The 56,699-nt window shown below is 60.5% G+C and carries 53 protein-coding genes, 1 tRNA gene and 1 pseudogene (1 of these 55 running past the window's edge); 22 read left to right on the forward strand and 33 right to left on the reverse strand.

The window, feature by feature from the left end; genetic code table 11:
- Positions 1 to 212: 212 nt before the first annotated feature.
- The 3 genes from GGR30_RS20350 to GGR30_RS20360 all read right to left on the reverse strand — a co-directional run bounded on the left by GGR30_RS20350 (position 213) and on the right by GGR30_RS20360 (position 3,314).
- Positions 213 to 1,514, reverse strand: a complete 1,302-nt coding sequence (locus GGR30_RS20350; RefSeq protein ID WP_183490571.1) for a TRAP transporter large permease — start codon at positions 1,512 to 1,514, stop codon at positions 213 to 215.
- Entirely contained in the window at positions 1,511 to 2,113 is a 603-nt protein-coding gene (locus GGR30_RS20355) for a TRAP transporter small permease subunit (RefSeq protein ID WP_210288124.1), read from the reverse strand. The genes GGR30_RS20350 and GGR30_RS20355 overlap by 4 nt, the downstream gene beginning before the upstream one ends.
- Before the next feature lie 157 nt (positions 2,114 to 2,270).
- On the reverse strand, positions 2,271 to 3,314 hold the full coding sequence (locus tag GGR30_RS20360) for a TRAP transporter substrate-binding protein (protein ID WP_183490574.1): 1,044 nt from the start codon (positions 3,312 to 3,314) through the stop codon (positions 2,271 to 2,273).
- A gap of 293 nt (positions 3,315 to 3,607) precedes the next feature.
- On the opposite strand from GGR30_RS20360, the gene GGR30_RS20365 reads away from it, so the two are divergent.
- Entirely contained in the window at positions 3,608 to 4,348 is a 741-nt protein-coding gene (locus GGR30_RS20365; protein ID WP_183490578.1) for a maleate cis-trans isomerase family protein, read from the forward strand.
- 42 nt (positions 4,349 to 4,390) lie between these two features.
- Positions 4,391 to 5,080, forward strand: a complete 690-nt coding sequence (locus tag GGR30_RS20370) for a GntR family transcriptional regulator (protein ID WP_183490581.1) — start codon at positions 4,391 to 4,393, stop codon at positions 5,078 to 5,080.
- A 450-nt stretch (positions 5,081 to 5,530) separates the two neighbouring features.
- Here the strand turns inward: GGR30_RS20370 and GGR30_RS20375 are convergent, their stop codons facing one another.
- The 7 genes from GGR30_RS20375 to GGR30_RS20405 form a co-directional block, all read right to left on the reverse strand.
- Positions 5,531 to 6,316 (reverse strand): gluconate 5-dehydrogenase, encoded by a 786-nt coding sequence (locus tag GGR30_RS20375; RefSeq protein ID WP_183490584.1) that lies wholly within the window; start codon positions 6,314 to 6,316, stop codon positions 5,531 to 5,533.
- A 55-nt stretch (positions 6,317 to 6,371) separates the two neighbouring features.
- Complete coding sequence (kduI, locus tag GGR30_RS20380) at positions 6,372 to 7,214, reverse strand: 5-dehydro-4-deoxy-D-glucuronate isomerase (protein ID WP_183490588.1); 843 nt, start codon at positions 7,212 to 7,214, stop codon at positions 6,372 to 6,374.
- An 87-nt stretch (positions 7,215 to 7,301) separates the two neighbouring features.
- Complete coding sequence (locus GGR30_RS20385; RefSeq protein WP_210288125.1) at positions 7,302 to 7,766, reverse strand: YhcH/YjgK/YiaL family protein; 465 nt, start codon at positions 7,764 to 7,766, stop codon at positions 7,302 to 7,304.
- A gap of 181 nt (positions 7,767 to 7,947) precedes the next feature.
- Entirely contained in the window at positions 7,948 to 9,255 is a 1,308-nt protein-coding gene (locus GGR30_RS20390; RefSeq protein ID WP_183490594.1) for a TRAP transporter large permease, read from the reverse strand.
- Positions 9,256 to 9,762 carry a TRAP transporter small permease gene (locus GGR30_RS20395; RefSeq protein WP_183490597.1) on the reverse strand — a complete coding sequence of 169 codons (507 nt, stop codon included), beginning with the start codon at positions 9,760 to 9,762 and terminating at the stop codon, positions 9,256 to 9,258.
- A gap of 70 nt (positions 9,763 to 9,832) precedes the next feature.
- Positions 9,833 to 10,831, reverse strand: a complete 999-nt coding sequence (locus GGR30_RS20400) for a TRAP transporter substrate-binding protein (protein WP_183490599.1) — start codon at positions 10,829 to 10,831, stop codon at positions 9,833 to 9,835.
- A gap of 44 nt (positions 10,832 to 10,875) precedes the next feature.
- The gene (locus GGR30_RS20405) at positions 10,876 to 11,661 is read right to left on the reverse strand and encodes a GntR family transcriptional regulator (protein WP_183490601.1); all 786 of its coding nucleotides are present in this window, start codon (positions 11,659 to 11,661) and stop codon (positions 10,876 to 10,878) included.
- 487 nt (positions 11,662 to 12,148) lie between these two features.
- Between GGR30_RS20405 and GGR30_RS20410 the strand changes: the two are divergent.
- From GGR30_RS20410 to GGR30_RS20445, 8 genes and pseudogenes are all read left to right on the forward strand, one after another.
- Positions 12,149 to 12,481: pseudogene (locus tag GGR30_RS20410) on the forward strand (hypothetical protein); the annotation flags it as partial.
- 783 nt (positions 12,482 to 13,264) lie between these two features.
- The gene (locus GGR30_RS20415) at positions 13,265 to 13,438 is read left to right on the forward strand and encodes a hypothetical protein (RefSeq protein WP_183490605.1); all 174 of its coding nucleotides are present in this window, start codon (positions 13,265 to 13,267) and stop codon (positions 13,436 to 13,438) included.
- 600 nt (positions 13,439 to 14,038) lie between these two features.
- Entirely contained in the window at positions 14,039 to 15,073 is a 1,035-nt protein-coding gene (locus tag GGR30_RS20420; protein ID WP_183490607.1) for a LacI family DNA-binding transcriptional regulator, read from the forward strand.
- 20 nt (positions 15,074 to 15,093) lie between these two features.
- On the forward strand, positions 15,094 to 16,047 hold the full coding sequence (locus GGR30_RS20425) for an ABC transporter substrate-binding protein (RefSeq protein WP_183490609.1): 954 nt from the start codon (positions 15,094 to 15,096) through the stop codon (positions 16,045 to 16,047).
- Entirely contained in the window at positions 16,044 to 16,853 is an 810-nt protein-coding gene (locus GGR30_RS20430; RefSeq protein ID WP_183490611.1) for an ATP-binding cassette domain-containing protein, read from the forward strand. The genes GGR30_RS20425 and GGR30_RS20430 overlap by 4 nt, the downstream gene beginning before the upstream one ends.
- A complete protein-coding gene (locus GGR30_RS20435) occupies positions 16,850 to 17,857 on the forward strand; it encodes an ABC transporter permease (RefSeq protein WP_183490613.1) in 1,008 nt (335 codons plus the stop codon). Before GGR30_RS20430 ends, GGR30_RS20435 begins: the two co-directional genes overlap by 4 nt.
- The gene (locus GGR30_RS20440; RefSeq protein WP_183490616.1) at positions 17,857 to 18,936 is read left to right on the forward strand and encodes a phosphotriesterase family protein; all 1,080 of its coding nucleotides are present in this window, start codon (positions 17,857 to 17,859) and stop codon (positions 18,934 to 18,936) included. Before GGR30_RS20435 ends, GGR30_RS20440 begins: the two co-directional genes overlap by 1 nt.
- An 18-nt stretch (positions 18,937 to 18,954) precedes the next feature.
- Positions 18,955 to 19,725 (forward strand): glutamine amidotransferase, encoded by a 771-nt coding sequence (locus GGR30_RS20445; RefSeq protein WP_183490618.1) that lies wholly within the window; start codon positions 18,955 to 18,957, stop codon positions 19,723 to 19,725.
- A 44-nt stretch (positions 19,726 to 19,769) separates the two neighbouring features.
- Here GGR30_RS20445 and GGR30_RS20450 read toward each other — a convergent pair whose 3' ends face one another.
- Complete coding sequence (locus GGR30_RS20450; RefSeq protein WP_183490620.1) at positions 19,770 to 20,669, reverse strand: PfkB family carbohydrate kinase; 900 nt, start codon at positions 20,667 to 20,669, stop codon at positions 19,770 to 19,772.
- Positions 20,670 to 20,692: 23 nt separating this feature from the next.
- Here GGR30_RS20450 and GGR30_RS20455 point away from each other — a divergent pair, with 23 nt between their 5' ends.
- The 3 genes from GGR30_RS20455 to GGR30_RS20465 are packed head-to-tail and all read left to right on the forward strand — an operon-like array spanning position 20,693 to position 23,459.
- Positions 20,693 to 21,538, forward strand: coding sequence for a BtpA/SgcQ family protein (locus GGR30_RS20455; RefSeq protein WP_183490622.1), 846 nt, complete (start codon positions 20,693 to 20,695; stop codon positions 21,536 to 21,538).
- A 14-nt stretch (positions 21,539 to 21,552) separates the two neighbouring features.
- Positions 21,553 to 22,209 carry a TenA family protein gene (locus GGR30_RS20460; protein ID WP_183490624.1) on the forward strand — a complete coding sequence of 219 codons (657 nt, stop codon included), beginning with the start codon at positions 21,553 to 21,555 and terminating at the stop codon, positions 22,207 to 22,209.
- The gene (locus GGR30_RS20465; protein ID WP_183490626.1) at positions 22,206 to 23,459 is read left to right on the forward strand and encodes a Zn-dependent hydrolase; all 1,254 of its coding nucleotides are present in this window, start codon (positions 22,206 to 22,208) and stop codon (positions 23,457 to 23,459) included. Before GGR30_RS20460 ends, GGR30_RS20465 begins: the two co-directional genes overlap by 4 nt.
- Positions 23,460 to 23,630: 171 nt before the next feature.
- Here GGR30_RS20465 and GGR30_RS20470 read toward each other — a convergent pair whose 3' ends face one another.
- The 10 genes from GGR30_RS20470 to GGR30_RS20515 all read right to left on the reverse strand — a co-directional run bounded on the left by GGR30_RS20470 (position 23,631) and on the right by GGR30_RS20515 (position 34,272).
- Entirely contained in the window at positions 23,631 to 24,857 is a 1,227-nt protein-coding gene (locus GGR30_RS20470; RefSeq protein WP_183490628.1) for a glycoside hydrolase family protein, read from the reverse strand.
- A 317-nt stretch (positions 24,858 to 25,174) separates the two neighbouring features.
- Positions 25,175 to 26,008 carry an aldo/keto reductase gene (locus GGR30_RS20475; RefSeq protein ID WP_183490630.1) on the reverse strand — a complete coding sequence of 278 codons (834 nt, stop codon included), beginning with the start codon at positions 26,006 to 26,008 and terminating at the stop codon, positions 25,175 to 25,177.
- Positions 26,009 to 26,336: 328 nt separating this feature from the next.
- A complete protein-coding gene (gene glxR, locus GGR30_RS20480; protein WP_183490632.1) occupies positions 26,337 to 27,233 on the reverse strand; it encodes a 2-hydroxy-3-oxopropionate reductase in 897 nt (298 codons plus the stop codon).
- Positions 27,234 to 27,293: 60 nt separating this feature from the next.
- Positions 27,294 to 28,058 (reverse strand): hydroxypyruvate isomerase, encoded by a 765-nt coding sequence (hyi, locus tag GGR30_RS20485; RefSeq protein WP_183490634.1) that lies wholly within the window; start codon positions 28,056 to 28,058, stop codon positions 27,294 to 27,296.
- A gap of 16 nt (positions 28,059 to 28,074) precedes the next feature.
- Entirely contained in the window at positions 28,075 to 28,872 is a 798-nt protein-coding gene (locus GGR30_RS20490; RefSeq protein ID WP_183490636.1) for an HpcH/HpaI aldolase family protein, read from the reverse strand.
- Between the two features lie 212 nt (positions 28,873 to 29,084).
- The gene (locus GGR30_RS20495) at positions 29,085 to 29,831 is read right to left on the reverse strand and encodes an ABC transporter ATP-binding protein (RefSeq protein WP_183490638.1); all 747 of its coding nucleotides are present in this window, start codon (positions 29,829 to 29,831) and stop codon (positions 29,085 to 29,087) included.
- Positions 29,824 to 30,702, reverse strand: a complete 879-nt coding sequence (locus GGR30_RS20500) for an ABC transporter ATP-binding protein (RefSeq protein WP_183490640.1) — start codon at positions 30,700 to 30,702, stop codon at positions 29,824 to 29,826. The genes GGR30_RS20495 and GGR30_RS20500 overlap by 8 nt, the downstream gene beginning before the upstream one ends.
- Positions 30,695 to 31,618: a nickel transporter permease gene (gene nikC, locus GGR30_RS20505; protein WP_183490642.1), complete on the reverse strand. Its 924-nt coding sequence runs from the start codon at positions 31,616 to 31,618 to the stop codon at positions 30,695 to 30,697. The genes GGR30_RS20500 and nikC overlap by 8 nt, the downstream gene beginning before the upstream one ends.
- The gene (locus tag GGR30_RS20510) at positions 31,615 to 32,670 is read right to left on the reverse strand and encodes an ABC transporter permease (protein ID WP_183490644.1); all 1,056 of its coding nucleotides are present in this window, start codon (positions 32,668 to 32,670) and stop codon (positions 31,615 to 31,617) included. The genes nikC and GGR30_RS20510 overlap by 4 nt, the downstream gene beginning before the upstream one ends.
- Positions 32,671 to 32,676: 6 nt before the next feature.
- The gene (locus GGR30_RS20515) at positions 32,677 to 34,272 is read right to left on the reverse strand and encodes an ABC transporter substrate-binding protein (protein WP_183490646.1); all 1,596 of its coding nucleotides are present in this window, start codon (positions 34,270 to 34,272) and stop codon (positions 32,677 to 32,679) included.
- 109 nt (positions 34,273 to 34,381) lie between these two features.
- On the opposite strand from GGR30_RS20515, the gene GGR30_RS20520 reads away from it, so the two are divergent.
- Positions 34,382 to 35,086 (forward strand): GntR family transcriptional regulator, encoded by a 705-nt coding sequence (locus GGR30_RS20520; RefSeq protein WP_343066527.1) that lies wholly within the window; start codon positions 34,382 to 34,384, stop codon positions 35,084 to 35,086.
- A 76-nt stretch (positions 35,087 to 35,162) separates the two neighbouring features.
- Entirely contained in the window at positions 35,163 to 36,305 is a 1,143-nt protein-coding gene (locus tag GGR30_RS20525) for a mandelate racemase/muconate lactonizing enzyme family protein (RefSeq protein ID WP_183490648.1), read from the forward strand.
- A gap of 252 nt (positions 36,306 to 36,557) precedes the next feature.
- Here the strand turns inward: GGR30_RS20525 and GGR30_RS20530 are convergent, their stop codons facing one another.
- The 4 genes from GGR30_RS20530 to GGR30_RS20545 form a co-directional block, all read right to left on the reverse strand.
- Positions 36,558 to 37,637, reverse strand: coding sequence for an ABC transporter ATP-binding protein (locus GGR30_RS20530; RefSeq protein ID WP_183490650.1), 1,080 nt, complete (start codon positions 37,635 to 37,637; stop codon positions 36,558 to 36,560).
- A gap of 4 nt (positions 37,638 to 37,641) precedes the next feature.
- Positions 37,642 to 38,529, reverse strand: coding sequence for a carbohydrate ABC transporter permease (locus tag GGR30_RS20535; RefSeq protein ID WP_210288126.1), 888 nt, complete (start codon positions 38,527 to 38,529; stop codon positions 37,642 to 37,644).
- On the reverse strand, positions 38,526 to 39,359 hold the full coding sequence (locus GGR30_RS20540; protein ID WP_183490706.1) for a carbohydrate ABC transporter permease: 834 nt from the start codon (positions 39,357 to 39,359) through the stop codon (positions 38,526 to 38,528). The genes GGR30_RS20535 and GGR30_RS20540 overlap by 4 nt, the downstream gene beginning before the upstream one ends.
- A gap of 135 nt (positions 39,360 to 39,494) precedes the next feature.
- A complete protein-coding gene (locus tag GGR30_RS20545; RefSeq protein ID WP_183490652.1) occupies positions 39,495 to 40,733 on the reverse strand; it encodes an ABC transporter substrate-binding protein in 1,239 nt (412 codons plus the stop codon).
- Positions 40,734 to 40,966: 233 nt separating this feature from the next.
- On the opposite strand from GGR30_RS20545, the gene GGR30_RS20550 reads away from it, so the two are divergent.
- Positions 40,967 to 41,971: a LacI family DNA-binding transcriptional regulator gene (locus GGR30_RS20550; RefSeq protein ID WP_183490654.1), complete on the forward strand. Its 1,005-nt coding sequence runs from the start codon at positions 40,967 to 40,969 to the stop codon at positions 41,969 to 41,971.
- Positions 41,972 to 42,007: 36 nt separating this feature from the next.
- On the forward strand, positions 42,008 to 44,368 hold the full coding sequence (locus GGR30_RS20555; protein WP_183490656.1) for a GH36-type glycosyl hydrolase domain-containing protein: 2,361 nt from the start codon (positions 42,008 to 42,010) through the stop codon (positions 44,366 to 44,368).
- Positions 44,369 to 44,391: 23 nt separating this feature from the next.
- Here GGR30_RS20555 and GGR30_RS20560 read toward each other — a convergent pair whose 3' ends face one another.
- Positions 44,392 to 45,210, reverse strand: coding sequence for an ABC transporter substrate-binding protein (locus tag GGR30_RS20560; RefSeq protein ID WP_246414064.1), 819 nt, complete (start codon positions 45,208 to 45,210; stop codon positions 44,392 to 44,394).
- 186 nt (positions 45,211 to 45,396) lie between these two features.
- Here GGR30_RS20560 and GGR30_RS20565 point away from each other — a divergent pair, with 186 nt between their 5' ends.
- Genes GGR30_RS20565 through GGR30_RS20575 form a run of 3 tightly spaced genes read left to right on the forward strand, consistent with a single transcriptional unit; the run spans position 45,397 to position 48,195 of the window.
- On the forward strand, positions 45,397 to 46,392 hold the full coding sequence (locus tag GGR30_RS20565) for an iron chelate uptake ABC transporter family permease subunit (RefSeq protein WP_183490660.1): 996 nt from the start codon (positions 45,397 to 45,399) through the stop codon (positions 46,390 to 46,392).
- Positions 46,389 to 47,402 carry an iron chelate uptake ABC transporter family permease subunit gene (locus GGR30_RS20570; protein WP_183490662.1) on the forward strand — a complete coding sequence of 338 codons (1,014 nt, stop codon included), beginning with the start codon at positions 46,389 to 46,391 and terminating at the stop codon, positions 47,400 to 47,402. The genes GGR30_RS20565 and GGR30_RS20570 overlap by 4 nt, the downstream gene beginning before the upstream one ends.
- Positions 47,395 to 48,195, forward strand: a complete 801-nt coding sequence (locus GGR30_RS20575; protein ID WP_183490664.1) for an ABC transporter ATP-binding protein — start codon at positions 47,395 to 47,397, stop codon at positions 48,193 to 48,195. The genes GGR30_RS20570 and GGR30_RS20575 overlap by 8 nt, the downstream gene beginning before the upstream one ends.
- A gap of 27 nt (positions 48,196 to 48,222) precedes the next feature.
- On the opposite strand, the gene GGR30_RS20580 is transcribed toward GGR30_RS20575, so the two are convergent.
- The 3 genes from GGR30_RS20580 to GGR30_RS20590 form a co-directional block, all read right to left on the reverse strand.
- On the reverse strand, positions 48,223 to 49,035 hold the full coding sequence (locus GGR30_RS20580; protein WP_343066529.1) for an iron-siderophore ABC transporter substrate-binding protein: 813 nt from the start codon (positions 49,033 to 49,035) through the stop codon (positions 48,223 to 48,225).
- A 580-nt stretch (positions 49,036 to 49,615) separates the two neighbouring features.
- Positions 49,616 to 49,692, reverse strand: a tRNA-Arg gene (locus tag GGR30_RS20585).
- Between the two features lie 69 nt (positions 49,693 to 49,761).
- Positions 49,762 to 50,925, reverse strand: a complete 1,164-nt coding sequence (locus tag GGR30_RS20590; RefSeq protein ID WP_183490668.1) for a M20 aminoacylase family protein — start codon at positions 50,923 to 50,925, stop codon at positions 49,762 to 49,764.
- 137 nt (positions 50,926 to 51,062) lie between these two features.
- Between GGR30_RS20590 and GGR30_RS20595 the strand changes: the two genes are divergently transcribed.
- Together GGR30_RS20595 and GGR30_RS20600 are read left to right on the forward strand one after the other, a co-directional pair.
- Positions 51,063 to 52,187, forward strand: a complete 1,125-nt coding sequence (locus tag GGR30_RS20595) for a serine hydrolase (protein ID WP_183490670.1) — start codon at positions 51,063 to 51,065, stop codon at positions 52,185 to 52,187.
- Positions 52,188 to 52,195: 8 nt separating this feature from the next.
- Positions 52,196 to 53,284 (forward strand): CobW family GTP-binding protein, encoded by a 1,089-nt coding sequence (locus GGR30_RS20600; RefSeq protein WP_183490672.1) that lies wholly within the window; start codon positions 52,196 to 52,198, stop codon positions 53,282 to 53,284.
- Here the strand turns inward: GGR30_RS20600 and GGR30_RS20605 are convergent.
- From GGR30_RS20605 to xerD, 4 genes are all read right to left on the reverse strand, one after another.
- Positions 53,274 to 53,528, reverse strand: coding sequence for a sulfurtransferase TusA family protein (locus GGR30_RS20605; protein ID WP_183490674.1), 255 nt, complete (start codon positions 53,526 to 53,528; stop codon positions 53,274 to 53,276). The genes GGR30_RS20600 and GGR30_RS20605 overlap by 11 nt on opposite strands.
- Positions 53,525 to 54,712, reverse strand: a complete 1,188-nt coding sequence (locus GGR30_RS20610) for a L,D-transpeptidase family protein (protein ID WP_183490676.1) — start codon at positions 54,710 to 54,712, stop codon at positions 53,525 to 53,527. The genes GGR30_RS20605 and GGR30_RS20610 overlap by 4 nt, the downstream gene beginning before the upstream one ends.
- A 154-nt stretch (positions 54,713 to 54,866) precedes the next feature.
- The gene (locus GGR30_RS20615) at positions 54,867 to 55,823 is read right to left on the reverse strand and encodes an acetyl-CoA carboxylase carboxyltransferase subunit alpha (RefSeq protein ID WP_183490678.1); all 957 of its coding nucleotides are present in this window, start codon (positions 55,821 to 55,823) and stop codon (positions 54,867 to 54,869) included.
- A gap of 75 nt (positions 55,824 to 55,898) precedes the next feature.
- Positions 55,899 to 56,699 carry the 3' portion of a site-specific tyrosine recombinase XerD gene (xerD, locus tag GGR30_RS20620; protein WP_183490680.1) on the reverse strand. 144 nt of this gene lie beyond the right edge of the window, so 801 of the gene's 945 nt are visible here — the last part of the coding sequence; the start codon falls outside the window, past its right edge — the gene reads right to left on this strand; its stop codon occupies positions 55,899 to 55,901.

Below are 56,699 nucleotides of genomic sequence, written 5' to 3' on the forward strand. Positions count from 1 at the left end.
CCCGCTCAAAACATGCGAGGGAAGGTTGGAACATGGGTCAATTCTCAATGGAAATATCAGGCCACACCGGGTCAGTTCTCAGTGGCAATCAACACTTTGATATTGCTGACAGATTAGTTTTGCTTGCGGGGGCAGGATTTGGACACAGTCCTGTCGCCCGAAGCCCACACACCGCGCTTGTGGGCTGACCCGGCTGTCCGGTCCAATGACATCTAGAAGAGAAGGCCGGGCAGCCAGAGCACCATCTGGGGCCATGCGATCAACAGGCCGACAAAGAAGAGCATCAACACGACAAAGGGGAGCGCGCCCCGGATGACGTCGACGATCGAGCCGCTTTCGCGCACGCCCTGGACGATATAGAGGTTCATGCCGATTGGCGGTGTTATCAGCCCGATCTCCATCATCAGCACCAGAAAGACGCCGAACCAGACCGGATCGATGCCCATATGCACGATCAACGGAAAGACGACCGGCAATGTGGCAATCATCATCGACAGCGTCTCCATGAAGCAGCCGAGGACGAGATAGAACACCACCAGAAGCAGGATGATTTCGAGCGGCGTCGCCCCGAACTGCGACACAAAGGCCGTCAGCGCCTGCGGAATGCCCAGCATGCCGACCACGAAGTTCAGGAACAGCGCGCCCACCATGATCAGCAGGATCATGGCCGATGTGCGCACGGTCGAGATCATCGCCTGGTGCAAGAGCGCGAAGCTCAGACGCCGCTTCATGATGGCGATGGCAAGCGAGCAGACGACGCCGATTGCAGCGGATTCCGTGGGCGTGGCCCAGCCAAGATAGATACTGCCCATCACCACGATGAAGATGACCAGCGGCGGCAGGATATCCAGAAGATTGGCCAGCTTCTCGCGCAAGGGACGCGGCTCAAGCGCCGGTCCCGCGAGCCGTGGGTTCAGCACGCAAAGGACGATGATCAGCGTCATGAAACAGGCTGTGAGCAGAATGCCGGGTACGAGACCCGCTGCAAACAGCTGACCGATGGACGTGTTGGTCATCGATCCGTAGATGATCATGTTGATCGATGGCGGGATCAGAATGCCAAGCGTGGCGCCGGCGGCGATCGTGCCCGTCGTCAGGCGCTCATCATACTGGCGCTCTTTGAGGATCGGCAGCGCAACGGTGCCAATCGTTGCAGCCGTCGCCACGGACGATCCCGACACGGCAGAAAAGATGGCGCTGACGCCGATATTGGAGTGCAACAGCCCGCCCGGCAGTTTTCGCATCCAGTCGGAAAGGCTGCGATAGAGCGCATCCGCAACGCCGGAGCGCACCAGGGTTTCACCGAGAAAGACGAACAGCGGAATGGCGGTCAGAAGAAAATCGTTTTGGCCGCTCCACATCTGATTGCCGAAGCCCATCAGCGTCGGCCAGCCGAGGAAAACCAGAGCGCCCAGAAAGGCTGTCGCAAAGAGCGCAACAGCCACCGGCAAGCCGGCCAGCATCAGGCCCAGCATGATCACAAAGCCGATCGCCGCTTCACCAACCCCGATCATGATTTTGCCCCCTCCTGATCGCGGTCGCCGGACATGGTCTCTTCCTCAATGATGTCATCAAGGCTCTTGCAGCCATAAAAGGCGTTCAAACGCGCGCGATCACGCAGCATCAGCCAGCTTGCGTGAAGCGCTACGCATGTCGAGCAAAACGCGAAGAAGGCAAGCCCACAGACCCACACCAGTTGCGGCCGCCACAAGGGTGTCATCAGCGGCGTTCCGGAAAGCGATTTGTACTCAATGCTTTCCATCATCGCGCCAAATCCCCGCCAGACGAAGAAGATCGCCATCAGGGCCACACACCAGCATGCGAAGAGGTTCAGCATCGCCTGGCTATTCGTTCCCACGCGCTCCAGCAGGATCTCGACCCGCGTATGGGCTCGCTCCAGAAGAGCGAATGAAAACCCGAAAGCCGCCACGACCGCCAGCGTGTAGCCGCCATATTCATCAGCGCCTTGCAGAGAAACATTGAAGAGGTTGCGCAGCAGGACCTCCAGCGTGATCATCAGCGATATGCCGAGCACCGCATAACCGGCGATGAGGGCCGCAAGGCGAGCAAAAGGCAAAAGCCGCCGGGCCAGAGGGTTTTCATTGACGCTCACGTGAAGGCTCCGAGAAAGAGCGTTTCCAGGAAAAGCCGATACCGGTTTTCCGTCCGGAAACGCGCAAGAAATAAAATGGAGCAATTTCGCATTTCGGAGAAAAGCGGAAACGCTCCGGAGGGCTGCAACCCGCGTTGCAGCCCTCCGTGTTTGGCATTTATTCGATCGTGATGCCGGCGGCCTTGCCGGCAGTCGCGTTCCAGGTGTCCGAGCAGCTCGGATCAACGGCGTTGCAGGTTTCCTTCCAGATCGGAAGCACGACCTCGGTCGCCACATCCTTGATGCGCTGCTGGTCCTCGGCGCTGATCTCAACCAGTTCCATATCGAACTTCTTGTAGGTTTCGCAGCCATCCTGTCCCGTATTGCAGGCGATCGCCTCGCCGTTTGCCGTCTTGGCCAGGTCCCACATATGATCTTCCAGCGTCTTGAACTGGGCCATCAAGGCATCCTGTTCATCCGGCGACAGGCTCTTCCAGGTATCGAGATTCATGAAATGGCCCTGCACGGAGCCGGAAACGGAAAGCGGCAGAAGGTAAGAGGTCACTTCGGGCCAGTTGCCGCTATTGGCGGAAATCGGCGAGGTGACGCCGCATGAGGCCACGCCGCGCTGAAGCGCCGGATAGACTTCCGAGAACTGCAGGGTCACCGGCGTCGCGCCGAAGCTTTCGAGCATCGCCGACATCGACGGGGTGAAGGAGCGAACCTTGAGGCCCTGAAGGTCATCCAGGCCTTCGATCTTCTCATTGCAGAAGAAAACCTGCGGACCGAACGGCCAGAGGGTCAGCACCTTGGCGTTGAACTTCTCCTGGAGCCGCTCATCGAACGGACCACGATAGGCGTCGACCACCTCGTGCAGGGCGTCCATGTCCGTGGCAACGCCCATCAAGTCGACGCCTTCGAAGAAGGGATCGTCACGCGAGGCCATGCCGATCTGGACGGACATGATGTCGAAGGTTCCGCCGCGCAGCAGCCGCAGGGCATCGGGGGCTTTGACGCCAACGACATCCATCGGGTTGTAGTTGATGCCGAGATCCACGCCGGACGCCTCGGGCAAGGCTTCAAAGAAGGATCGTTCGATCTCGACCTGATTGTTGTTCTGAGAAAAATTCCCGGCAATGCGGAGCGGTGTTTCCGCCATTGCCGAGCCGGAAAGCGCAATAGCGCCAGCGGCCAGGATGGCACGCGAAAGCATAGAGTGCATATTCAGTCCCCTTTTTTTGCATTCATTTTCACGACTGTGACAAAATCTTTCCGGAATGCCAAGGCCGAATCCACTATCTGGAGCGAAAAAATTACTCAACGGGAACGCCTGCCCATTATATAGGCTCAATGAGCAAAAACCGCGCAATATAGGGCGCGAAGAAGGTCATGTATTTGTATATACCGAATTTTGATATTGATTTTCGACGCAATCTGCGGATCATGAAGCGCATAAATCAGAAAATGTCGTCCGCAAAAATGAATGCAAAATATCCGCAGAAGAGAATTTTTTGAATGCACACAGACACAGCAATCGCACGGCCAGCCATCATTGGCATGCTGACCCCGTCTTCGAACACGGTTGTCGAGCCCTATACAAGCGCACTTTCCTGGCCGCTTTTTCCCGCTGTCAGCATCCATTTCGGCCGTCTCCGCGTGCGCCGGATCGCGCTTGACGGAGACTCCGACCAGCAATTCGGCCTGGAGCCCTTTCTTCAGGCGGCCGACCTCTTGATGGATGCAAAGCCCGACATCGTGGCGTGGAACGGTACATCGGCAAGCTGGCTGGGCTTCGATAACGACGAACGACTGTGCGACGCCCTGAAGGAGACGTTCGGCGTGCGTTCGACAAGCGCAGTGCTGAGCCTCAACCGTCTTCTGGACAGGTTCAATGTCCGCCGGCTTGGCCTTGTTTCGCCCTATACCGCAGATGTTCAGGACAAGATCATCGAGAACTACCGCAATATCGGCATCGAGACCGTTGCCGAAGCCCATAGCGACCGGAGCGACAATTTCTCCTTTGCCGAGCTTGACGAGGAAACCATTGCGCGGATGTGTCGCGACGTCGCCAAGGCAAAGCCGGACGCGATCATTATCCTGTGCACGAACATGCGCGGCCCGATGATCGCCGCAGCGTTGGAGAGCGAACTGGGGATCCCCGTCATGGATTCCGTTGCCTTCACGCTCTGGGGCTGCCTGGACACGATGGGCATTCCAATGCGACCTCTTGAAAAATTCGGACGAATTTTCGCATGATGGTCAAACCCCATGGTTTGGCGGCAGTTTGAGGGAGTGAGAATGGCAGATACCGGCCTATCCGAGGACCAACAGGCGCATCTGCAGCTTTCAGATGGCAGTGCCAGCCTGCACGGCAATCTGGTGGCCCAGATCAGGGCGATCCTGGTGGACGGCGAACTCGCTGACGGCACGCGCATCCCGGAAGGCGAGCTCTGCCAGCGCTTCAACGTGTCACGAACACCGCTGCGCGAGGCGCTGAAGGTTCTCGCCGCCGAAGGCTTTGTCGTGCTGCGCCCCAATCGCGGCGCCATCGTTGCGCCGCTTGATCCGGCCGAGATACCGCCGCTTTTCGAGTTCAAGGGCGCCCTCGAGCGGCTTATCGGTCTGACCGCCGCCGAGCGGGCGAGCGATACGGAAATCGCCGAACTGGAACAGATACATCTCGCGCTTGACGCCGCCGCCGTTAAGGGTGACTACAAGCTCTACACGCGGCTGAACTACATGTTCCATCGCAACCTCGCCGCAGCGAGCAAGAACGCCATCCTCACGCAAAACTATGATGTTATCCAGCAGCGCATATGGCGGTACCGCTTCATCGTGAACGAATACGAAAAGCGCTGCCGGGAGTCCTTTGCCGAGCATGAGCGGATCATCATCGCGCTGAGGGCACGAACGCCGCTGGACCTTGCCGAACGCCTGGAATTCCACAACCGGCGAACGGCTGAAGCCATGTCAGCCGCTCTGTGCTGAAAGTGCAAGCTCGCAGAAAGACCATCGTTCCGGGGCCTGCGTCTTCAGGAAAAGGACGGTCGCGAAGGCCTTGGCCGGCGGTTTCCGGGATACCGGGCTTCCGCGATCCCAACCGCCTCTTGTGGAAACATGCCGGCCATGGAACGGCATGGACTGACGCCCCCTCGGGAAAAGGGGCAGAATGCAAACGGCCCGCCTGATGGCGGGCCGCAGACTGCCGACAAAGCCTGTTGCAGAAGCAATGAGCCTGCTCCCGTTCTCCGTCACCCCGGCCTTGAGCCGGGGTCCAGGGCCACAAAAACACATTTTGCAACAGTGCCTTAGTTGCGAAGTTTTCGCTATTCGGCCCTGGTTGCCGGCTCAAGGCCGGCATGACGGACGAGGGTAACGCGACCTCTGTCAACACACTGCGGCCCGTCTGATGGCGGGCCGGTATTCGCTTGGTCTTCGTTACGGCTGCTTGCCGATATAGGCGAGGATGCCGCCGTCGACGTAAAGCACGTGACCGTTGACAAAGTCCGAGGCCGCCGAGGCGAGGAAGACGGCCGGGCCCTTCAGGTCCTGCGTCGTGCCCCAGCGGTTTGCCGGCGTCTTGGCCAGGATGAAGGAATTGAAGGGGTGGCCGGGCTCGCGCAGCGGCGCGGTCTGCGGCGTTTCGATGTAGCCCGGGCCGATGCCGTTGCACTGGATGTTGTAGGAACCGTATTCCGAGGCGATGTTGCGCGTCAGCATCTTCAGACCGCCCTTGGCGGCGGCATAGGCCGAAACCGTCTCGCGGCCAAGCTCGCTCATCATCGAGCAGATGTTGATGATCTTGCCGGAGCGGCGTTCCATCATCGACGGCAGGACGGCCTTGGCCATGATGAAGGGCGCCGTCAGGTCGATATCGATGACCTTGCGGAAATCCTTGGCTTCCATCTCGTGCATCGGCGTGCGGGCGATGATGCCGGCATTGTTGACGAGAATGTCGACCGGGCCGACGTCCTCGGTAATCTGCGCCACCATCTTCTGAACCGAAGGTTCGTCGGTCACATCGCAGATATAGCCCTTGGCATCGATGCCGGCTTGCCTGTAGGCGGCGACGCCCTTCGTCAGAAAATCTTCATTGATATCGTTGAAGACGATCGTCGCACCGGCTTCGGCGAGCGCCGAGGCGATGGAGAAGCCGATGCCGTAGGATGCGCCGGTGACCAGCGCGACCTTGCCTTCAAGCGAGAAATTGTCTGCATAACTCATGGGTCAAATCTTTCTGTTTTTGAGAGACTGTCGGTTTGAGCGGAAATGGCCCTGATCAGCGCAGTTCGTTGATCGGAATGACGTCCATGTCGTTGAAGGTCTGGTTTTCGCCGCCCATGGCCCAGATGAATGTGTAGTTGGTCGTGCCGCAGCCGGCATGGATGCTCCAGGACGGGCTGATGACGGCCTGTTCGTTCTGCACCAGGATGTGGCGGGTCTGCTTGCCTTCACCCATCATGTGGAAGACGGACTGGTCTTCCGGCAGATTGAAATAGGTGTAGATTTCCATCCGGCGCTCATGGGTATGGGCCGGCATGGTGTTCCACACATTGCCGGGCTCGAGCTGTGTCAGGCCCATGGAGAGCTGGCAGGTTTCCAGGACGTCCGGATGGATGAACTGGTTGATGACGCGCTTGTTCGATGTCGCGGTATCGCCGAGCGGCACCTTCTTGGCATCGGCCATCTTCAGGAAGGTGGTCTTGCAGGATTTGTGGGCCGGCGCCGAGACCATGTAGAACTTGGCGGGTTTGGACGCGTCGTTGCTCTTGAAGGTGACCGTCTTGGTGCCGCGGGTGATATAGAGGCAATCCTGAAAATCGAGATTGAAGACCTCGCCGTCAGCTTCGATCGAGCCGGCGCCGCCAATGTTGAAGATACCGATCTCGCGGCGCTCAAGCACATAATTCGTGCCGAACGTGCCCATGCAATCGATCCCCTTGTCCAGCGACACGGCTTCGGAAACCGGCATGCAGCCAAACGTCACCATCCGGTCGATATGCGAGTAGACCGCGACAACCGTATCAGCGACGTAGAGGTTTTCGATCAGGAATTCATCGCGCACTTCCTCGGTGTTGTAGCGCTGAAAATCCCTCTGGTTTACGGAATAGCGAATATCCATGGTTCTTTCTCCTTGTTCTTGCCGAAGCGGGCGGATGCAGCACGCTGCAGCCCTTGCTTCCTGAAATCGGTTTGTAAATCTGCGAGCCTAGAGGCGGATCTTGACGACGACCTTGCGCACCTTTTCGCCCGGGTTTGAGACGGCGCAGCCGGGCCGGTGAACGTCCCAGGGGTAGAAGACGGCGTAGCTGCCCTCCGAAAGCACCAGCGGCATTTCGTCATTCATGACGTCGTAGAACAGAAGGTCGCTCGTTTCGGCGAGATCTTCGGTTACCGGGCCGGCCTTTGCCAGCGGGGCGAAACCGATGGTTTCGGCACCGGAGACAACATACTGAATGTCGAGATAGCGGCGGTGGGATTCCGGCCGGTTCTCGTCTTTTGCGCGGGTCAGCCCGTCCTGCACATTGGCGAAAATCCGGTCGCCATCGATATCGAAACGGCCTGCAGGCACACTTGCAAGATCGGTCTCACTCAGGAAACGAAGTCCTTCCAGAACAGCTTCCGGCAGGCTCGCCCGCTCAAGATCGAAATTGTCCAATCGTCCGAAAATCACAGTCTTTACTCCTTGGTGGCCGAACTCTCGGTCCGGCCGGGGCGCATCAGCCAAGCATTGTAGCGCTTGCCGATCCGCGCATTTCATATGCTTCGCCAGGTTTTGCGGGATGCCAAACCTCCCTGCCCGGCGGGTTGCGGCTGCCCCAGCCAGGGGCAGCCGCGTCTTGGTTATCTTGAGATCACTGCACCAGACCGGCAGCGCGCGGCAGGGCCAGCGAAAGTTCCGGTATGAAGGTCACCGCCATCAGCAGCGCCACGAGAATGGCGAAGAAGGGCAGCAACGGCTTGACCACATCCTCGATCTTCAGTTCGGCAATCCGGCATCCGACGAACATGATCGGACCAACCGGCGGCGTGATCGTGCCGATGCAAAGGTTGAAGACCATCAGAACACCGAAGTGGATCGGGTCGATGCCCAGCGATGTTGCAATCGGCAGGAAGATCGGAGCGAAGATAAGGATTGCCGGCGTCGGGTCCATGACGAAACCCAAGAGCAGGATCACGATGTTCATGATGACCATGATCAGGATCGGGTTGTCGGTGATCGACAGCAGCGACGAGGCGATGATGTTCGGGATCTGCGCATAGGCCATGATCCAGCCCATGATGGAGGAAACGCCGATCATGAAGATGATCATCGCCGTCGTCTTGACGGTTGCCAGCAACAGAGCCGGGATCATCTGGACCGAAAGCGTTCTGTAGGCGAAGGACAGGATCGTGACGTAGACCACCGCGATCGCGCTGGCTTCGGTCGGCGTGAAGATGCCCGAGATGATGCCGCCGACAACGATCACGATCATGAGCAGCGCCGGAATGGCTTCGACCGTGGTCTTGAAGTTGGTCCTGAAGTTTGCAAGCCGTTCAGCCTTGTAACCGGCCTTGCGGGCAAAGAAGACCACCGGGATCATGCAGGCGATGCCCCAGAGAATGCCTGGAACGTAGCCGGCCATGAACAGGGCGGCAACCGACGAACCACCGCTTGCCAGCGAGTAGATGATGAAGGTGTTGCTCGGCGGGATAAGCATGCCTGCCGGCGCCGATGCGATATTCGCTGCGGCGGCGACCTTGGGATCATAGCCGTCCGCCTTCTGCTGCGGGCCCATGGCCCCGCCGATGGCGGCGGCGGCGGCGACGCCTGAGCCGCTGATGGCGCCGAACAGCATGTTGGCAACGATGTTGGTCTGCATCAGCGAGCCGGGAATGAAGCAGATCAATGCCTTGGCGAAGTTGATCAGCCTTCGCGCTATCCCTCCCGACGTCATGATGTTGCCGGCAAGGATGAAGAAGGGGATCGCCAGAAGCGAGAAGGAGTTGATGCCCGCAAAGATGCGCTGGGCGGAGGTGATCGCCATGCGATCGAAGGTGAAGATGGTGGCCATTGCCAGCACCGAGCCAATGCCCATGCTGACGCTGATCGGAACGCCGATCATCAAGAGGATCGGGATCGAGATCAGCAGGATCAGGCCGATATCGGCTGCGTTTGCCATTTACTTGGCCTCCCCTTCCGAGCTGACCGGGCGGAGCAGCTGCAGGATGTCATTCCAGATGTTGTACAGGCAGTAATAGGCCGAGAAGGCGCCGCAGATCGGCAAGGCCATGTAGATCTGGCCGGTCCTCAGGAACGGGATTGCCGCATTCGTCTGACGCATCGTGCGGTCAACGGCATCCAGCCCGCCAATCAGCAGAATGGCGACGACGAACAGAAGGATCAGGACATCCGCCGAAAGCTGGAACATGCCCTTCAGGCGCTTGGAGGAAAAAGCGTCCACGAAGATCCCGATGTTCATATGGCCTTTTTCGCCAAACAGCAGGGCGGCGCCCAAAAGAACCAGCCAGACAAACATGATCTTGGCCAGCTCTTCCGTCAGAGCGCCGGCGCCGTTGAACACATAACGGTTCACCACCTGCCAGGTGACGACAACCGTCAGGAGGCCACACAATGTAATGCAGATCGTTGCCAGAAACCGATCGACCCAAAGCTTGATCGTATGCATAGCAGTTTCTTTCTCATCCAAGCTGGCCCCGGCTTAGCCGGGACCAGACCAGGTCATTTGGTGTTGGGGATCATTCGCCCTGAGCGTGCATCTGATCGTAGATCTTCTTGGTCACGTCGCTGGTGAGCTTCTGCTCGGTCAGCGGGCGAACGGCATCACGGAAGGGCTGCAGCTCAACGTCATTGAACTGGGCGCCGGCTTCTTCGGCCAGGGCACGGGACTTGGCTGCATCTTCGGCGAAGATTTCGAACTCATAGTCGGCAGCCTTCTGAAGCTCTTCGATGAAGATCTGCTTCACATCGTCCGGCATGTCTTCGAAATAGTCGACATTCATTACGAGATAATCAGGGATCATCAGGTGCTGCGTGTAGGAGAAGTACGGTGCGACTTCCAGATGCTTGAGCGACCAGTAGGTGACCTCGTTGTTTTCGCCACCGTCAAGAACGCCGGTCTGGATGGCGGTGTAAACTTCACCCTGCCCCATCGCGATGCCGTTGCCGCCCATCATGTTCATCATGTCGATATTGGTCTGCGACTGCATCACGCGGATCTTCTGACCGGCCAGATCTTCCGGCGTATGAACCGGGTGGTCCTTCAGGTAGACATTGCGCGAACCAGCCGTGAAGGCTGCAACAACGACGATGCCCTGGTCGGCAACGGAGTTGTAGAGATCGCCGACGATTTCAGGATTGTTGACCACCGCCTTCTGGTGCTCGATGCTGTCGAAGACGTAAGGCAGGTTGAAGACGACGAAGTCCGGGTTCCAGCTTTCCAGAAGGCTGGCCGATGCGAGCGACATGGCGATCGTGCCGGTCTGCGCCATTTCGACGGTTTCCTTCTGGGCCCCGAGCAGCTCGTTCGGGAAAATCTGGACGGTGTATTCGCCATTGGTCCGTTCGGCCAGCGCTTCACCGAAGCGTTCCATGGCCTTGTACTGGGGATGCGTTTCCGGCTGGTTGAACGCGATCTCGAAAACGGTCGCGGCGAAGGCGGAGGAGGGGCCGAAGGCGGTTCCCAGCGCGATGATGCTGACGCCTGCCAGACCAAGAGTGTTTTTGAAGTTTTTCATGATTGCCTCCCGTAGGGGTATTGGATTTGAGGGTACCGGTCCGCCTAGATGGCGCCTGGCCGGTCTTCAGTTTGAGAAGCGATGTCGCCATCGCCCCACTTCTCGTAGACATCCTTGATGTCGCCGATGAAATAATCGGGATTGAGATCGCGGATCGGACGCAGGTCCTCCGCGCTCAGCCCTTCCAGATGGTGGGTCATGGCCTCGACCGCGCGCTCCGCATCATGTGCGGCCAGCGCGTCGACGATTTCGCCATGCTCCACGAGCACGCGCTCCATGCGGTTGATCTGCGGCAGCGTCAGCCGCCGGTAACGGTCAACCTGCAATTTGACCTGCTCGATGATTTTCCAGATGCCGGGATAACCGCCCGCCACCGCAATCGCGCGATGAAGCGCCTCGTCGGCGGCATGGAACTGGTCGCTGTCGCCGGCATCCGTGCGCTCGCGCTGAAACATCAAAAGGGCGCGCATGTTGGCAATTTCGCTGCCCTGGACGCGTGCGGCGGCGGCACGGACATTCACCTGCTCAAGCGCCGTTCTTGCAACCTGGGCTTCCAGCAATGAGGCCACCGGAATTCTGGAGACCCTCGTCCCTGATTTGGGAACGATATCGACAAGCTGCTCTTCGGCCAGCCGCAAGAGCGCTTCGCGAATGGGCGTACGGCTCGTTCCGCATTCGGCGGCGATTTCCTTTTCGCTGATCGTCTCGCCGGGCAGACGCTTGAGGGAGACGATCTCGGCGCGCAGACGGCGGTGAACGATCTGCGTGGCCGTGCCATTGCGGCTATCGCTTCCCGGGATCTCAATCATGCCATCAGATGCGTAAGCCATCCGTGCCTCCATCAGTGTTGTATATCTTGTATATCAGTTATATTAGATATACAACGACGCACGCCTGCGACAAATTGACAGCCCCACCAAAAGAGATTATATGTTTTATTTCATGGACTTAATAAATGTAGGCGCCGACCGGATGCGCAGACGCAATGAATGACCTCAGCCGTTCGGACGTGACGCTTTCTTCCGGCAATATTGGGGCTTCTGTCATTTAGCGTCAGCTGATGCCGACGTTCCAGACTTGCATCATGTCGAAGCCTCCCGGCAGTTCGACGAAACAACAGCACGCCTGCTTTCTTGCTCTATCGCCGGGAAGAGCGTCGTTCAGAAGTCGTAGGAGCGGCGCGGCATTCCCGCGTTCGGCGACGTGTTTTCGGAGAAAGCGCTGCCATATTCGGCGCGCCAAGTCGTCCCCCTGGCGGGATGGGTGAGTTCGGGGCCAAGGCTTCACCCGGCCAGAGACGATGGCCGGGGAAACGAGCGCTTCGGCTATCGCGGAATCCATATCATGCCGGATCGGCAGGGGATCGTCATGAACTTGAAGAAGCACCGTCAGCTTTCCCGGGAAGAGAAGCTGACTTTGCGCAAGCGCGGCGGTCGCAAGAGGGCTTTGGGAACAAATCCGCCATTGGCCTTGCCCTCACGCCACAACGAGCGTTGGAGCCTGGGCTTCATCGGTGAAGCCTTCACGGATGGCCGTCGCTTCCGGGTGCTTTCTGTCGTGGTCGACTTCGCCCGCGAATGCCTTTGCCTCGTCGCGGACACATCACTGTCTGGCGTTCATCTTGCCCGGGAGTTGGACATACTCATCGCCTGTTCCGTCTCAACACTTTTGAGACGGAACAGAATGCCGCGGCGAAAATCGGCGTGAAATCGACATAGGTGATTTTGCCGAGGCTTATGCTGTTCGAATGGACTGCGATGACGAAATGAGTCCTTTCTGAACGGAAAACTGGGGCGTCATCGATACCAATCCGGCATTGCAACGGTATGAAGTCGATCACTTGAGGAAGCGACGGCGGTCGAAAAACATAGATGCCCCAAAATTGGGTGGAACCGCGTTTCCATGTCGTACGTCATTGTTGATGCCGCCGATAGCGGAACCGCCATCTCGACCGACCGCCGGCTTGGCATATTCCAGTATCTCAGGAACCAAACACAAAACGCAGCCATGCGGCGCGCAGGTAACAACTGTGTGGCGCGCTTCATCTTGCTCTTTTGATATGCGTCAACTTGTAGCGGGGCGTCGGGTTGATTGCACCAGACCGAAAGCATAGTTGGAAAGCAACGAATGCATCCAATTGCATCTCCACGATTACCACCTCTCGCGGATCACCTGAAGGTTGAGATGCGAAGCGTCCGGGGGAACGCCACGGTGCCTAAAGAAGACGTTGCCGCCAGTCAAAATGGCGAAGACGGCGTCAGATCGCCTTTTCAGGGGATGAAGTGCCGATATCGAGGACAAGCATGCGATACAAACGCGCGTCACGTTTCTTCAAGGTAGCGCCAGGACGAACAATCCATCCTTGGCGACGCATCTGAGGCAGTATTTTTCTCGATAGCCTTCCGGATAACATAGCAAGCAAAGAGTGAAACGATGATTTGGGTTCCTATAGTCCTCGGGCTGTTCAAGATTGGCGTGCTGGGCGCGGCCATGTTCTTCGCGATCAAGTCGCACTACGATGGAGAAAAGCAGCAAGAGCGAGAGCGTGAAGCCGGCGGACAAATTGCAGGAGCCGAGAACGTCGCCGTTACCTCAAAGCTCGACTAGAAAAAAGCCGGAAGCCATCGAAGGCCTGTGACCCAGCCACGTCTGCAGGGAAGCTGACGCACCAGTATTCCTCTCGCGTCTTGCTGCGGACGCTCGCCTTCCGCCGCCTCTGTCGCCCTGCCGCGCCAGACGATCTGGCTGCGTCAGGCTCCCGCCAAACCCGCCCCCCTTGCCCACTGGCCAGTCATCGCATTGAGAACAGCGGACTAAGCCCCGCAGGTCATTTCGTGCGGGCAATCGAACTATTGAGGCCGGTCAGCGATGGCGGATCGATCCTCGACAGCCGTCCCAGACGCGGGAACACGCCGCCATGCCGGCGCAAGCCTCGACCGCATCGCCGCCATCATTCGCATTGCTCTTGTACCGGCGCCTCTTCTGCCCCTTCAGCCTGTTCTGTTCAAACCGGAGCCACGTCTTGACGCGGGCCGCATGGCCAGAGGTGTGGCTTGGATGGCTTGTGTGGTTTCGACACATTCTCCTGCCTTTCCAAAATAACCGATTGACAAAAGCAGGCGTTTGGAATTTTCTTGTAAAGCGGTTTAGTAAATCGCTTTACCGAAGAATTACGATGGTCGAAAAGACCTCCCGAGGGCATACGAAATGGCGAAGGCACCAGGCCTCAAAGATGTGGCGAAGGCCGCGGGGGTTTCCGTGGCAACGATCTCGCGCCTGCTGAACGGCTCTCTGGTTCTGCCGGATGAGACCCGCAAGCGCATCGAGACCGCCATCCGCGATCTCGGCTATGTGCCAAACCCGCATGCAAGGCGCTTAAGCCGCGGCCGATCCGACATGATCGGCCTGGTGATCCCGGACATCGCCAACCCCTTCTTTGCCATGCTCGTGGCAGCGATCGAGGAAGAGGCCGACAAGCTGGGCCTTGCCGTTTCCCTCAACGCGACGCTCAACCGGCCGGGCCGCGAGATGAAATATCTCGGGCTGATCGAACATCATCATGTCGACGGGCTGATCTTCGTGACCAACCACCCGGATGACGGTGAGCTTGCAGGTCTGATCAACCGCACCGGCAAGGTCGTCATCGTCGACGAGGATGTGCCGGGCGCCATGGTGCCCAAGCTTTTCTGCGACAATCACCAGGGCGGCTACCTTGCCGGCAAACATCTTGCCGAGTTCGGCCACAAGAAGGTCGTCTTCGTCGGCGGGCCGGACGAAATGATTTCCACCACGCGCCGCCACGCAGGGCTTGAGCAGGGACTTCGCGAACGTTTTGGCGAAGAGGCCGAGATCAAGCGGTATCGCGGCGAATATACCGTTACCGCCGGTCGCCACGCCGCGCGGCGGTTTCTCGACGAGAAGCTGCCGGCCACCGCTATTTTCGCAAGCTCGGATGAAATCGCTATCGGCCTGATCGAGGTGCTCTATTCAGAAGGCGTGAGCATTCCGGATCGCGTCTCTGTCGTGGGCTTCGATGATGTCGGCCCGCTTCACCTGTTCACGCCGCCCTTGACCGCCGTCCGCCAGCCGGTGCGTGCCATCGGGGCGCGTTCTCTTTCTCTTCTTCTTCAAACAGATTGGCAGCAGCCCGAAACCCTCGAGAGGGAAGAGCTGCTGCCCGTAGAAATCGTCGTGCGGAGTTCCGTCGCGCCGCCGGCGATCGAAAAAAAGCGACGTTCGTAACCAAGCCAGAGGATGAACTCATGTTACCCAGATTTTCCCGCAGGACGCTTCTTTCGACAGCTCTCGCCGCCGGCGTAATGGCAGGCGTCGTTTCGACCGGCGCCGAAGCTGCCGACAAGACCTTCGCGCTCGTCCAGATCAACCAGCAGGCCCTGTTCTTCAACGACATCAACCGTGGCGCCGAAGAAAAGGCGGCTGAACTCGGCGTCGCGCTGCAGATCTACAACGCCAACAATGACCCGGCGATGCAGAACAACGCGGTCGAAACCTACATCCAGGAAGGCGTTGACGGCCTTGCCGTCGTTGCCATCGACGTGAATGGCATCATGCCCGCCGTCGAACAGGCAGACGAAGCCGGCATTCCGGTTGTCGCTATCGACGCGATCCTGCCTGAAGGCCCGCAGAAGGCCCAGATCGGCGTCGACAATGCCAAGGCCGGCGGCGATATCGGCGCCTACTTCCTCGACTACGTCAACGCCAATATGGATGGAGAAGCCAAGGTCGGTATCGTCGGCGCGCTCAACTCCTACATCCAGAACGTTCGTCAGCAGGGCTTTGAAGACGCCATTGACGGCATCGACGGCATCGAGGTCGCCGGCGTCGTCGACGGCCGCAATATTCAGGACAACGCCCTGACGGCCGCCGAAAACCTGATCACGGCCAATCCGGACCTGACCGCCATCTACGCCACTGGCGAGCCGGCCCTGATGGGCGCTATCGCCGCTGTCGAAAGCCAGGGCAAGCAGGACGACATCAAGATTTTCGGCTGGGACCTGACCGCGCAGGCGATCAACGCCATCGATGACGGCTTCCTCATCGCAGTCATCCAGCAGGATCCGTCCCTGATGGGTGCTGCTGCCGTGGAAGCGCTCAACGACATCTCCAATGGCGACAGTGTCGAGGCTTCGATCTCGGTGCCCGTCACCATCGTCGATGAAACCAATGTCGAACCTTACCGTGCTATCTTTAAATGATGTCTGATCTCCAGCAAACTGGTGCTGCAGGCAGCGGAGGGGACACTCCCCTCCGCTCGCCGGACAAGCCCTCAAAAGAACCCGCCATTTCCCTTCGCGGCATAACAAAAACCTTCGGCTCGCATCAGGCGCTGCGCGGGGTTGATCTCGACCTTTATCCCGGCGAATGCCTCGGCCTGGTCGGCGACAACGCCGCAGGGAAATCCACCCTCACCAAGATCATCTCGGGCACCTATATTCCCGACGGCGGCACCATCAAGATCGCCGGTGAAACCGTCGAGCTGACAGGTCCTGCCGATGCCCGCAACCGCAATATCGAGATGGTGTTCCAGGACTTGAGCCTGTGCGACCATATCGATGTCGTCGGCAACCTGTTTCTCGGACGCGAAATCTCCAACGGCCTGTTCCTTGACCGCAAGAAGATGACGGCCGAGGCCGAGCGCATGCTCGAAGCGCTCGAAATCCGCATTCCCCGGCTTTCCGCCAAGGTGGAAAAGCTCTCCGGCGGTCAGCGACAGGCAATCGCGATCGCACGCGCTGCCTCGTTCCAACCCAAAGTCCTGATCATGGACGAGCCGACTTCGGCGCTTGCCGTGGCGGAAGTGGAAGCCGTGCTGCACCTGATCAACCGGGTCAAGGCCAAAGGCGTATCCGTCGTTCTCATCACCCACCGTCTGCAGGATCTGTTCCGCGTCTGCGACCGCATCGCCGTCATGTATGAGGGCACCAAGGTTGCCGAACGCATGATCGGCGACACCAGTCTTGAAGACCTCGTCCAACTCATCGTCGGGGGAGAAAAACATTGAGCGCCTATACCGAACGCGCCAAGGGCTCGCCGATCATCGATTTTCTCGGTGAAAATGCCCAGGTGCTCTCCATCGCCTTCTTCTTTGTCGTCTGCTTCATATTCTTCTCCGTGAGCACCGACACATTCCTGACGCCGGGCAACCTGCTCAATGTAATCCGCCAAGCGGCCCCCATCCTCATCGTTGCCATCGCCATGACCTTCGTGATCATCACCGGCGGCATCGACCTGTCGGTCGGCTCGATCATTGCCGTCATCAATGCCGTGGTCGCGATGATCATTGCCGCAGGCATGCCCTGGCCGCTCGCCATCGTCGCCATGCTGGCGCTTGGCGCGTTCATCGGCCTGTTCCAAGGCTGGTTCGTCTCCTATCAGGGTATTCCCGCCTTCATCGTCACGCTTGCCGGTCTTTCGATCTTCCGCGGCATCGCGCTTTATTTAACCAAGGGCTATTCGATCCCGATCCGCGGTGTGGATGGATTTCTGTTCCTCGGCCGTGGCGAACTCTTCGGCGTGCCGTTTCCGGCGATCATCGCCATCGTCGTCGCCATTATTGGCTATATCGTCATCTCCAAGACGCGCTATGGCCGTCAGGTCGTCGCCATCGGTTCCAATCTGGAGGCCGCCCGTCGCGTCGGCATGCCTGCAAAATTCGTTCTGATGTCGGTCTATGTGCTTTCCGGCCTTGCCTGTGGCCTTGCCGGCCTCCTGATGGCGGCCCGCCTCGGCTCCGGTTCGTCCAATGCCGCCGTCGGCTTTGAGCTTCAGGCAATCGCCGCCGTTGTTCTCGGCGGCACGTCGCTGATGGGCGGTCGCGGAACCATTCTGGGCACTGTGCTCGGCACCATGACGATTGCCGTCATTGGCAACGGCCTGATCCTGATGCACATCTCGCCCTTCTTCACGCAGATCGTCACCGGCGCGATCATCCTGCTCGCCATCTGGCTCAACACCCGGATATTCGGCGCGAATTTCAGTTTCGGCCGGCTTAAGGGAGGCAAGTAATGTCCGCAATCGAGCTTTCCGAAGCCCATACGGGCTCCGGCAAGGTCATGACCGTCAACGGACCGGTCAGTGCCGCCGATATCGGCGTCACGCTGATGCACGAACATGTGCTCAATGACTGTACATGCTGGTGGAACCCTCCGAAGACCGAGGACCGCCAGTATCTCGCCGACAGTCTCATCTGCATGGAGATATTGAGCGAGCTACATCAGGACCCCTTCGTCAACAAGCCCAACATCACGCTTGATGACGAGAACCTGGCGATCAAGGAACTGTCTGCCCTGGTGAAAGCCGGCGGCAAGACGCTGGTTGAGCCGACCTGTCAGGGTATCGGTCGAAATCCGCTTGCCATGCAACGGATCTCGAAGGCAGCGGGCCTGAACATCGTGATCGGTGCCGGCTACTACCTTGAAAGCTCGCATCCCGAAAAGCTTGCCGCCATGTCGGAAGACGACATTGCCGACGAGATCGTCAGCGAAGCCGTCAGCGGCGTCGATGGCACGGATGTCAAGATCGGCCTGATCGGCGAAATCGGCGTTTCTTCGGACTTTACCGAAGCGGAGCGCAAATCGTTGCGTGGGGCGGCAAGGGCGCAGGCCCGTACCGGCCTGCCCTTGATGGTGCATCTGCCCGGCTGGTTCCGTCTTGGCCACGACGTGCTCGACATCGCCGAAGCGGAAGGTGCCGATCTTCGGCACACCGTGCTCTGCCACATGAACCCGTCGCATGACGATTTCACCTATCAGAGCGAACTCGCCGCTCGCGGCGCCTTCATCGAATACGACATGATCGGTTCGGACTTCTTCTATGCCGACCAGCAGGTCCAGTGCCCGAGCGATGAAGAATGCGCCCGCGCCATCGTCAAGCTGGTCGAGGCCGGTTATGAGAGCCGTATACTGCTCTCACACGATGTGTTCCTGAAGATGATGCTGACCCATTATGGGGGGCATGGCTATGACTTCATCCTCAAACACTTCCTGCCGCGTCTCTCCCGTCACGGGCTTGATGAAGCGGTACTGGGCCGTCTGATGAACAACAATCCGCGCGCCGTCTTTGACAGCGGCTTTGGTGCGCAGTGAACAGAAAACGGAATTGAAATGACAACAAAAGTACTTCTGGTCGGCGAAAGCTGGGTCACCTCCGAAACGCATTACAAGGGCTTTGACCAGTTCGGCAGCGTTCACTTTCATCTGGGCGCTACGCCACTGGTCAACGCGCTGAAGGGCAGCGAATTCGAGTTGACCTACATGACCGCGCACGAAGCCGCAGACGGCTTCCCGTTCGAGATGGAAGGGCTTGATGAATATGACGTCATCATCCTGTCCGACATCGGCGCCAACACGCTTCTGCTGCCGCCGGCCGTCTGGCTGCAGTCGAAGACCGTTCCCAACCGCCTGAAGCTGATCAAGGCCTGGGTGGAGAAGGGCGGCGGTCTTCTTATGTGCGGCGGCTATTTCTCCTTCCAGGGCATTGACGGAAAGGCCCGCTGGCGCCGCACGGCCGTTGAGGACGTGCTGCCGGTCACCTGCCTGCCATGGGACGACCGCGTTGAAATTCCCGAAGGCACGACCCCGGATATCCTGATGACCGATCACCCGACGATTTCCGGCATTTCCGGCGAATGGCCGGTCATGCTCGGCGTCAATGAAGTCGAGCTTCGCGACCGTGAGGACATTGAAGTTGTTGCCCGCCTGCCGGAAGACCAGGGTGGTCATCCGCTGCTGGTCACCGGAAAGGCCGGCAAGGGCAGAAGCGCCGTCTGGACGTCCGATATCGGCCCGCACTGGCTGTCGCCGGCTTTCTGCGAGTGGGAAGGCTACGGCATGTTGTGGAAGAACATTCTCGGCTGGCTTGCCGCCAAGGACTGACGGAACAGGGACGGACTTGCCTTCCCACCCCGCCGGCTTCCCCCTTAACCGGCGAAAATAGCGGCAAGTTCGTCCCGGCTGGGAAAGGCGCGGCGCGTTCCGCGCCTTGCAACGGTCAGCGCCGAAGCGGCACTTGCATGGGAAATGGCGCGCTGGTCGAGCATGCCGCCCCTGAGTGCTGCGGAAGCCAGCGCCGCGCCCATGAAGGTGTCGCCTGCGCCGGTGGTATCGATGGCTTTCGCCTTGACGGCGGGGACATGGATGAAGTCGCCGCCCTTCGTGCTCAGCATGGCGCCGTCGGTGCCGGCTGTCAGCACGACCTGGCGAACGCCCTTGGCGTGGAGCGCTTCGGCGGCCTTTCCGCCAGTGCTCCCGGCAAGGCTCAGGCTTTCACTCTCGTTGAGGAAGGCAATGTCGATGAAGGGCCAGAGGCGCTCGAAATAGGGCCTGAGCGGCGACGGGTTGAAGGCCGTCACCATGCCGCGCGCGCGCCCGGCTTTCAGCAGCGTCTCGGTGGTCTCGCCGCCGAGATTGCCCTGCATGACGAGGAAGTCGCCGGATGAAGCTTCGCTAAGTGCTGCAAGGGCAGCTTCAAGCGGCAGCGCCTCGGCGGCCTCGGTGGTTGTGACGATGGAATTTTCGCCATCCGGCGTGGTCAGCACCATCGAGAAATCGGTGGAGATGCCGGCAAGACGGGAAATCCGCAGGTCTAGCGGTTCCTCGGCAAGCTGCTCGCGGATCGTGGCGGAGCGGAAGTCGTCGCCGGTGGCTGAAACGAGTATGGTTTCAAGCCCGCCGCGCGCCATCACAACGGCCTGGTTGGTGCCCTTGCCGCCGAGATCGCGGCTGGCGATCCGGCCCAAAATCGAGACGCCGGGCTCGGGAAGCCCGTCGACTGAAATTGTTTCGTCAATGGCTGCATTGCCAATCACAAACGCACGCATTTTTATGCTTCCTGGAGAACTTTATGCAGAAAATATCAAGTGGAACTTCAAGCGCCATACGGGAAATATTCCAGGCTGACAAGGCTTTGCTCGGAATGATCCATTGCCCGGCCTTTCCGGGGTCGCCGCGCTACAAGGACCAGTCTCTCGACAGTATCTACGACGCCTGCATGCGCGATGCCGATGCGCTGATCGGCGGCGGACTGGACGGTCTGGTGATCGAAAACCATGGCGATATCCCGTTCTCCAAGCCCGAGGATATCGGCCACGAAACGGCAGCTTTCATGTCGGTCGTCACCGACCGGATCAAGACGGCGACCGGTGTTCCGATCGGCATCAACGTGCTGGCCAACGCCCCGATCCCCGCTCTTGCCATCGCGCTTGCCGGCGGCGCCAGCTTCATCCGCGTCAACCAGTGGGCCAATGCCTATGTCGCCAATGAGGGTTTCATGGAAGGCCGCGCCGGCGAGGCGCTGCGCTACCGCTCGCTGCTGCGCGCCGAGCACATCAAGGTTTTTGCCGACAGCCACGTCAAGCACGGTGCCCATGCCATTACCGCCGACCGCACCATTCCCGAACAGACGCGCGACCTCGCTTTCTTCGATGCCGATGTGGTGATCGCCACCGGCCAACGCACCGGCAATGCGGCAACGATCGAGGAAATCGATGAGGTCCGTTCCGCAACCGATCTGCCGCTGATGGTCGGCTCCGGTGTCACCAAGGACAATATCGGCGAAATCCTCGCCCGCACCAATGGCGTCATCGTCGCCTCCTCGCTGAAGGAAGGTGGCGTGTGGTGGAATCCGGTCGATCCCGAGCGGGTCAGGGCCTTCATGGATGCCGCGCGCCCTGCGCTTGGTCGCGACTGAGGAAAACGCAGACGATGGAAAAGCTTTCCGATTTTATCCTGCGGGAAAACAGGACGGTTTTCGATGAAATGGTCGGGCACCGTTTCGTCGAGGACATCAAGGCTGATACATTGCCGACAAGCGCATTCGAACGCTATCTGGTCTTCGAGGGTGCCTTTGTCGAAACGGCGATCTCGATCTTTGCCTATGCGACGGCCAAGGCCGAGACCATGACCGATCGCCGCTGGCTGATCGGCGTGCTCGATGCGCTGGCCAACAGCCAGATTGCCTATTTCGAGAAGACCTTTGCGGCGCGCGGGATCGATGTGGCCGACTTTGACGTCGATATGCCGGCTGTAGCCCGTTTCCGCGACGGCATGCTGGCCATTGCCCGAGACGGCGGTTTCATCGACACGGTCGCCGCCATGTTCGCCGCCGAATGGATGTACTGGACCTGGTCGAAACAGGCCGAACAGAACCCGATCTCCGATCCGCTTCTTGCCGAATGGATCGGACTGCATACCGATGAGACCTTTGCTGCACAGGCGACATGGCTGAAGGACCGGCTCGATGCAGCCGGCGAGACGCTGGGCGACGCCGAAAGGGCACATCTCAGTGCCGTCTTCGGCAAGGCGATGCGGCTAGAGATCGACTTTCATTCTGCCGCATACGAAGAGGAAACGGCGGTATGAACTCCCATCCTGAAATTAACGGGGAACGCCTTCTGGCGCGTCTCGATATGTTCGCCAAGATCGGCGCCACGCCTGGCGGCGGGGTCAATCGCCAAGCGCTGACGCCCGGTGATCGCGAAGCCCGGGCGCTGCTGACGCGGCTTGCCAAGGCCCGCAGCTTCTCCGTCTTTCAGGACGATGCAGCAAATCTCTTCATTCGCATGGAAGGCAGGGACGGCAGTCAGCCTCCCCTCCTCATCGGCTCCCATCTCGACAGCCAGCCCTCCGGTGGCCGTTTCGATGGCGCGCTCGGCACATTGACCGCTTTTGAAGTGCTGGAAAGCCTCGCCGACGCCGGCGTCGAGCCGGAACGGCCGGTCGAGGTCGTCGCCTGGACCAATGAGGAGGGGTGTCGTTTCGCACCCGGTTGCATGGGGTCTCGCGCCTTTGTTGAAGGAAAAATCCCTGCCGAATGGGCCGATTTGCGCGCAAGCGATGATGGCGCGCGCTTCGAGGACGAGCGGCTCTCCACCATTGATGCGCTGGCGGCGGATAGCAGTCACCGCCGTCTCGGCTTTCCGGTTGCCGCCTATCTCGAACTGCATATCGAGCAAGGGCCGTCGCTCGAAAGCGAGGAAATCCCGATCGGCATCGTCACGGGCGTTCAGGGAACACGTTGGCTGGAAGTCGCATTTGAAGGGCAGACGGCGCATGCTGGAACCACGGCGCTGCAGTATCGTCGCGACCCGCTAAAGGCTCTGACGATGGGCCTTTCGGCGCTTTATGCAGGAGTGATGCCGGAAAATGCCGATGCCCGCTTCACCGTAGGGCGGATTGCGGTGGCGCCCGGAAGCGTCAACGCCATTCCGGCAACGGCGTCCTGCACGATCGACCTTCGCCACCCCGAAACCGCTGTCCTCGATCGGCTTGAAGATGATATCAGGTCAGGACTGACCGAGGCGGCCGCCAGGGAGAATGTCTCCGTTGCCATTCGCAAAACCGTGGATATGGAGCCCGTGACATTCTCCTCCGATATGGTCGCCGCATTGCAGGCGGCCGCGCAAAAGGCAGGCCTTCCGACAAAGACCATGATTTCGGGGGCCTTTCATGACGCGCTGTTTGTTGCAGGTTGCGCGCCCTCGGCCATGATCTTCGTGCCATGCCGCGATGGTCTGAGCCACAACGAGGCTGAATACGTGAAGCCGGAAGACAGCGTGACCGGCGCGCGCATGTTCCTGGCGTCAGTGCTTGAACTGCTCCCCCGGGCATAGGATCTGCGGTCGAAAATCGAGAGAGTGTCTCTCCGTCGCAAAGTGTGCGCTTTCGCCGTTGCTGCGGATGAAATCCTGCCGGGCAAGCTGCGCTGCCCGCGCCAGCCGGAGCGCTGCTCCGCGCCTGCACTTCTACACGCGCAAACCCGCAGACAGCGCTTCTCTGCAAGCCTATTCCCGGATCGCGAAACGCGAACGGCCAACCATGGCGTAAAGGCAGGCCCGACCCTGCTTGATGCCTGTTCCCATGCGGGCGTCATCACCGCGCGCGATGCACGGATGGTCGGCGACCTCGCCAAAGGCCGTGTAGAAAATGTCGACATATCCGTCTGCGAATACCGCGCTTGGCGCCATGACGCCCCATTGCGAAAAGGTCCGGTCGCGAGTGATCAGGGTCTTCTCGTCCTCCCAAGTCAGGCCGTCCTCAGAATAGGCATAGCGAATGTCCTGATTCTGGTGGAAATCGTCGTCGCCCAGAGACGTGTAGAACGCATGATACCCGCCATTCCTGTAGTAGATTTCCTGAATGTTGAGCGGCAACCTGGTGGCCGACATGTCCAGCGACCACGGCAGGTCGGAAAGGTCGAGCGCGTTGCTCATTTCGATTTGCGGATCGGCCAGGCTCTCATCGGCAAACGTCGCGCGCATGAGAGCTATCCCGTCCAGCCCGTCGCCAATGTCGCGGGGGTTGGTCAACCGCAATGCCGTGAAGAACAACTCGATCCCGCCGTCCTCCCTCAAGACCACGCTCGGCTCCTGCACGTTGTTTCCATAGGCTCTTTGGTCGGTGATGAAATCCAGGACAGGCGCGTCGCCGAGCTTTTCGAATACCTCGCGGTCACGCAAAAGCGCCTGCCCGATCGTTCTGCCGGCAAGATCGAGCCTTGCCCCGCCGATCGCGTATCGGGCCGGCACGAACCCGATATCCGCGTTCTGCCCGGTCGCGCTGTAGAACAAATAAAGCGCGTCGCCGATCACGATCGGGAATGCCGTTTCGGTCTTGTCGCTGTCGTAAGCGCCTGGCTCGGGTGCGAGAACCGGCTCCGGCCGTATCGCCCATGTTCTGCCGCCATCTCCGCTATTCGCGTAAAGGATCGCCGCGCCGTGATTGTGCCGCGGTCCGTCGGGATCAAGACAGGCTGCAAACATCCCTTCTGCGTCGAACTGGTAGTCGTTATCGTTGAAGACGCCGTCGCCCGCGCGGTCGCAGAAGTGATTGGTGACGAACAGATGATAGCCGCTCTCGTCGGCAAATACGCCCGGATCGGCCAGGAATGTGGGCTGTCCCGGCCTCCCGGCATCGATGACCTTGGCCGTCTCGACCAGTTCGAACGAAAGTGGTCCGGCGGCAACGGGTGAAACGCCCAACAAGGCGATCATCAACGCCGGTATCAGCATGTACGCTCTCAATAGTCCGCTCCCTGAACCTGCCCGTCATCGAATGATTTTTGACAATGTGTTCCGGATTTCAGGAGGTCAAAACTCTTCTGATACGAGGATTTAAGCGAGGTTTGCGTGCTGTTGCAAGCAGCCGGGGAAATGCTGAGAGGGAGCCGATCCCAGACATCGCAAGCGGGGTATTCCTCATGACCCCTCCGATGACAAGGAAAGTCTGGCCAGGATGAAGCAATCGGCGGCGCGGCCCACTCGGCGCAGCGCGTATTCGGCCGTTTTTTTTTCCGGCGGGCGGATACTGTGGCCAAGCGTGCGCCGCTTCACAGAATTTCGAGCGGTGTGGACCTGCTGGGCGGCGCGAACATCCGATCCAGGGTGCGAAGGGTCTCGTCATCGAGCGTCAGGTCGGCGGCGGCGGCATTGTCGTTGACGTGCGCGAACGAGGCAGCCTTCGGGATCGCCATCACATTGCGGCGGCGAAGCACCCAGGCAAGCGCAAGCTGCGCCGGCGCAAGGCCAAGCCTGACCGCCAGCTCCCTCAGGCCGGGGTGCCGGAGCAATCTTGCCTGCTCCACCGGCGAATAGGCCATGACCGGGATGTTTCGATCCGCGCACCAATCGAGCAGATCCCACTCGATACCGCGACGGCTCAGGTTATAGAGCACCTGATTGACGGCCACTTTTTCGCCGCCGGGAACGGACAGCAATTCCTCCATGTCCTGCACGTCGAAGTTGGAGACTCCCCAATTGCGGATCTTTCCCGCCCTCAACAGTGTTTCGAAGGCCGAGATCGTTTCGTGAAGCGGCACGCCGCCACGCCAGTGCAAAAGATAAAGGTCGATCCGGTCGGTTCCAAGCCGATCCAGAGATGCTTCGCAGGCAGCGATCGTACCCTTGCGCGACGCGTTGCCGGGCAGCACCTTGGAAACCAGGAACACCTCGTCCCGCCGCCCGGCAATGGCCTCCCCGACCCGGCTTTCCGAACGGCCGTTGCCATACATCTCGGCGGTGTCGATCACGTTCATACCGAGATCAATCCCGCGATTGAGCGCTTCGATTTCATCTGCTCGCCGCGCCGGATCATCGCCGACATACCAGGTCCCCTGCCCCAGCGCCGCAACCGTTTCGCCGCCCGGAAGCGTGATTGTTTTCATCCCTTGCCTTTCCTTCCCGCCTCGTCAGCGCTGCGCGGCAGAACCTGCCTTTCCCTTTCGATCCGGCTGCCCCGCTACGGGTCTCACCCGCCGGGCCCCGCGCGCATCATTCCAGGTGCCAGTCTAACACCGCTCGCTTTGGAAAACATGCACGGTCTCGCGACCACGGCTGTCTCGGTCAACCGTCTGCGGGACCGGAGCAGACGGCCGGCCCTTCAAGCCGGTTGAAATCGAGGCCGGGACCAATGCCCATGATCAATCCGGCATATGTGTGTCTCGCCCCCCGCTGCTGCGTTTCGGCAACGGGCGGCGACGAGGCTTTCGCCTTTCAGGCGTCTTCGGCCTCGCCGATTTCATATCCCGCCAGCAGTTCCAGCGCTTTCACCATACCGGAATGATCCCAGCCGCTGCCGTCATGCGCCGCGCAGGCGTTGAACAATTCCTGGCAGGTGGCGGTGTTGGGCAGCGACAGACCCATCTGCCGGCCGGCGGAAAGCGCAAGATTGAGGTCCTTCTGGTGGAGCGCGATCCTGAAACCGGGATCGAAGGTGCGCTTGACCATCCGCTCGCCATGCAGTTCGAGAATGCGCGAGGATGCGAAACCGCCCATCAGCGCCTCGCGCACGCGCGCCGGATCGGCGCCTGCACGTGAGGCAAACAGAAGCGCCTCGCCGACGGCCTCGATGTTCATCGCCACGATCATCTGGTTGGCAACCTTGGCCGTCTGGCCGGCGCCGATACCGCCCACCAGAGTGATGTTCTTGCCCATGACGTCGAAATAGGGTTTTACCCGCTGGAAGACTTCGTCCTTCGCGCCGACCATGATCGACAACGAGCCCTGTTTGGCGCCGACTTCGCCGCCGGAAACGGGCGCGTCGACATAGTCGCATTCAAGCGCCTCGATGCGCGCGGCATAGTCCTTTGTCTCGACCGGCGAGATCGAGCTCATGTCGACCACCGTCTTGCCGGCCGAAAGGCCTTCCGCGACGCCGCCTTCGGAAAACAGGACGGCAGCGACATCCGGCGTGTCGGGTACGATGACAAAGATGATGTCGGCCTCCTCGGCCACTTCGCGACCGGTTTCGCAGACGGTCGCGCCCGCTCTCACGATCTCTTCGGGAATACCGCCCTTCGTGTTGACGACGAGGCTGTGTCCGGCGGCCATCAGCCGTCCGGCCATCGGCGTGCCCATGATGCCCAGTCCGATAAATCCGAGCTTGCTCATTGTTCAGTTCCTCCGTATTGCGGTCTTCCCGACGAGGAGACCGCCTCTTGGGTCAGGGTGTCAGGAAAAGCGCTTCAGCCAGTCGAAGCCCCGGTCGGGCACATATTCGCAGCCGATCCAGCCGTCATAGCCAAGCGTGTCGATATAGGGCAGCAGGAAGTCGTAATTGATCTCGCCCGTTCCCGGCTCGTGGCGGCCGGGATTGTCGGCGAGCTGAATGTGGCCGATCCGCAAAAGATGCTTCTTCATGGTATTGGCGAGTTCGCCTTCCATGCGCTGCATGTGGTAGATGTCATACTGGTAGAAGAGATTGTCCGATCCGACCCTGTCGAGAACCGAAAGCGTCTGATCTGTCCCCGACAGGAAGAAGCCGGGAATGTCATAGGTATTGATGGCCTCGGCGACCAGCATGATGCCGGCGCTCTTCATCTCAGCGGCGGCAAAGCGCAGGTTTTCGACGAGAATGTCCTCGGCCTTTTCCGGGTCGGCGCCCTCGGGAAGCTTGCCTGCAAGGCAGTTCACCTTCGGGCAGCCAAGCGCCGTGGCATAGGCGATGGCCTTTTCGACGCCGTCCTGAAACTCGCCGGTCCGACCTTCAAGGCAGGCTATGCCGCGCTCGCCTGCGCCCCAGTCGCCGGAGGGCAGATTATGAAGCGCGACCGAGAGCCCGTTCCGGTCGAGACGATCGCGCAGGCTCCCGGCGTCGAAATCATAGGGAAACAGAAACTCAACGCCCTTGAAGCCCGCTTTCGCCGCCGCGTCGAAACGGTCGGGAAACGGCATTTCGGTAAAGAGCATCGAGAGATTTGCTGCAAGTTTCGGCATTTAAGCCTCCTCATTTTCATGCTGTCTTCTGCGCATTGGCCTGTTTCAGGTCGTCGAATGCTGCAAGCGCGCGCTTCGCGCCGTTGATCAGAAGCCCGATATCGGAACCGATCGCGGTGAAGACACAGCCTTCCTCGGTGAAATGGCGGGCAAGCGCTTCATTGCCGATCAGGATTCCGGCAGGCTTTCCGGTGGCCCTCACGCGGGCAATGGCCGCATCGACCTTGGCAACGACATCGGGGTGACCGGGCTCGCCCGGGTGTTTCATGTCGGCGGAAAGATCTCCGGGACCGATGAAGATGCCGTCCACGCCCTCGACGGCGGCGATCTCCTCGATATTTTCCAGCGCCGCGAGGCTTTCGACCTGCACAAGCACGCAGATTTCCTCATGCGCATGCTGGAAATAGCCTTCCATGCGGCCATAGGCGGATGCGCGCGATTGCGAGGCAAACCCGCGAAGGCCATCTGCCGAAGGATAGCGGGTCGAGGCGACCGCGCGCTTTGCCTCTTCGGCATTCTGCACCATCGGGATCAGGAGTGTCTGGGCGCCCGCATCGAGAAACCGCTTGATCAGAACAGTGTCGTTCCAGGCGGGGCGCACCACCATGCTGGCGGTTCCGGTTTCGGCTGCCTGCAACTGCCGCACCACATTGGGAATTTCGTTCGGCGCATGTTCGGTATCGATTAGCAGCCAGTCGAAACCGCTCGCTGCCAGAATTTCGACCGAGATAGTGTCCGAAAGGCTGCTCCAAAGCCCGATCTGCAGCCTGCCCGCCGAAATTGCCTGTTTGAACTTGTTTTTCTTCATCTGCATCGTATCTGCTTTCTTTCGCTCCTGTGCGGCTGCGCCGGACAGGCATGCGCAAGGCACGCGTATCCGTTGCGGCCGCGCAGGGCGGTCGCTGCTCAAGTCGCTGTCATTGCCGTTTGCGGTGAAGACCGAATTCATTTCGGAAAGGCACCGAACGGCGGATTTCGTTCTGCCGGGCTCGAGCGTCCGGCGCTTTCATTCGCTCGGCAGGGGCGTCAGGCCGCGTAGCCGAGGCTGCCCTGGCGAAGATGCCGGGTGTAGTCGTGACTGACATCGCCGGTGATCAGTTGCTCCCGGTTCACTTCCTCGACGATGACGCCGTCCTTCATCACCGCCACCCGGTCACACATATGGGTGACCACGCCCATGTCGTGGGTGACCATCAGATAGGTGAGGTTCTTCTCCCTGCGCAGATCCTTCAGCAGGTTGAGGATTTCCGCCTGAACCGAGACGTCGAGCGCCGAGGTCGGCTCATCGAGAAGCAGGATCGGGGAATCGAGAGCCAAAGCCCGGGCAATGGAAACGCGCTGGCGCTGTCCGCCGGAAAGCTGATGCGGATAACGGTAGCGGAATTTTCGCGGCAGGCTGACAAGCTCCAGCAGTTCATCGACACGCTTGTCGCGATTGGCGATCCGGTGGATTTCCAGGGGTTCGGCCAGCGTGCTGCCTATCGTGTGCTTGGGATGGATCGAGCCGTAAGGATCCTGAAACACGATCTGCAACGCCCGCAACTGGGCCCGCGTGCGCTTGGCCAGAACGGTCTCTCCGTTGAGGCCGATCCTGCCGGTCCAGTCCTTGTGGCGGCCGGCTATGGCGTTGAGCACGGTCGATTTGCCCGACCCGCTTTCGCCGACAAGCCCGTAGACCTCGCCCCTGCCGACGCGGAAGGTGACGTTTCCCACCGCCATGAACCGCTTGTGGCGCTCTCCGTAGAAGATGGAAAGATCATCGACGTCAATCATTGGGAACTCCCACTGTATCTTCCAGCCAGGCCGGATCGCGCTGGAGCACGGCGAGGCGTTCACGCGGATGGTCAAGCTGCGGCAGCGCCTTCAGAAGACCCTGCGTATAGGGGTGCCGTGCCTCGTCGAGTTTCGATGCCTCGATGGTTTCGACGATGTGTCCCGCATACATGATCATCACCCGGTCGCAGAAACTGCGAACCAGATTGAGGTCATGCGAGATGAACAGGAGCCCGATATCGCGTTCGGCCAGGATCTCGTCGAGAATATGCAGCACCTGCTGACGGACGCTGACGTCGAGGGCCGATGTCGGCTCGTCCGCGATGATCAGCGAGGGCTGCGCGATGATCATCATCGAGATCATGATACGCTGTCCCATACCGCCGGACACTTCATGCGGATAGAGCGGATAGACCCGTTCAGGATCGCGGATATGCACCCGTTCCAGAAGCTCCAGCGTACGCCGGCGCGCGGCCTTCTTGTTCATTTTCAGATGGATCCGGCAGGTCTCGGAGATCTGATCGCCTACCGTCATGACCGGATTGAGCGAGAATTTCGGATCCTGAAGGATCATCGCAATCCGCCGACCGCGCATCATGCGCATCTGTTCCTCGGGCATGGACAAAAGGTCCTCGCCCTCGAATTTCAGCCGATCCGCCGTTACCCGGGCCGCTTTCGGCAGCAGCCGCATCAGCGACCGGCCGGTCATGGATTTGCCCGATCCGGATTCGCCGATAAGTCCGACCTTTTCGCGTCTGATATCAAAGGAGACGCCGCGCACGGCCTTGTTCAGTCCCATGAGCGTCGGGAATGCGACCTCGAGATTGCGGACAGACAGGATCGGGGTTGTTGCAGTCTTGAAATCAGCCATTTCGGGGATCCAATGCATCACGAAGGCCGTCGCCCAGAAGGTTGAAGGCAAGGCTGACCATGAGAATGGCGATGCCGGGGAATGTGGTCATCCACCAGGCGTCCAGCAGATATTGGCGACCGGCTGCAGCCATCGAACCCCATTCGGCGATCGGCGGCTGGGCGCCAAGCCCGAGAAAGCCGAGGCCGGCAGCGGTCAGAATGACGCTCGACATGTTGAGGGTCAGCCGGACGATGATCGAGGGAAGGCAGACGGGTACCAGATGACGCCACAGGATGCGGGGCAGTCTCGCGCCCTGCAGTTCGGCAGCGGCGACATAGTCGGCATTGCGAACCGTGAGCGTTTCGGCCCGCGCCAGACGGGCGATCGGCGGCCAGACGGTAAGCGCGATGGCAAAGACCGCATTTTCAAGACCCGGGCCGAGCGAGGCCGAGAAGGCCAGAGCCAGAACGAGAGGCGGAAAAGCAAGGAAAATGTCGGTGAGCCGCATGAGCACCACATCGAGCACGCCGCCGACATAACCGGAAATCGCACCGATCAGAAAGCCGACCGGTGCCACGATCACGGTCACGAGGACGGTGATGTAAAGCGTTGTCCGCGCGCCGTAGATGAGCCGCGAAAACACGTCTCGACCCAGTTCGTCGGTCCCAAGCCAGTATTCCGAGGACGGCGGCAGAAGCGTCGTCGACAGGTCCTGAAGATAGGGGTTGTGGGTCGCAAGCAGCGGCGCGAAGGCCGCGATCAGCAGGAGGGCGATCACGATCACGAGGCCGATGGCCGCGACCGGATTTTCCAGAAGAACCAGCAGGCCGACATACCAGCGGTGCAGGATCGCCTGCTTCTTCGACTTGAAGTCGTCGTCCAGAAGCCACTGATGCAGGCTCTGCTTTTGCGGAGAAGCGGTTTCGAGTGTCATTTCGTCCTCGGATCAAGAAGGCGATAGGCGACATCGCACAGGAGATTGACGCTGACCGAGATGAAGCCGATGAGCAGAACGGCGCCCAGGACCGCGTTCATGTCGGCAAAGAAGAGCGCTGTCGTCAGGTACTGTCCGAGTCCCGGCCAGCCGAAGACCGTCTCGATGAGAACCGTGCCATCGAGCAGACCGCAATAGGCAAGCGCGATGATCGTCAGAAGCTGTACGCGCATGTTCATGAAGGCATGGCGCCAGATGACCGCGTTGCTGGCGAGCCCCTTGGCCTGGGCCGTCAGGATATATTCCTGATTGAGCTGCTCCAGCATGAAGGACCGGCTCATGCGGCTGATATAAGCCATGTTGGCATAGCCCAGCACCAGCGCCGGCGTGATCAGGTGATGGAACGCGTTGAAGAACAGTTCCCACTCGCCGGCAAGGGCGGCATCGAGCATCTGGAAGCCCGTCGGCCCTTCCACAAGCCCCTCGTAAAAGATCCCGACCCGGCCACCCGGCGGAATGACGCCGAGATAGGCATAGAAGACCAGGATGATCATCATGCCGAGCCAGAAGATCGGCATCGAATAGCCGACAAGGCCGACAACGCGGGCGATATGATCGAACCACGAGCCGCGCCTGACCGCCGCCATGACGCCGAGCGGCACGCCAAGCGTCGTACCGATGATCAGCGCCAGCGTCGCCAGTTCGATTGTCGCGGGAAAGACCCGCGCGAGGTCGGCGGCAACGGAATTTTTCGTAAGATGGGACTGGCCGAAATCGAAATGGGCAACCTGATAGACATAATTCAGGAATTGCCGCCAGAGCGGCTGGTCAAGCCCCATCAGATGATAGACGCGGTCATAGGCTGCCTGGTCCGCCTGATCGCCGATGACGGAGATCACGGGGTCGGCCGGGACGAGCCGGCCGACGACGAAAGTGATAACAAGCAGTCCGAACAACGTCGTCAGGATCACACCCAGCGATGTCAGCACCTTGCGCAGGACCTGAAACCAGTCGCTGTCCATCAGCCTGTGTTCACGTGCAACGGTGTTCATGGTTTTCTACTCGGTCTTTGTGACGGTGTCCCAGCGAGTGACCCAGGTCATCTGCCCGACATAGCCCTGGACCTCGTTGCGCACCGCGCGCGCGTCCATGCGCTGGAACGAAGTGACCAGCGGCGGCGAGGATTCCAGGTATTTCTGGTTGATCTCCCGGTAGAGCGCCTCGCGGCGGGCAGGGTCGACCTCGTGCGCCACGTCCCTGACAAGCTGCTGGATATCGGCGGGCACGTCCCAGCCGGCGCGCCATGCCATATAGCCGGTCAGATTGGCTTCCTGGCTGTTGTCGGGATTGAGCGCATAGGAGCGCAGAATGGCATAGGGGTCGGGCATGCGCTCGCCGGTGCGGGCGGAGAAGACCTCGTAGTCACGCTTGCGGAAGTCCCCGATATGGTCGCCCGACTGCAGGTCAAGATCAATGCCGGCCAGCGCCGCATTGGCCTGGATTGACTGGGCAACCTCGTATTCGGGGGTCACCGGCGTGGCGTAGTAGACCTTGGAAAAGCCATCCGGATAGCCGGCTTCCGCCAGCAATTCCTTGGCCTTTTCGATGTCGAGCGAATAGGGATTGTCATCGATCGCGCCGGTCATACCCTGGGGAATGACCGTCTGCTGCATGCGCCCGTAGTACTTCATCACGGTGTTGGCGAGGCCTTCATAGTCGATCAGATAGCGGAAGGCTTCGCGAACCTTGGGGTTCGACAGGATTTCATCCCCCTGGTTGAGCGCCAGGTAATAGAAGCCGACGCCTGGCGTCGTTTCGATGTGAACATCGCCTTCCTGCGCGAGCGCGTTGAGGTCCGATGACGACAGGCGCGTGGCGACATCGACGTCATCGGACTGAAGCTGCAGGCGCTGCGAGGAGGATTCAGGGATATTGCGCAGGATGACGCGCCGCATCGCCGGCTTTCCGCCCCAATAGTCCTCGAAGGCTTCGGCGATCAGCGTATCGTTGGCTCGCCAGGTGCGCAGGGAATAGGGGCCCGATCCGGCATCATGCGTCTGCAGGAAACTGCGGCCATAGTCGTCGTCCTGGATATTCTCCTCAACGAGGGCGCTGTCGACCACCGATGTCGAGAACGAAGCCAGGGAATAGAGAACCAGATTGGGGCTCCAGATTTCAGGCGTCTCAATGACAAGCGTATGGTCGTCCGTCGCGCGGATCAGATCTTCGACATTGTCCTCGGTGAACCCCCACTGCTTCAGGTCGCGCGACGGCGCGAGCCCCATCTTGACGAGGCGGTGCAGGCTCCACTCCACATCGCGCGCCGTCAGGGCGTTGCCGCTGTGAAAGGCGATGCCGTCGCGAATGTGGAAGGTGTAGGTGCTGCCGTCTTCCGACACGTCCCAGCTTTCGGCGATCGCAGGCTCCAGAACGGTCTGGTCCTCGGCATTGGGCATCAGCAACCGGTCATAAAGATTGGCGACAACCTCGGCCGCCTCGAACTGATTGAGCTCCTGGGGATCCAGCCCGCGCATGGAGGTCATGGTCATCGCGATCACGAACTGATCCCTGGGCGCCTTGGCCTCGGCGGGCATGCTCGCCACGAGCACGACACCGGCAAATACCGAGCAGAGCAATATCTTGTGCAAGTTCATATTATCCTCCCGTTTGATATAGACATTCGCATCTGATGTCTGATATATCATATCTCATACACCAGATATCGACGTCAACCGCCAAAACGCGATCAAGGGGACAAAGACAGTGACGGACGAAAAATCTGCAGGCACTCCGCTGGCGCCGCTCCATGTGGACGCGCACATGAATTTGCGCGACCACGTGCATCAGTCGCTGCGCATGGCAATCATTTCAGGGCGTTTCGAGAAGGGCGTCAGGCTGAACGAGCGTCGCCTGGCCGAGGATCTCGGCGTCAGCACCACCCCGGTCAAGGAGGCCTTGCGACAGCTTGCCGCAGAAGGACTGATCGAGGTCAGGCCCCGCCGTGGTCTGATCGTCTGCTTTGATCGGGCTTTCGCCGAGGAGATGATCCTGGCGCGCGCCGCGCTCGAAAGCACGATAGCGGCTCTGGCGGCAGCCCGCATCACAGAAGCCCAGAAAGAAGATTTGCGGGCGATCATCGCGGATATGGAAAAGGCGACGAAAGGCGCCGACGCCGACTTCCTGGTGGAGCTCAACACCGTCTTTCACAATGCCATCCACGATGCGTCCCGCTCGGTGCACATGACCCATCTCGTTGACCTGCAGATGTTCTACGACAAGAGCGCCCGCCGGGTCATTCACGACGATGAAACGGAGCGGGGCCGCGCACTCAAGGAACACAGGCAGATTGCCGCCGCCATCATCGACGGCGACCCCGAACGCGCCGAACAGGCCATGCGGGAACACGTCCGGCGTTCGGGCGAACACTACATGAAAGCGGTCTTTCCGCAAAACAAGCAAAAGGAATAGCAGCCGTCCGCCTGCCGGGCGCAAGGCTGCAGAAGCATCTGCCCTGGCAACCGCCGGGGCATATGGGAGCGAGACAATGAGAACAACAAAACTTGAGACCTTCATGCAGCGGGTCGACGACCGCCCGCGCCTGCTCGTCAGGATCGAGACCGATGAAGGCATCGTCGGCTGGGGCGAGGCCTATAATCATGGCCCGGACAAGGCGCTCGCGCCAGTCATCGAATATCTTTTCGAGCAGTTCAAGAACGACGACCCCCGCCGCGTGACCTTCATCAACCAGAAGCTCATCCAGCAATCGCGCTTTCCGCCCGGCGCGCTCGGACTGGCCGCGATCGCCGCCATAGACCACGCGCTCTGGGATATTGCCGCCAAGGCGGCGGGCGTTCCCGTCTACATGCTGCTGGGCGGCCATGTGCGTGACCGCGTCCGCGTCTATTGCGGCGTCTACAGCGCTCCCGATCCGGAAGAAGCCGTTCCGGCGATCCTGAAGCTCAACGCCGACTACGGCTTTACCGCCTTCAAGCTCAGCCCCTACCGGCGCAACCTCTATAACGGACGTTGGGGAGCACTCTGCGAGGAAGCGGGCAATTATCTCGGCGAATTGCGGCGGCGACTGCCGACCGATTTTGAATTCTGCTTCGACGCCCATGCCAAGATCTATGAGCCGAACCAGGCCCTGCAGCTTGCGAAGGCTCTGGAACCGCACGACCCGCTGTTTCTTGAGGAGCCGATCCGGCCCGAACATATTCCGGCCTGGGGGGCGCTGCGCCAGCAGATGGGCACCGTACCGCTTGCCACGGGCGAATCGCTTTACAGCCGCTACGAGTTTCTGGCGCTCCTCAATGCCCGCGGGGCGGACATCATCCAGCCCGACATCTGCGTCGTCGGCGGCCTGACGGAAATGCGCCGAATCGCCGATCTTGCCGATGCCCATTATGTCAGCGTCGCGCCCCACAATCCGATGGGACCTCTGGCCACCGCGCATAACGTCCATTTCTGCGCCGCGCAGGTGAATTTTCGCTTCCTCGAATACAAATTCGCAAAGGAAGCCTCGTGGGCCACGGATCCCTACATTCCCGTTGATGGCCACCTCGAATTGCGCCCCGACCGCCCCGGCTGGGGCATCGAGATCGACGAAAGCCGGCTGAAGCAGGACGACTACATCCATTGGGAACGCATCATGGCAACCAAGCCGGACGGTTCCACGGCCTACCCTTGACACCACTCTCCCCGGCGCAACCCGCGCGAGACGGGTTGCCTGCCCCTGGAGCCGGCCCTTTCGGGCCGGTTCCGCCTCGCAGACATCGGCGCCTTCGGCCCGGGAATCGGCAACGAAAACAACTTGCTCACGTCATCGGCATTGCCGGAAGCGCGTGCCGGGCGCAATTGAAGAGCTTCCCTGCTCAAATCGGGAAAGCCCCAATCTCCGCGACACTGATCGCCTGGAGCGTTTCCAGGACACGCGGAAACTCTAGAGACGAGCTCCCGTTTTTTCTTCAAAGAAAGAAGCCTTTCTGACATCCGCAGAGACGGATACCCGATCGCCCACGTCGCAATGTTCTTCCTGACTCAGCCGGTGCGAAAGGGTCGCGCCTTCGAAGTCCGACCAGGCAAGAATATCACTGCCCATGGGCTCGACCAGAGAGACGGTTCCGCTCCAGGCAGCGTCTCCCTCGCGAGCGAGATGCAGGTGTTCCGGGCGCAGGCCAAGCGTCGCATTCTGGCCATCCTTGATCTCACCGACAAAGGGATAGTCGCTGACGTCCAGGCTGAAATTGCCGGACCTGAAGACCAGGCCATCATTTTCCGAGGCAAAAACGCCCGCGATCTTGTTCATTGCCGGCGAACCGAGGAAGGTTCCGACGAACTCGTTGGCCGGCTTGTTGTAGACGTTGAGAGGCGTGTCGAGCTGCTGAATGATGCCGTCCTTCATCACCGCGATCCGGTCGGCAAGCGTCAATGCCTCGATCTGGTCGTGGGTCACATAGATCATGGTTGAACCGAGCGCCTTGTGCAGCTTCTTGATTTCCAGACGCAATTCGGCGCGCAGCTTGGCATCGAGATTGGAAAGCGGTTCGTCGAACAGAAAGATATCGGCATCGCGCACGAGCGCGCGGCCGATGGCGACGCGCTGCCGCTGACCGCCCGAAAGCGCCGATGGCTTGCGGTCAAGCAAATGCGTGATCTGCAGCAGTTCCGCCGCCCATTTCACCTTCTTTTCGATCTCGGCCTTCGGCACGCCGGCAATCCTCAAGCCGAAGGACATGTTCCGCTCGACGCTCATCGTCGGATAGAGCGCATAGGACTGGAACACCATGCCGATGCCGCGATCCTTCGGATCGACCCAGGTTACGTCCTTGTCGTTGAAGTGGATCGTGCCGCCGCTGACATCGGTCAGTCCGCCAATGGCGTTCAAAAGCGTGGACTTGCCGCAGCCGGACGGACCGAGCAGAACCAGAAACTCGCCATCCTTGATTTCAAGGTCGAGGCTTTTGACGACATGGACATTGCCATAGCGAATGTCGAGATTTTCAATGGTTACAGAACTCATGGACTTATCCTTTCACGGCGCCGGAGGCGATGCCGCGCACGAACCAGCGGCCGGAAACCAGATAGACGACAAGCGGGACCAGCGAGGTCAGGATGGTTGCCGCCATATTGACGTTATAGGCGCGTTCGCCCGTGGTCGTGTTGACGATATTGTTGAGCTGGACGGTCATCGGCAGGTTGTCGCGACCGGCGAACACCAGGCCGAGCAGGAAGTCGTTCCAGATCGCGGTGACCTGCATAATGACGGCGACAATCGTGATCGGCACCGACATCGGCAGGATGATCGACAGGAAGATCTTCCAGAACCCGGCGCCGTCGATGCGTGCGGCTTTGAAGAGCTCCATCGGCAGGCCCGTGTAATAATTGCGGAACAACAGCGTCATCACCGGCATGCCGAAGATGATGTGGGTCAGCACGATGCCCGGAAGCGATCCGTAGATGCCGGCCTGCGCATAGAAGCGCACCAGCGGGTAGATGAACACCTGATAGGGAATGAAAGAGCCCATCAGCAGGCACGCGAATAGGACATTCGCGCCCTTGACCCGCCAGAAGGACAGCGCGTAGCCGTTGACGGCCCCGAACAGGATCGAGAGGATCACGCTCGGGATCAGGATCTTGACCGAGTTGAAGAACCCCACCTGAAGCCCGGTGCAATCGAGGCCGGTGCAGGCGCTCGTCCACGCCTTGATCCAGGCGTCGAGCGAAAAATTCTGCGGCAGCGCGAAGATCAGGCCGAGGCGGATCTCGTCCATGCTCTTGAACGAGGTGACAAGCATCACGTAGAGCGGCAGCAGGAAGAACAGCGCCACGAAGAAGAGAAATCCGTAGACGCCGAAGCGTCCCCAGACGTGTTCGGCCTTCACAGGACGTTTTGAAACGGATGGCTGCGTCATGACGCCCTCCCGTTCTTGCGGAAATACTGGGAATAGAGAACCGGCACCATGATCAGCAGAACCGTGATCAGCAGCACGGTCGATGCTGCGGTCGCCAGGCCGATATTGGCGCGCTCGAATAGGTTGTCCATGATGAACTTGGCCGGCACTTCACTCGCCGTTCCGGGCCCGCCATTGGTCATGGCCACGACCACGTCATACATTTTCACGATCGAGATCGACAAGAGAACCAGCGAGGTAATGATCATTGGCCGAAGCATGGGCAGGATGATCGAGAGGTAGACCCGCCACGGCGGAATGCCGTCGATGCGGGTCGCCGACCAGATCTGCGTGTCGATGCCGCGCAGGCCCGCCAGAATGAGCGCCATGACGAGGCCGGAACCGTGCCAGACCGTTGCAAGGATGATGGCGTAGAGCACTTTGTCGGGGTTGACCGTCCAGTCGAGCACGAAATCCGGAAAGCCGAGGTCGCGCATGGTTGCCTGGATGCCGAGGTCGGGATTGAGGATCCATTGCCAGATGAGGCCGGCCACCACGAAGGACATCGCGTAGGGGTAAAGGAAAACCGTTCTGAACAGGCTTTCGGCCCGCACACTCTGATCGATGAAAATGGCCAGAAGCGTGCCCAGGACGAAGCATATCAGCAGGAAGAAGAAGGCGATGATCGCCAGGTTTTCCAGAGACGTGATCCAGCGCGAGGTTTCGAAAAGCCTTGTATATTGGGCAAAACCGACGAAATCGTCTTTCGGCAGAAGCCTTGAACTGGAAAACGAAAGCCGGACGGACCAGAGCATCGTCCCCAGATAGGCAAAGACGACCACGATGGCCATCGGCAGCAGGGCGATATAGGCAAACAGGTTTCGCCTGATATGCCGGGTGAAGGCAGCGGCGTGCAACGGAACCTCCCTTGAAAACGAGAAGGAGGCGCAAGCCCCCTCCCCGCCTTGTTGTTCCAGATGGATGGATCAGCCGTTGAGGGCCTGGTCGAAGCGCTCGACGGCCTCGTCAACCGACATGTCGGTGTTCCACAATTCGGTCACGACATCCTGGACGGAGCCATAGATGTACTCGGCCATCATCTGCGAGGCGTCCGGGGCCTGACGGCTCGGGTCGGCCATGATTTCCAGGCCAAGTTGCGCGCAGGCGTCGAGCTTCGAGGCATCGACGTCCGAGCGGATCGGGATCGATCCCTTGAGGTTGTTGAACTCGACCTGGGTTTCCGGATCGGTCATGACCTCCACCAGCAGACGCTGCGCTTCGACCTGCTCGGGATCATCGGTCTTCGGGAAGACGAACACGTCGCCGCCGAGAACATAGGGGCTGTCGGGACGCAGGCCGGGAATGCAGCCGTAATCGGTTCCAATTTCCTTGTCCGCCTGCTTGAACTCGCCCTTGGCCCAATCGCCCATGACCTGGAAACCGGCCTGATCATTGATCAGCATGGCGGTCGTGTCGTTCCAGTTGCGACCCGGGGACGCGGCATCGACATAGGGCTTCAGCGCGATGAAGGTTTCGATGACCTCGCGGAACTCCGGCGAATGGATGGCGTCCTCGTCCTTGTCGGCATAGACCGCCTCCCAGAGTTCGCCGCCGCCGACATTGGTCAGCATGGCCGAAAACAGCGAGTTTTCCTGCCAGCGCTGGCCGCCAAGCGCCAGCGGGGTGATGCCGGCCGCCTGAAGCTTGTCGAGAGCCGCGAAGAATTCATCCATGCTCGCCGGCGGGTTTTCAACGCCGGCCTCGTTCAGCGCGTCGACCGAATACCAGATCCACAGCGGCATATGGATATTGACCGGCGCGGCGTAGTATTTCCCGTCGATCTTGACCGCATTGACGATCGGCTCAGGCAGGATCTCGTCCCAGTTGTTGTCCGTCGCCACGGCGTCGATATCGTTCAGCAGGCCTTCCTCAACAATCTCGTGATATTGCTGCGAAGTGTTGAAAAGCGCCGCAGTCGATGGGTCTCCACCGATGATGCGGTTGATGGCGGCGCTGCGCGCGGCCGAACCGCCGGCAACGGCGCTGTCCTGCCAGTTGCCGCCCTCGGCATTGTAGGCATCAGCGAACACGCCGATCGCCGCGGACTCGCCGCCGGACGTCCACCAGTGAATGACTTCGGCGTCGAGCGGCTCTTGCGCGTGAGCAGCGCCGGCCATTGCCACAGCCAGCGCCAGAGCGGACGCGGCATTCTTCAAAATATACATGTGTCCTCCCCAAAAGGGTCATCTGAGGGACCGTACGGTCCGGTCAAAAGCGATACTGATCTCAAAAATGGGATCGGTTCCAATTACAACGACAGGCACTTGATTTTGTCAATGGTTCCTGCAAAAAAAGATAAGGGCCAACCAAGAGACATATTGTTTTTGACCGAAACCCATTGAATAATAATGAAATACGGCATCAATGCCTGGCAGAATGGGCGGAGGGGAGTTCAAATATGGCTACAGTGAAAGACGTCGCGAGGCTGGCTGGCGTTGGATCCGGCACCGTTTCCCGGTACATTTCTGGAAACGGTTCCGTTTCGAGTAAGGCCGCCGAGAAGATCGAGCGCGCCATCAAGCAGCTCAACTATCGCCCCAACAGCATGGCGCGATCGCTGTCCTCGCGCCGGTCCGACCTGATCGGAGTCTGGGTGCCATCGCTTGAAGGGCCATATTATCACATGATCATCCGTGCCGTTGAGCAGGAGCTCAGGCTCCACAACAAACACATGATTCTCGCCAATGCCGAGGACGCCCAGTCCGATGCGGACCGCCGCGCCCATTTCGACTACCTCGTCAACCGCGATTGCGACGGGATCCTGATGTCCTGTTCGCTTCAGGGCACATTTGAGCTGGCGCGCACCTCCGAACACTTTGCCAATCTCGTCCTGCTCAACCATCAGGCCGATGCGCTCGCCGGACAGTGTTTTTTCATCGATCACGAACTGGGTGGCCGGCTGGCGGCGCGCCACCTTGTCGAGCTTGGCCACGAAAAGATCGCGGTGATCACCGGTCGCCTTTCCGCGCAGGACGCTCGTCAGCGACACGACGGCTTCCTGGACGAAATGGGCAAGCTCGGCCACTCCGTCCCGGAGAATTTCGTCGTCGAAGGTGCTTTCAGCTACGCCGCCGCCGAACGTCTGGTCAGCGCCTTTCTCGACATGAACCTCGACTTCACGGCCGTATTCTGCGGAAACGACAAGGTCGCCATGCTGTTGATTTCGGAACTGAACAACCGCGGCATCTCGGTACCGCGCGATGTTTCTGTCCTGGGCTATGACGATGTCGACTTCGCGGCCTACACCGCACCGCCGCTGAGCACAATCCACGCCCCGATCGAGGAGATGGCCCGCTCGGCCTGCCGGCAACTCCTCAATCTTACCTATGACATGGACCTTCCCTTTCAGGAGCGGTTCGAGCCCTCGCTATGCGTCAGGCGCTCGACGGCCGCACTGAACTGAGAGGCCGAATGCAAACACCAACGCAACGAGAACAGGATGACTTCCTTCATCGAGAGCGGACAGCGCTTCCGCCTGAATGATCCGACATTGGCACCCAATGCCGCCAGCTATCTCTGGAACCGGAAAATGATGATCCAGATGAACGCCCGCGGCTATGCGGTCAGCCAGTATATGGATCCCGAACCGCGCAAATACGCGCATGTTCCGACGATCGCTGCGCAGACTTTCATGCAGCCCGAACAGGACTATTTTCCGCATCACCCTGGTCGGTTCTTCTACATCCGCGACAACCAAAGCGGCGACCTGTTCTCGGCTCCCTACGAGCCTGTGCGCGCCAAACTCGATCGTTTCAGTTTTGAACCCGGTCTCTCGGATATTCGCTGGGTGATCGAAAAGGACGGCGTGCGCGTCGAACTGCGGCTCGACCTGCCGGTCGAGGATGTCGCCGAGATCTGGTCGGTGCGGATCACCAATCTGACCGGCGCGAAAAAATCCCTCTCCTTCGTTCCGTTCTTCCCGGTCGGCTATTCCTCATGGATGAACCGCGGCGGCCATTTCGATGCGGCGCTGAACACGATCGTCTGCACCAGCGTAACGCCCTATCAGAAGGTCGAGCAGTATTTCAAAAACAAGGCCCTGAAGGATATCACCTTCTTCGCCGCCGATCGCACGCCCGATTATTTCGAAGTCGCGCAGGTGGCGTTCGAGGGGGAAGGCGGGCTGCATAACCCGTCCGCGCTGCAGGATGGCGGACACCTTGGCGGCGGCGACGCCAGCTATGAGAACCCGGCCGGCATCATGCAGTGGGACCTTTCTCTGGGCGCCGGCGCATCTGAGGATTTTCGCCTCCTGTTCGGTCCGGCCTTCGACAAGGCCGAGATCGCGGCCCTGACGGAGAAATACATCAACGGCGCCCTTGAGCCGGTGCAGCGGGATTATGACAACTATATCCGCTCCGGCCTCGGCAGCCTGGAACTGCATTCACCCGACGAAGACCTCGACCACTTCGTCAACTACTGGCTTCCCCGTCAGGTCTTTTACCACGGCGATACACACCGGCTGACCACCGACCCACAGACCCGCAACTACCTGCAGGACGGGCTTGGCATGATCTTCATCGCGCCGGAGCGCACGCGCACCGCAATTCTGAAGACCGCCAGCCAGCAGTTCTTCTCCGGCAAGGTGCCGGACGGCATTCTGCTGCGGCCGGACACCGAACTGAAATACATCAACCAGATCCCGCATACCGATCATGCCGTCTGGCTGGTCATCGCCACCAAGGCCTATATCGACGAGACCGGCGACCGCGCGATCCTCGAAGAAAAGATCGCCTGGACCGACAGCGACGAAGAGGCAACGCTCTACGAACATGTGACGCGAGCGCTGCGTTTTCTCGCCAGTGAAGTCGACGACCGCAACCTGCCCTATATCGCCCAGGGCGACTGGTGCGATCCGATGAACATGGTCGGCTACAAGGGCAAGGGCGTTTCCGGCTGGCTGGCCGAAGCATCCAGCCATGCGATGACGACCTGGGCCGATATCTGCCGAACGGAAAACGACGGCGAAACCGCCGACTGGCTGAAACATGAGGCCGGCAAGCTCAACGACAGCATCAATCGCTACCTTTGGGACGGAAGCTGGTATGCCCGCGGCATCACCGATGACGGTATTGCCTTCGGCGTTGAGGCCGACACGGAAGGCCGCATCTATCTGAATGCACAGAGCTGGGCCTTTCTGGCCGGCGTGCCCGATCCGGACAAACAGGCCAGCATGCTGCAAGCCATCGACGACCAGCTCGACACCCCCTATGGCGCCGCCATGTTTGCGCCCGCCTATACGGCCATGCGGGATGACGTCGGTCGCGTAACCCAGAAATGGCCAGGCAACGGTGAAAACGGCGCGGTTTACAATCACGCGGCCGCCTTCTACGCGGCATCGCTCTACCACATCGGCGAGAAGGAGCGCGGCTTCGCCGTTCTCTCCAAGATGCTGACGCGTCCGAGAGCACAGGACATCAAGACCCGTGGTCAGTTGCCGCTCTATCTCCCGAACTATTACCGCGGTGCTTACTATCAGTACCCGCGCACGGCCGGCCGCTCCAGCAATCTGTTCAACACGGGAACTGCCTCCTGGTATTACAGATTGGTGATAGAGCAGCTTTGTGGCCTGCGCGGCGATGGCGACGGTGTCCTCATCGCACCACAACCGCCTGCCGAATGGGACAGGTTCAGCTTCAAGCGCTTGTTCCGGAATGCAACCTTCAAGGTCGAGGTGAACAAGGACACAGCTTTGAAGGCCCCGGTCATGACCGTCAATGCCGCGCCGATCGAGGGAAACAGGCTGAAGCAGGTGGAAGCCGGACAGATCTACGAAGTCCATATTCGTCTTGCCTGGTAGGCACCAGAGCCACCTGCCCCGCCCTATTGAACGTTGTAGATCCGGGCAATATCCGCAAGCATGAGCCGCGCGGCGATGATGCCGCCGGCCGTGTTCCAGACCGCATCTGACACGGGATGAACCCTGCCTGCCTGAACGGCGGAAAGCGACTGCCAGAGCGGATCATTGAGCACGTCCTCTTCCATTGCCTCGCCTTCGCCGTTACCGGTCTCCCAGGTGAAATAGAAGATGCGATCGCCGTCCATGTCCGGAATGCTTTCCTTGCCGGTACGGATCGCGAAGGCATCGACATTCTGGTTCTCGGGCCGACCAAAACCGATATCCTTCAGCAGCACGCCGGAAAAACTGTCGAGCTGATAGATGCGGATTTGCCCCGGCAGGAAGCGGATGACCGAGACCTTCTCGTCGATGGCATCTCCGAGTTTGTCCCTGAGATCGGCGACTGCCGCGTCATAGGCCGCGATTTGCGCGGCCCCCTCGTCGGCAAGCCCCAGCGCCTCGGCATAGAGCTTGAAATTGACCTTCCAGTCTCCACGCAGTTCCCCGGACATCACCGTCGGCGCGATGGCGCTGAGCTGCGGATAGACCTCCTCCTGCCGCTGGCGATTGGCAAGGATGAGGTCCGGTTCGAGTGCCGCGATCATCTCAAGGTTCACCGCGCTTTCCGTACCGACGGGAATGGCTTCGCCCATCTGATCCTCGATGTGATCCCACCACGGATCGCCGCGCCAGGAGTTGACGGCGCCGACGGGCTGAACGCCAAGAGCGAGCACCGCCTCAGTCCCCTCGTTGGTGAGACCCACCACACGCTGGGGATCATCGGGCACGCTCACGGTTCCCATCGCATCCTCAACATCGCGCGCGGAAAGAGGCGTAGAGCAAAGCCCTATCGCGAGAGCCGCGAACGCGGCGAGTTTGGACAAGGACGGCATCAGTTTCCTCAAGTTGACTACTAATCTCATATTTTGCTTTAAAGTTGACCGTTACACTCCGCAATGTCAAATCGTCTCCCGAAAGGATGAAGAGTCGTGATACGCACCTTGCTGCTGCTCCTGCTGACATTGCTGATAGCCGTGACCGCCAGCCTGCATCTCGGCGTCCACATCTATGGGCCGGCCACGGTGTGGCAGGCGCTCTTCGGCGGCGCAGACGGCTCGTCTGAAATCATTATCCGAACATTGCGGCTGCCGCGCACGCTCAATGCCATCCTGACCGGGGCCGCGCTTTCCCTGTCTGGCCTGTTCATGCAGGCCGTCACCCGCAATCCCCTGGCCGAACCCGGCCTGCTCGGCGTCAATGCGGGGGCGGCCTTCGCGGTTGCCTGTGGCCTCGTGCTTCTGGGCGTCGTTTCGATTGCCGGGATCGGGCTGCTGGCCATTGCCGGGGCGCTGGCGGCGGCGGCACTGGTGTTCGGGCTTTCGGGCGCGCTCGGCCCAGCCGCCGGACCGACAGGGATCCTTCTTGTCGGGGTCACGGTCACGGCGATGCTTGCCTCGCTCACCCAGCTTTTCCTGCTCATCGACGAAACCGCGCTCGAAACCCTGCTGTTCTGGCTTTCCGGTGGCTTTGCCGACCGGCCCCTGGCGCTCTTGTGGATCGGACTCGGCGCGCTGTTCATCGCTTTCATCGGCGCCGCCGCTCTTGCGACGTCCATCGACGCGCTGCAACTCGACGATCAAAGCGCCAGCGGCATCGGCGTCGATGTGGCGCGCACGCGCCTTTCGGCGCTGACGCTTTCGGCCCTGCTTTCCGCCGGGGCCGTCGCCATGTCCGGTCCAGTCGCCTTTCTTGGCCTGATCGCCCCGCATATCACCCGCCGTTTGATGCCGATGCGGCCGGGTTTCCTGGCCCTGGCGCTGCTGGCCATGCTGACCGGCGCCATCATTGCCGTTCTTGCCGATATTCTGGCGCGGCTGATCGTGGCGCCCGGCGAGGCCCCCATCGGCGCGGTGCTGGCCTTTGTCGGCGTGCCCTTCCTCATTCATCTGCTGAGAGCGAAGCGTATGCGCGGGGTCAACGTGTGAGGACGGTTCCGCTGCGTATCACCATTCTCATCCTGATCCTCGCCGGCGGCCTGGTTATCGCAACGGGGCTCGGCTCGAGCTTCATCGGTCCCTCGCGGGTCGCGGCGGCGCTTCTCGGCCATGGCAGCCGGACTGATGAGATCATCGTGTGGACACTCCGCCTGCCCCGCGTCGCGCTGGCCACGCTTGCCGGCATGGCGCTCGGCCTGTCCGGCGCGATCCTGCAAAGGGCGTTGCGCAACCCGATGGCCGCCCCTTCGATCCTCGGCATCACCGATGGCGCGGCGCTGGGCGTGGTCACCTTTCTGTGGCTTTTCTCCGATCAAGCCAATGTGCTGACGGTATCAATCCATTGGCAGCCGTTGGCCGCCGTCATCGGCGCCTTTGCCTTTGCGCTTCTTGTCGGCCTTCTGACCATGGCCGACCGGGGTCGCAGCGATCCGATCCGTCTCATTCTCTATGGCATTGCCCTTGCCGCTCTCGCCAAGGCCTGCGTCACGCTGATGATGATCGTCGGTCCTGTCTACCGTGCGAGCCAGGCCTTGCAGTGGATCACCGGATCGGTCGGTGCCGCGCACTGGATGGATGTCGGCGTCGTGGCGGCCGGGCTCGCGCTGAGCGTCCCCCTCCTTGTTTTCATGCGCCTGCCATTGCGACAGATCGTGCTCGATCAGCAGACGGCGATGACGACGGGATTGCAGGTCAGCGGCAACCGGATCGGGCTTCTGGTTCTCTCGGTGGTGCTGACCGCACTTGCGATCGCGCAGGTCGGGGCAATCGGGTTCGTGGGGCTGATTGCGCCGCATGCGGCACGGCTGTTCAACGGACAGTTCCGGCCGGGATATCTCTTCAGCACCGCACTCATCGGCGGCATTCTGGTGCTTGCCGCCGACACGCTTGCCCGAACCATCGCAAGCCCGCTGGAACTTCCGGCGGGCGCCGTGACCGCGCTGATCGGGGCGCCGCTCTTCCTCTCACTCATCTTACGGAGGCAAGTCCGCAATGGCTGACACGCTCGCAACCCTTTCCGCGCTCTCGGCCAGCTATGACGGGTTCAGTGCTCTTGACGACATCAACCTCACTTTGCCCGAAGAAAAGATCATCGCCTTTTGCGGGCCGAATGGCAGCGGCAAATCCACGGCGCTGAAGGTCCTGCGTGCGCTCCATATGCCGCAATCCGGCGACGTCAGCATTGCAGGACGCCCGCTTTCGCGCTGGACATCGCGGGAGCTTGCGCGCGCAATCGCCATGCTCAGCCAATCGCCCGAAGCCCCGCCGGACATGAGCGTCGAAGACCTCGTCATGCTTGGCCGCTACGCCCGGCGCAGCCGCTTTTCCGCCCCATCCGCCGAAGACGAAAGCGCCATCGACCGTGCTCTGCAGACAACGGGCATGACTGACCTGCGCGCGCGCAGTCTTGGCCAGCTATCGGGCGGACAGCTGCAACGGGCGTGGATCGCGATGACGCTTGCGCAGGACGCACCCCGCATATTCCTCGATGAGCCGACCAATCATCTCGATATCGCGCATGCGCTGGAGATACTTGACCTCCTGCGGATGCTGAACCGGCGGGAGAAGCGCAGTTTTGTCATCGTCCTGCACGACCTCAACCACGCCCTGCACTATGCCGATCATGTAGTATTGTTCAATGACGGCAAGATCGCTGCGGAGGGGCAGACTGGCGAGGTGCTGACAGAAGACATGATCAGTCGCGTTTTCAGCATCAACTGCCGCATCCTGGCACTGCCGGGCGAGGAGATACCCGTGATCGTGCCCTTCACCCGACGCGGAGCGGCAAGATAGCACCCGGCGGCTTCGGCGCTGCAAATGCTAGGGCTTGCGCCCTTCGCCTGATACCGGCGGCAACGTCACGCCGTAGATCTCGGCAAGGTCATCCAGCATGGCCTGCGCGGCAAACCAACCGCCCGCCGTCGCCCAGACGCCGTCGTCCACTTCGCTCACCCGTCCGTCCTGGACTGCCGGCAGCCGTGCCCACAAAGGGTCGGAAAGGAACGCGGCAGCCGCCTCCTTGCCCTTGCCGTCGCCTCTGTCATAGGTCAGCCAGAATATCCGGTCACCATCCATATCAGGGATGCTTTCCCGCCCGACCGCGATAGCAAGTCCGTCGCCCTGCTGCTGTGCCGGGCGGGTGAAGCCGGCATCATCAAGCACATGCCCCAGAAAGCTCCCTTTCAGATAGAGGTAGGTCTGGCCCGGCACGAAACGAACCACGGAAACGCGCTCGCCGGCATGTTCTCCAAGTCCGCCGCGCAGTGCATCCACGCGCGTGTCATAGGAAGCGAGCGCGGCCTCGCCTTCCGTCTGCCGATTGAGCGCGCGCGCCACGAAGACGAGATTGTCCTTCCAGGCTCCCAGGCCTTCCACGAAGACCGTCGGCGCAATGGCCGAGAGCTGGTCGTAGATCTCCTCATCCCGCTTGCGGCTGCCGATGATCAGATCGGGCTCAAGCGCGGCGACCAGTTCCACATTCACAGCCAATTCCGTGCCCAGATCGGCCGTGTCGGAAAGCCTGCCGCCAAGGTGCGGGTACCATGGATCGCCGTACCAGGAGCGCGTCGCCCCAACCGGCGTCACGCCAATGGCAAGGGCGGCTTCGGTGGTTTCATTGGTCAATGTGACCACGCGCCGGGGCGCGGGAGGAACCTCTGCCGTTCCCATCGCATGTTCGATCGTTTCGTCGGCCCGAACGAACCCGACTGAAGCAAGAGAAAGGAAAAAGAACGCGGCGGCAAGAAGCTTGAAAGGCATAGAGAGAACCCGGGACATTGAGAACAAGACATATTTCCTGACTATAATAGTCAATTTTGTCAATGGTCGATGCCCCGCATGCACATGCGCGGGAGCGGGTTTCGAAGATCAAGCGCAGGCCCGACAAGCATACGATGAAACACTGGCCGAAGGGGCTTTGCTGTGTGGAAGACTGTCGTCGGCCAAGTGAGAACCAGGCGGTTCGGGCCGAGCCATGTCTCCCCTCGGAGGATACCGTTCCGCACGTTCATTTTCGCGGGGCCGCCTTCGCCTTCGCGCAAAACCTCAAGATATCCAGATCACCACGCGCCACAATCGCCCCCCCAAGAAAACACGACATGTCACGGAGCGTCGAATCGTCCGTGGAAACGCCGTCAACACAGGGAAAGCAGACCTTTGGCAACGCCCTCAAGACCCTGCAGGAGCGCTAGGCAAACTATCTGATTGATATCTTTGGTGATCCCGACGCGATTCGAACGCGTGACCCTCAGATTAGGAATCTGATGCTCTATCCTGCTGAGCTACGGGACCACTCGCCTCTCAATACAAAAGCGAAGGCCCGATGAAAAGCCCTGAATTGCATGAAAGGCGTGGCGACATTCAGCCGCCCAGACGCGTCTCGGCAAGGCGGACCCAATAGGAGATGCCGTAGGGCAACGCCGCATCGTTGAAGTCATACTCGGCGTTGTGCAGCTCCGCGCTATCGCCGTTGCCCATCAGGATGAAGGCGCCCGGACGGGATTCGAGCATGTAGGAAAAATCCTCCGCCGCCGTCCAGGGCGCGAAATCCGTGTCGACTGCGGCCTCTCCCGCAATGCTGCTTGCCGCCGCGATCGCATGCCCCGTCTCCTCCGGGTGATTGACGGTCGGCGGATAGTTGCGTGTGTAGGTCACCGACGCGACGCCGCCATGAGAAAGGGCCGTCATCTCCGCGATAGCCTTGATCCGTCGCTCGGCTAGGTCGCGATTTTCCGGCGAGAAGGACCGCACCGTTCCGCCGAGCTCGGCCTCGTCGGGAATGACGTTATGGGCAAAGCCTGCGTGAAACTCGGTGATCGAGACGACCAGCGGGCTCACCGGGTCGGCATTGCGCGAGACGATTGTCTGGCAGGCGCTGACGATCTGACTGCCGATCATGATCGGATCGACCGATTTCTGCGGCTGGGCCGCATGGCCGCCGTCGCCCCTGACGACGATCCGGAATTCGTCCGTTGCCGCCATGATCGGGCCCGGCCGGATCGCGAAATGCCCGACAGGAATGCCCGGGAAATTATGCATGCCGTAGACTTCCGCGATATCGAAGCGTTCCATCAGACCGTCATCGATCATCGCCTTGCCGCCACCGCCGCCCTCTTCGGCCGGCTGGAAGATCAGCGCCACGCGACCGGCGAAGTTGCGGGTGTCGGCAAGAAGCCGGGCGGCGCCGAGAAGCATCGCCATATGGCCGTCATGGCCGCAGGCATGCATCTTGCCGTCGACTTTGGACGCCCATTCCTTGCCGCTCCTCTCGCCGATCGGCAGCGCGTCCATATCGGCCCTGAGCCCGATCGTGCGCCCGCCTTCGCGGTTGCCGCAGATGACGCCGACGACGCCCGTCCGGCCAATCCCCTCGACGACCTCGTCAACGCCGAAGGATCGCAATTGCGCAGCGACGAAGGCGGCCGTATTTTCGACATCATAGAGGAGTTCGGGATGCTGATGAAGAAACCGCCGCCATGTCGTGGCCTCGTCCTGGATCTGGGCGGCACTGTTCAACACCGGCATTAAGCATACCCCTGCAATTTTCTAAAATTCGTTGTAAAAGACGGTAATACATGTGGGACCGCACAGGACCGCACACAAGGATTTCATCCTTCAAGGCGTATATCGATACCGCGCATCAGGCAAGTGGAGACAGTTTCGTGTTGCAGACGACAAGACCCGCACATAGCCAGTTCAAAGCCCTGATGGCCTCGTGGCTGGTCGCGTTGGCTCTCGTCCTTGCGGCGGCGGCAAGCCCGGCGCTCGCCAGTCCCTATATCGTCGTTGACGCGAATACGAACCGCGTACTGGCTGCGGAAGAGCCGTTCAAGCGCTGGTATCCGGCTTCGCTTGCAAAGCTGATGACGGCCTATCTGGTGTTCGAGGACATGAAGGCCGGCCGGCTCGATCCGCAGGCCGCCATCACCTTCTCCGCCGCCGCGGCAAACGAACCCGCCTCGAAGATGTACTTCGCGCCGGGCACGCGGGTGACCGTCGACACCGCGCTGAAGATGATGCTGGTGCATTCGGCCAATGACGCCGCGCGCGCCGTTGCCGAACATGCGATCGGCGGGCGCGAGGCCTTCGTCAAGCGGATGAACGAAACAGCAAGGACGCTTGGCATGACAGATACGCATTTCGTCAACGCCAACGGCATGAACTCGATGAGCAACCCTCAGCCCGGCCAGTACACGACCGCGCGCGACATGGCGGTGCTCGCCATCGCCATCGAGAAGACATTTCCGGAATATCTCTATTATTTCACCATTCCGGGCATTGCCAGCGACAGCGGCAAATACCGCAACACCAATCTCCTGATCGGCAATTTCGACGGGGCGATCGGCATGAAGACCGGCTTCGTCTGCGCCTCCGGCTATAACCAGGTCTCGTTCGCAAAGCGCAACGGCCGCGAGGTGGTCGCCGTCGCCTTCGGCGCGCCGAGCGTGCCTGCCCGAGCCGAGAAGGCCGCCGAGCTGCTGGAGACCGGACTGACGACAAGCGACCGCGACGGGCCGCGGCTTGACAGCTATCTTCCGCCGGCCGCCCCCGATCGTCCGGTCGCCGATGTCACCAGCCAGATCTGCAGCGCCGAAGCGGCCGAGAACCGCGTGGTGCTGCGCGACGATGACGGCAATCTGATGTTTTCCTCGCCCTATCTGAAGCCGCTTGAGAAGGACTATCCGACGGTCGACGCCTATCGCCTTCCCAATGATACGGAAATGGCCGCGTCGTCCCTCGACAACCTCACCTCCGTACCCCTGCCCTATGCCCGTCCCGTCCAGTAGCCGCATCCATGTATAATCCGCCTGCCCCCATACCCGTCTCGATCGTCACCGGCTTTCTCGGCGCCGGCAAGTCCACGCTGCTGAACCGCCTGCTGAAGGACCCGGCGCTCAATGATGCCGCCGTCATCATCAACGAGTTCGGCGAGGTCGGCATCGACCATCTTCTCGTGCAGTCGTCCGGCGATTCGATCATCGAGCTTTCCAACGGATGCCTGTGCTGCACCGTGCGCGGCGAACTGATCGACACGCTGGCCGATCTTCTCGACCGGATCCAGACGGAGAAGGTGAAGCCGGTGAGCCGGGTGATCATCGAGACCACGGGCCTTGCGGACCCAGTGCCGGTGCTGCTCGCCATCATGGCCCATCCGGCGATCGCCGCTTCTTTCCGTATCGACGGCGTGGTGACCCTGGTCGATGCCCTGACCGGTGTGGAGACGCTTTCCCGCCATGAGGAGGCCGCGCGCCAGGCAGCCGTCGCCGACCGGCTGGTCATCACCAAGACAGACCTGGCAACGCCTGAAGCGCGCGATGAACTGCTGGTGAGGCTCAAGGGGCTGAACCCGCTGGCCGAGATCATCGATGTCTCCGATCCGGCAGCTTCCACACCGGCGCTGCTCGTCACCGGGCTTTTCGATGCCGCCCGCAAGACCGCGTCCGTCGGCGAATGGCTCACTGCGGAACAAGATGCCGGCGGCCATCATCATCACCACCACGACGTCAATCGCCATGACGCCCATATCCGCGCCTTCGCGCTCACAGCCGGCCGGCTGGCGTCGCCTGCGATCATCGAGGCTTTCCAGCACCGGCTTGCCGCCGAACACGGCGAAAAGCTGCTGCGGCTGAAGGGCGTGGTGGCGCTTGCCGGCGATGACCGGCCGCTCGTGGTCCACGGCGTGCGCGACACGGTCTATCCCGCAACCCGGCTTGAGGCATGGGAGGGAGAGCCGGCAACGCGTCTTGTCGTGATCACCAGCGACCTCGCGGAAGCCGTGGTGCGGGACCTGTTCGAAACCTATCTCGACCGCCCTGGCATCGACCGGCCCGACCGGGCAGCGCTCGACGACAATCCGCTCTCGGCCTTCGGCTTCAAGTATTAGGGTCTTCCCCGCGCGCAATCACGAAACGGTGGCCGGGCTCGGTCTTTTCTGACGCGAGCAGACGATGGCCTTTCTCGTTGCACAGATGCGGAATATCGATCACCGCCAGCGGATCGCTGGTCTCGATTGTCAGAACCGTTCCGGGCGGAAGCTGTGCCAGGCGCTTTTCCGTCTTCAGCGCAGGCAGCGGGCATTTCAGCCCGCGAAGATCGTAGTGATCGCTCGCCTGCCCGTCCTGCGTCACCAGAACTTCCAGAAGGGCTTGTCCTTCTTCGGCGGTTCCTCGGCATAGGCGGCCATCGGGCTTCTCTGCGGGATCGGCACATCGGAGACCGCCGGCATGTCGGCGGGGATATCCGGAATGGCGGCCGTCTGGGTCGCGGTGTCGACCTCCGGCGTTTCCAGCGGGCCGTATTTCGTCAGGCGATACTGTTCGATCGTGACGTAGCGCCCGGCCTCGAGCGAAGAGCCCGTCGGCTGGTAGAGCGGATCGGTCGGATCCTTGCGCAGATCGGCGACAAGCGCCTTGCGCTCAGCCTCGCTCGGATCGAGCCAGACCTTGTCGTCATTCTTCGCCAGCGCCTTTTCGAAGGCGTCCTGATAGTCGGTCCGGTAATCGGCGAGCGCCATCATGTATTGCGAGGGAATATTGGAGGCAAGCGCCGGGCAGGACTGGTCAGAGGCAAGCGCCCCGCCCTGTGCCGGATCCTTGTTGAAGACGTATTTGCCGCCGCAGACATCGACATCGGGCACCTGTTTGGTGACCTCGAAATAATCATAGCCTTCCTTCAGCATCTGCCAGAAGGGATAATTCTCGTTATAGCGGTGGCGCACCATGTTCTCAGCGGTCATGCGGAAGGGATAGGCCTGCAGCATGATGGCCTGCTGGCCGCCGGAAAAGGCGTCGCGGGCAAAGGCGAAGATCTCGAGAATCTGCTCGTCGGTCATCGAATAGCAGCCGCGCGAGGAGCAGGCGCCGTGGATCATCAGGTCGGAGCCGGTCAGCCTGTTGGCGCGGTCATAGCGGTTCGGATAACCGGTATTGATGGCGAGGAAATACTGCGAATAGGGGTTCAGCAGTCCCTTGGACAGCGGATAGAAGCCCTCCGGCGCCTGGCGGTCGCCTTCCTTCTTCTTCGGGCCGAGCTTGCCGGACCAGGCGCAGATCTCGTAGGTCTCGAGTTCGCCATAGGTGCCGTCGCGCTTCTGCTTCCAGATCTCGAGGATGCCCTCTTCCTTGAAGATCCGGATGGTGATCGGCGCGAGCTTGTCCATGTCCTGGGCGCGCATCTTGGCGACCATGGAAGACGGCAACGAGTAGTTCATCTTCTCCTGCACGGTGGAGAAGTCGGTACTATCAAAAAAGCTGTTGCAGCCCGTCAGCGCCAGTGTGGCGAAAACCATGGGGGCCAGGACATTCAAACGCATGGATGGAACCTGCCGGATTTTGCCTCAAAACGCAACGTCTCGGCCGTTGCGCAATCAATGATCATAATGCACAGCCAAACTTCAAGAAAGCGTTAACCGTTTCCCCGGAACCGCGCAAGCGGGCATCCCCTCACCTTTCCGGCATTACCGGGTTCTAGAGATTGCGCCCGATCGCGAGGAATTTCTGCCGCCGCTCGTTGCGGACCTCGTCGGCCGACATGCCGTCGAACTGGGCAAGCCCCTCGGCGATCTGGTCACCGGAGGCATCGATCACATGTTCGGCATTGCGGTGCGCGCCGCCGACCGGCTCGGCAACGATCTCGTCGACCACGCCGAATTCCTTCAGGTCGTGGGCGGTGATCTTCATGTTTGTCGCCGCTTCCTTGGCGCGGGCGGAATCGCGCCACAGGATCGAGGCGGCTCCCTCGGGCGAAATCACCGAATAGATCGCATGTTCCAGCATGTAGACGCGGTTTGCCGCCGCAATGGCGATCGCGCCGCCGGACATGCCCTCGCCGATGACGAGCGTCACCATCGGAACGCCGATCCTCAGACACATCTGCGTCGAACGGGCGATCGCCTCGGCCTGGCCGCGCTCCTCCGCGCCGACGCCCGGATAGGCGCCCTGGGTATCGACCACGGAGATCACCGGAAGGTTGAACCGGTCGGCAAGTTCCATCAGCCGGATCGCCTTGCGATAGCCCTCGGGGCGCGGCATGCCGAAATTGTGCTTCAGCCGGCTCTTGGTGTCGTGGCCCTTCTCCTCGCCGATGACGGCGACGGGGCGGCCGCGAAAGCGCGCGAGGCCGGCCTGGATGGCAGCGTCCTCGCCGAAATTTCGGTCACCGGCCAGCGTGGTGAAATCGGTGAACAGGCGCTTGGCGTAATCGACGAAATGCGGGCGCTGAGGGTGGCGGGCAACCTGCGCCTTCTGCCAGGGCGACAGTTTGGCGTAGATATCGTTCATCGCCTCGCTGACGCGGGTCTCCAGACGCGCGATCTCCTCGGAGGTGTCGATGCTTTCCTCGCCTTCGGAGGCAAGTTTCTTCAACTCGATAATCTTGGCTTCCAGATCGGAAATAGGCCTTTCGAAATCGAGATAGCTGTACATTTTCGAACTTTCCGTGGGTTAACTGACGCGCCCGGGCAGTAGCCCTGAAGGCTTCCTCTTTCAATTTAGTGCCGCTTATTCCCGTTTTTTAGCATGTTTTGCAAGGGGGTGATGCATTTCCACCAGTTCTCGCAACCGTTCTTCCAGCACATGGGTGTAAATCTGCGTTGTCGAAATGTCGGAGTGACCAAGCATTTCCTGCACCGCGCGCAGGTCGGCGCCGTTCTGCAGGAGATGGCTGGCAAAGGCGTGGCGCAGCACATGCGGCGAGATTGTCGTGGTCTTCAGACCGGCCCTTGCCGCAAGTCCCTTAAGGTCGCGGGCAAAGACCTGACGCGGCAGGTGACCGCTCGCGCTCCTCGAAACGAAAAGATGGGGATTGTCATCGCCCGTCTCGTCCGCGCGCGCCTTGCGCTCGGCATCAAAGGCCATCAGCGCCGCGTGGGCGCGCACCGAAAGCGGCACCGCGCGTTCCTTGTTTCCCTTGCCGCGAATGGTCAGGAAACGCTGGTTGGGCTTCAGCGCGCCGACCGGCAGCGTCACCAGTTCGGAGACCCGCATGCCGCTGGCATAGAGCGTTTCCAGAAGCGCGGCCATGCGCATGCGCTCGAACTGGCCCGGCCCCGGTTCGCGGGCCTCGCGCTGCGCCTGTTCCAGAAGCCTGTCGACATCGGTAACCGAAAGCGTCTTTGGCAGGGGCTGCGCCTTCTTCGGCGCGTCGATCACGCCGGTCGGGTCGTCCTCGCGCAGACCTTCGCCATAGAGAAACTGGTAGAACTGGCGGAGCGCCGAAAGCCTGCGCGACTGGGAACTGGCGGCAAAGCCGCGTTTGCCAAGGGCCGAGAGATAGGCAGTGATGTCGGCGCTCGAGGCAGC

The sequence above is a fragment of the Martelella radicis genome, from assembly GCF_014196625.1.
In the GTDB taxonomy this organism is placed as follows: domain Bacteria; phylum Pseudomonadota; class Alphaproteobacteria; order Rhizobiales; family Rhizobiaceae; genus Martelella; species Martelella radicis.

Bases quoted from the DNA above. Each gene is read 5' to 3' on its own strand.
- GGR30_RS20530 (WP_183490650.1), bottom strand. From the start codon at position 37,637: ATGAGTTCTGTAACCATTGAAAATCTCGACATTCGCTATGGCAATGTC.
- GGR30_RS20400 (WP_183490599.1), bottom strand. From the start codon at position 10,831: ATGAAAAACTTCAAAAACACTCTTGGTCTGGCAGGCGTCAGCATCATC.
- GGR30_RS20575 (WP_183490664.1), top strand. From the start codon at position 47,395: ATGGCTGACACGCTCGCAACCCTTTCCGCGCTCTCGGCCAGCTATGAC.
- GGR30_RS20390 (WP_183490594.1), bottom strand. From the start codon at position 9,255: ATGGCAAACGCAGCCGATATCGGCCTGATCCTGCTGATCTCGATCCCG.
- GGR30_RS20545 (WP_183490652.1), bottom strand. From the start codon at position 40,733: ATGTATATTTTGAAGAATGCCGCGTCCGCTCTGGCGCTGGCTGTGGCA.
- GGR30_RS20615 (WP_183490678.1), bottom strand. From the start codon at position 55,823: ATGTACAGCTATCTCGATTTCGAAAGGCCTATTTCCGATCTGGAAGCC.
- GGR30_RS20430 (WP_183490611.1), top strand. From the start codon at position 16,044: ATGATGTCTGATCTCCAGCAAACTGGTGCTGCAGGCAGCGGAGGGGAC.
- GGR30_RS20420 (WP_183490607.1), top strand. From the start codon at position 14,039: ATGGCGAAGGCACCAGGCCTCAAAGATGTGGCGAAGGCCGCGGGGGTT.
- GGR30_RS20405 (WP_183490601.1), bottom strand. From the start codon at position 11,661: ATGGCTTACGCATCTGATGGCATGATTGAGATCCCGGGAAGCGATAGC.
- GGR30_RS20455 (WP_183490622.1), top strand. From the start codon at position 20,693: ATGCAGAAAATATCAAGTGGAACTTCAAGCGCCATACGGGAAATATTC.
- GGR30_RS20395 (WP_183490597.1), bottom strand. From the start codon at position 9,762: ATGCATACGATCAAGCTTTGGGTCGATCGGTTTCTGGCAACGATCTGC.
- GGR30_RS20540 (WP_183490706.1), bottom strand. From the start codon at position 39,359: ATGGCCATCGTGGTCGTCTTTGCCTATCTGGGGACGATGCTCTGGTCC.
- GGR30_RS20600 (WP_183490672.1), top strand. From the start codon at position 52,196: ATGTATAATCCGCCTGCCCCCATACCCGTCTCGATCGTCACCGGCTTT.
- glxR (WP_183490632.1), bottom strand. From the start codon at position 27,233: ATGAGCAAGCTCGGATTTATCGGACTGGGCATCATGGGCACGCCGATG.
- GGR30_RS20495 (WP_183490638.1), bottom strand. From the start codon at position 29,831: ATGATTGACGTCGATGATCTTTCCATCTTCTACGGAGAGCGCCACAAG.
- GGR30_RS20515 (WP_183490646.1), bottom strand. From the start codon at position 34,272: ATGAACTTGCACAAGATATTGCTCTGCTCGGTATTTGCCGGTGTCGTG.
- GGR30_RS20525 (WP_183490648.1), top strand. From the start codon at position 35,163: ATGAGAACAACAAAACTTGAGACCTTCATGCAGCGGGTCGACGACCGC.
- GGR30_RS20560 (WP_246414064.1), bottom strand. From the start codon at position 45,210: ATGGGAACCGTGAGCGTGCCCGATGATCCCCAGCGTGTGGTGGGTCTC.
- GGR30_RS20445 (WP_183490618.1), top strand. From the start codon at position 18,955: ATGACAACAAAAGTACTTCTGGTCGGCGAAAGCTGGGTCACCTCCGAA.
- GGR30_RS20510 (WP_183490644.1), bottom strand. From the start codon at position 32,670: ATGAACACCGTTGCACGTGAACACAGGCTGATGGACAGCGACTGGTTT.
- GGR30_RS20470 (WP_183490628.1), bottom strand. From the start codon at position 24,857: ATGCTGATACCGGCGTTGATGATCGCCTTGTTGGGCGTTTCACCCGTT.
- hyi (WP_183490634.1), bottom strand. From the start codon at position 28,058: ATGCCGAAACTTGCAGCAAATCTCTCGATGCTCTTTACCGAAATGCCG.
- GGR30_RS20610 (WP_183490676.1), bottom strand. From the start codon at position 54,712: ATGCGTTTGAATGTCCTGGCCCCCATGGTTTTCGCCACACTGGCGCTG.
- GGR30_RS20590 (WP_183490668.1), bottom strand. From the start codon at position 50,925: ATGCCGGTGTTGAACAGTGCCGCCCAGATCCAGGACGAGGCCACGACA.
- GGR30_RS20350 (WP_183490571.1), bottom strand. From the start codon at position 1,514: ATGATCGGGGTTGGTGAAGCGGCGATCGGCTTTGTGATCATGCTGGGC.
- GGR30_RS20490 (WP_183490636.1), bottom strand. From the start codon at position 28,872: ATGCAGATGAAGAAAAACAAGTTCAAACAGGCAATTTCGGCGGGCAGG.
- GGR30_RS20440 (WP_183490616.1), top strand. From the start codon at position 17,857: ATGTCCGCAATCGAGCTTTCCGAAGCCCATACGGGCTCCGGCAAGGTC.
- nikC (WP_183490642.1), bottom strand. From the start codon at position 31,618: ATGACACTCGAAACCGCTTCTCCGCAAAAGCAGAGCCTGCATCAGTGG.
- kduI (WP_183490588.1), bottom strand. From the start codon at position 7,214: ATGGATATTCGCTATTCCGTAAACCAGAGGGATTTTCAGCGCTACAAC.
- GGR30_RS20425 (WP_183490609.1), top strand. From the start codon at position 15,094: ATGTTACCCAGATTTTCCCGCAGGACGCTTCTTTCGACAGCTCTCGCC.
- GGR30_RS20465 (WP_183490626.1), top strand. From the start codon at position 22,206: ATGAACTCCCATCCTGAAATTAACGGGGAACGCCTTCTGGCGCGTCTC.
- GGR30_RS20535 (WP_210288126.1), bottom strand. From the start codon at position 38,529: ATGACGCAGCCATCCGTTTCAAAACGTCCTGTGAAGGCCGAACACGTC.
- GGR30_RS20475 (WP_183490630.1), bottom strand. From the start codon at position 26,008: ATGAAAACAATCACGCTTCCGGGCGGCGAAACGGTTGCGGCGCTGGGG.
- GGR30_RS20375 (WP_183490584.1), bottom strand. From the start codon at position 6,316: ATGAGTTATGCAGACAATTTCTCGCTTGAAGGCAAGGTCGCGCTGGTC.
- GGR30_RS20460 (WP_183490624.1), top strand. From the start codon at position 21,553: ATGGAAAAGCTTTCCGATTTTATCCTGCGGGAAAACAGGACGGTTTTC.
- GGR30_RS20550 (WP_183490654.1), top strand. From the start codon at position 40,967: ATGGCTACAGTGAAAGACGTCGCGAGGCTGGCTGGCGTTGGATCCGGC.
- GGR30_RS20500 (WP_183490640.1), bottom strand. From the start codon at position 30,702: ATGGCTGATTTCAAGACTGCAACAACCCCGATCCTGTCTGTCCGCAAT.
- GGR30_RS20370 (WP_183490581.1), top strand. From the start codon at position 4,391: ATGGCAGATACCGGCCTATCCGAGGACCAACAGGCGCATCTGCAGCTT.
- GGR30_RS20415 (WP_183490605.1), top strand. From the start codon at position 13,265: ATGATTTGGGTTCCTATAGTCCTCGGGCTGTTCAAGATTGGCGTGCTG.
- GGR30_RS20450 (WP_183490620.1), bottom strand. From the start codon at position 20,669: ATGCGTGCGTTTGTGATTGGCAATGCAGCCATTGACGAAACAATTTCA.
- GGR30_RS20555 (WP_183490656.1), top strand. From the start codon at position 42,008: ATGACTTCCTTCATCGAGAGCGGACAGCGCTTCCGCCTGAATGATCCG.
- GGR30_RS20365 (WP_183490578.1), top strand. From the start codon at position 3,608: ATGCACACAGACACAGCAATCGCACGGCCAGCCATCATTGGCATGCTG.
- GGR30_RS20360 (WP_183490574.1), bottom strand. From the start codon at position 3,314: ATGCACTCTATGCTTTCGCGTGCCATCCTGGCCGCTGGCGCTATTGCG.